Below are 51994 nucleotides of genomic sequence, written 5' to 3'. Positions count from 1 at the left end.
GGTGACCTCTTGTTCAGGTTACGCCCAGTGGGGTTTTTGGTGTTCGCGCACCAGACCCGCGACTGGGATTTTTCTTTTTTTGAAACTTTATATTTTACTGGCTGTTGAGCAACAATTAGCCAGCGACTTCGCAATATCCATGAATCGGGTTTCCGTCCCCTGGCGGGGTTTTTAGGCTGTTGAGCCTTGGCTCTCGAAGCCTACGACTTAGCCAGTGCCGCCACTGTTTCCGTCCCCTGGCGGGGTTTTTAGGCTGTTGAGCGAATCTAGCAGATTCGTACTCTATTGCAGGAGCTATATTGGTTTCCGTCCCCTGGCGGGGTTTTTAGGCTGTTGAGCTTTTGTACAAATCGACTGGAGGTAGGGGGGCTTACCTATGTTTCCGTCCCCTGGCGGGGTTTTTAGGCTGTTGAGCTTCAAGAGTACAAAGCTCTCAAAGCTAAGAAGCAGAAGCCGTTTCCGTCCCCTGGCGGGGTTTTTAGGCTGTTGAGCAATCTGTGATGATTTAAATGCAGCAGTTAAAAAAGCAGTTTCCGTCCCCTGGCGGGGTTTTTAGGCTGTTGAGCATTATGTGCTTTAGCCTCTACTGTATTGACAGTTCCAACGTTTCCGTCCCCTGGCGGGGTTTTTAGGCTGTTGAGCCAGAAGCGCGAGCGAAAGCTCAGAGAAATGGAGGTTACTGTTTCCGTCCCCTGGCGGGGTTTTTAGGCTGTTGAGCGAAACTCTCGAAGGGACAACAATTGATTGGAGTCTTTGGTTTCCGTCCCCTGGCGGGGTTTTTAGGCTGTTGAGCCTCTTGTACGTTTGTTGACGGTCAAAACTAAGACCGTGTTTCCGTCCCCTGGCGGGGTTTTTAGGCTGTTGAGCTCTCCTAGAGCCTGTAGAGTTAATAAAGTGATTAGGCTCAGTTTCCGTCCCCTGGCGGGGTTTTTAGGCTGTTGAGCAACTTCATTATCCGCCACGAATCCGTTACAATGATTGTTTCCGTCCCCTGGCGGGGTTTTTAGGCTGTTGAGCCTGCAGTCCTAGTGACTACATTGATTGCCTCCGCGGGCAGTCGTTTCCGTCCCCTGGCGGGGTTTTTAGGCTGTTGAGCTTATTGAAAGTTTAGTTAGAGGTATGAATGCTGTTGTCATGTTTCCGTCCCCTGGCGGGGTTTTTAGGCTGTTGAGCTGAGAGTCCCTGATCTTCTCTCTGTAGAGTATGAAGTTTCCGTCCCCTGGCGGGGTTTTTAGGCTGTTGAGCTTTCAGAAATTATCTCAAATTCCAATCTCACCTAAAAGTTTCCGTCCCCTGGCGGGGTTTTTAGGCTGTTGAGCAATATTCCGAATGGTTTTACACTTTTCGTGTTCAAGGTTTCCGTCCCCTGGCGGGGTTTTTAGGCTGTTGAGCGGGAGACTGGAAAAAGTGGGTATTACTGCCCCAGTGACGTTTCCGTCCCCTGGCGGGGTTTTTAGGCTGTTGAGCTTTGTCGGTGTATCCTTGCTTGTGTGGGGACTTATCACAGGGTTTCCGTCCCCTGGCGGGGTTTTTAGGCTGTTGAGCATTATTCTTCTTGTCAAGCTACGGATGAAAGAGCTGTTTGTTTCCGTCCCCTGGCGGGGTTTTTAGGCTGTTGAGCTTGAGCAAACTCTTCGAAATGTTTTCTCTCTAGCTGTTGTTTCCGTCCCCTGGCGGGGTTTTTAGGCTGTTGAGCCTACTGGGCTGCGAGAAAAGCCTCCACAAAGTTTGCGTTTCCGTCCCCTGGCGGGGTTTTTAGGCTGTTGAGCAGTGGCAATGGTGGCGGTCAAGACGCGAGGCTCAGTGGTTTCCGTCCCCTGGCGGGGTTTTTAGGCTGTTGAGCCCCATGCAACGTTTTAAGCTTTTCTTAAGCTCCAAGGATTCGTTTCCGTCCCCTGGCGGGGTTTTTAGGCTGTTGAGCGAAGGGTGCTCTAATTGGTTTGCTAATGGTATGGAAACGGGTTTCCGTCCCCTGGCGGGGTTTTTAGGCTGTTGAGCCACGGTTTTAACCGTAATGCAATGTTCTCCAACTTGAAGTTTCCGTCCCCTGGCGGGGTTTTTAGGCTGTTGAGCAGAAAGAAGAGATTCTTCTTCTGTTGAAAAATAGAAAGGAGTTTCCGTCCCCTGGCGGGGTTTTTAGGCTGTTGAGCAGTCTTCTCCTTCATCAAGGAAGTTCAAGATAAGCGAGGTTTCCGTCCCCTGGCGGGGTTTTTAGGCTGTTGAGCTAGAACGAATCTACCTCCTGAATTAGATCAGAGTTTCTGTGCGTTTCCGTCCCCTGGCGGGGTTTTTAGGCTGTTGAGCAACGTTGCCTCCAGAATTCTATGAGGAGGTGATTATGGAGTTTCCGTCCCCTGGCGGGGTTTTTAGGCTGTTGAGCTTACACTCCAAAAGATATGAAGGGTGATTCTCGTCTTTTGAGTTTCCGTCCCCTGGCGGGGTTTTTAGGCTGTTGAGCCAGGCACTGTAGATGCTTCTCAATTGTTTGATATTAATCGTGTTTCCGTCCCCTGGCGGGGTTTTTAGGCTGTTGAGCCCTAGTCATTTGGAAACTTTATTTTATGCGGTTTTCGAGGTGCATTTCCGACAGGAAGCAAAAAATGGCTCTGATTTTTTCCATAAAATAAATTCACTGCCGTAAAAAAGTCTGAAAACTCTTAATAAACCAGATTTTATCAAAAAAACTACAAATCAGCCGACCATAACCCAATAAGTTAACCCTCATTTACAAATCCTTCTTCTTACTCTGCTACAGTCATAGCGACAAAGCCTTCCCTCGCCTTAATGTTTCGTAACCTTCATTTTTCCCTACAAAATCACATAATCTGGCGGCTCATAGGGAGGCGGGCTGCCATAAACCAGAGTACGGCGCACCGCATTTTTATCAAGGGGATAAATCCGTAGACTGTCCTGCTTGAGATTCAACACAGGCAACCAACGCTCCTGGAGAAGACGGCGCAGAGTTTTCTCATCCAAAGGACATTCAAAAACAGAATATTGCACCCGTAGACAACGCTGTTCTAAAAGCTGGACTAGCTTGCGGCGACGCTTATTGTCCGCAACATCATAACAAAGTAACCACAACATGACCCGATTGTCCCCTCCCCACCTCCTGAACAACACTCCCTAAACTTTCTAGCGAATTGTGTAGGGCTCATAGTCGAGGGAACGGTGCAAAAGACAACGGGCGATCGCCCGACATTGTTCGAGCATGATTTGATTGAGCTTGAGCTTACGATTTTGGGGTCCATAGAACAGAGGCGTCTGGAGGTCTTTTTCGATCGCATGGAGCAACACCTTTTTCGCCAGAGGCCCTAACCAGATGCCTTGACCCGTATCACTGGGGACAAAATCTTCTGGTGAAAGGAGATTGTTATTGACGATCTGTAACACCAGACGATCGACGAGGATAGGGCGAAACTCTTCCATCAGATCGAGCACAAGATTGGGGCGATAGGGCTGAACCGTATGAAAAAAACCAAGATAAGGATCGAGGCCCGCCTGCACCGTCGCCGCAAAAACCCGCGATAACAGCACACCATAGCCCCAACTCAAGAGCGCGTTGATCGGGTCCGGGGGCGGTTGGCGATCGCGCTTTTGGAACCCCCAGCCATCAGAAAAGACTAGGCGCAGACTCTGGAAATAGTAACGGGAGCAAATGCCCTCAAAACCCATGAGTTGCTCACGGCTGGGACTCTGGATATGCCGCAGTTGGAGCAGCTGGGCAGCAATGGTATCCACCGCTTCGGCGAGGGGGGTCAGTTGGCCGTGGTGTTTCCGGTTCAGCCGCTGGAGGAGCACCCGCTGATTTTGAATTTTGCCCCGGATAAAATTCTGAGCGAGAGCTAAACCAAAATAACTATCGCTGACCTGGTATTGGGCGAGGCGAATCTGGGGATTGGTGGAAAATTGCCCCTGGAGTCGCCCCCGAAATTGACCCGAACTTTTGAGAAAGATCGTCTCAACGCCCCGGTCAAGGAGTTGGGCGATCGCCTGGCTAGAGAGATGAACTCCCGGTAAAACAAGCACCAAATCTAATTCCCCAAAGCGAAAACGGTGTACATTTTGATGACGCGTGATCACCAGTTGATGGTTTTCGTAACGGACGCTAGTACCTGTTTCGGTGAGATAGAGAGTCGTCATAGTCGATAATGTCGAGAATTTTAGCCATTTTCTCGTTTTTTTGAATACCCCTATTCAGATTAGCGGCCATAATCGTCGAATATTTTCACCGTTGGGCGGGACTAGACAATGTCGATGGGGCCAAAATTTGGGCAACAGCTCTTTTTTTATCGCAATTTTTTAGTAGCGATCGCCAATGCCGGGGTGACTTGGGTGATTTTGATTATTGCGCCCCTTGGGCTATTCGCCGTGATCATGAATACTTTCTTGGTTTTCTTAGCGAGTTTGGGCTTTAGCATACTGGGCGATCGCTTGCTACAGGGTTTGTTGGCCAGTGCGGGGCTCGATTTGATTCAACCCAAAGGGCCATCAAAATCTTTAGGCGATCGCCCTGGGCAAACTTGGTCAGGTGAAACACTAACTGAACGGAAACGCCGCTATTTACCAAAAGACAACGGGTAAGCTCCTTCACTGATTCATTTTTATTTTTTGATAACTGCTATGAATGACAAATTGCAAAAACTCCAAGAAATTCAAGCCCTCCGAGACAAAAACCTAATCACTGAGGAAGAATTTTCTAAACTTAGACAAGATATTCTTATGGGTAAATTATCTCTATCTCAACTCCAGACAGATCGCGAGCGTCTTGCCCAGAAAAAAATTTGGGTCGTGGTTTTGTGGGCTTTATTTATTCCTATTGGGGCCTACGTCTATACCCGTCGCTGGAAAGCTTTTTGGATTACTTTTACCTGTTTGGGTCTTCTGGGAGGGGCTGTTGGGGCAACCAGTGAAGATGTGGAAGAGGCGATTGCTAATGCCTTCGTCGTTGGTTCTATCGTTTGGCCCTTGGCTACGAGTATCGATAATGGCGCTGCTATTAGTCGTGCTCGTAACAATGAACCGGACTGGACCGACTAACTACTCAGTCTGATGCTTTGGGGAAACTGAACTCGCTTAAATTTTGACCCAGCAAGCAAAGTCCCCAAAGCTTCTTCCATAAATTGGCCGACAACCGCATAGAAATCTTGATATTGGGCCGCTGTGACCGGATTCATGCCATGGGCAAGGATCGAATAATTCCGAAAGCTTTGTTTATCTTTTAATTTCTCTTTGTATCTACTGTAAAGCTGACCGAGGGGATCATCTGGAAAGCTTTGCAACAATTCATAACTTTGAGCCAGGCTGATTTGAATTTTACCCGTGCGTTCACTGCGTCGAACTTCATATTGCGGCCGTAAATCTTCGGGTAGCTTGTTGAGATCTAGATCTCCTGTTTTAATTTCATATTCTCGCCAGAGTCTGACCTGTTCTAGGAGTTCGAGCGCCCGGTAAAGTCTGGCCACCGCATCATCGTAACGTTCCTGGAGAGCGCGACGTTCGGCATTAAGTAGTAGATCCTGCACGATTTCATATCCATGTCCTTTGATGCTACCTTCTGCTTTGAATTTATCATCTACTGCTGCGGCGATCGCCTGGCGACTACCCATCACCCGTTTCAAGAAAAGCAAGAGTTGCCGGAGGTCGGCATTATTCAAAAAAGGTTCTAAGTAACCCCAGGCTTCTGTGTGGTCGAAGCGGTCCCATAGATCCAGACCCTGGGCAAAATTTAAATAAGCTTCTATGATCGTTGTATCAACAATTTCGGTATCGCGCAACAGACTTTCTAATTCGGCGATCGCCGCTGGGTAGTTATATTGCCCCAAAAAGCGCGGTAATTCCTGTTCCAGGAGCCGTTGCACCATTAACCCTGTAACCGCCGTGCGCCGCACCCGCTCCCCCCGCTCCACTTTCTGCAAATTGATGCGCGTCGCCGTGGTGATATGCAGGGTCATCTGATAATCGAGGGCGATCGTCGCTAGGGCCACGGACATCGTTTTTGTGCCGCCAGTGTAGTCTGCGAGAAACTCACTATTCAGCGCTGTCCGTTGAATGTCTTGCACCTTCGCACTAATGCGCTGGTAAGCAACGGACAGATCATCGGGGTTATCTAACAGCACAATGTCTGTGTCTGGATCGTAATTCCTGAGCTGGAGTTGGGTCGGGATATTTGGGAGGCGATCGATCACCTCTGCGCCCCGACGATCTTCGCAGGGTTTGTCCTGCCCCATCACTTGGGAAATGCTACCTCGACTGCCCCCAGAACAAATAAAAATTGTTCGGTCTGGCTTAAGGGATTGAATCGAGGTGATGATCGGCTGATGGGAGCCACCTACAGTGACAAAAAGAATTTTAGACATTGATTAAAAGTGATGCGGGAATAGAGATGAGAAAAATTTGGCTTAGCTCATAATTCCTGTCCTTTGGCGATCGCCTTATGAAATCAAAAAATACGCCCCAATTTTTCACGCAGTTCAGTGGCAGCCGCTCGCAAATGCTCTGGTGTATATCCTGTTGTTTCAATGGCAACCGCTATATGATTTTTGTCACTTTCATGGAGGTGTAACCAAAGAACCTTACGACCATCATCAAGATCTTTCGGAGATCCTTTGATGCCATTTTTTGGCGCACTAAAAGCATTTTTATCAAATCGTACAAGATCAACCCAAGGAATATCTTTTAAAAGCTTCTCAACTTTTTTCCAAGTTTTTGGACGATGGTGATTCTGCTTATCTGCTTGGACTTGAATCACATCTTTACGTAGTCTTCCTGATTCTGGGAGATTAGCTGTAAAGCTTTTAGATTGTGGCTTACCGCTAGTGTCAATATAAGGAAGATAAACCAAAGCATTGTAAGCTTCATGAATATAGCAAACAGGTATACCTAAAGCATTACCAATAAGCCCCATAATCATTGTCTGAGCTTTAAATCCTCCTGTTGCAGCAAGGGTTATTGTTCCATCTTGCTGAAATTCTTGAATTCGTTTTCGTAATAATTGTGACATTACCTCTAGAGGCGGAGCATATTCTTCTAATTCATAGTTGATATCAGGAAGCTCTTCTAATTGAACATTCTTCTGGCCTATTAATTGGAAATAAGCCTGTAAGACCTCAGCACATTCTTTGCCAGATTCTGTGCTTGAGTGCAACAATAGAATACGATCATCTTCCTGTGGGTCAAGTCGCCATAGGGTATTTGTTTCTGCACTAATAATTTCCTGATCACTTTTTTTCATCCAAGCCAAAGGCTCATCTATTGTAGGGAAGATACGTTGATCTTTATGGCGGTCAGGATGATTAGTCCAGGGACGTTTTTGAGATGTATCTAAGTTTCTATCAGGATTAGTTCTTAAGGATGTTCCCACCGTCATGACGATCGTTTGCATAATAATCTCCTACATAACAATTATCTATACTTTTTTGTTCCTCGATTTTTTTTTGAAGTTTCTGAAGAACGTTTCCAAGCTGCTTGGTTTTGATTATTTGTTTTTGGTTGTGTTCGTGGATTAAGGGGTAAGCTTGACCCTGATGCCAGACTTGGTAAGCTTAGGCGATCGCCCTGTTCATTTTCTCCAAACCACTTAAAGTTTTCTCCATTGGGATCCCGTTGTCCTTTAGCTTCTGGGTTCCAAGGATAATGAATTGCAACACCATCATCGAAACCTCTTGCACAGCGACAGAACGCCTGAATAAATGGAACTGTTTCAAAGAATTTACCATAAGCAGACTCAACTGTACTACGATAAGTACTAATTAATTCATCTGCATTGAGGTTTGAAGGGGGGGTGTTGGTTAACGAAGAATAAAATGTTTTCCAATTTTGTCCAGTACCTAACTTAGTATCTATAATCTCAATAGCAGCACTGCCAAAACCTAATGGTTTACCCCCGCCTAAACGATGGTAATGATTCTCTGGAAGCTTTAATAGCCAAAGTAAAGCTCCTAATTCAACATTGGATAAATTGATAATATCTATATCAAAAGTAAACTCGGTTTTTGGACTGACCCAACTTTTGAGCGATTTATTCTGAGAACCTCGTTCATCATTGGGACGGCGATACTCTTGATTCTGAGCATCGGTGGAACTATCCCAGTAATCTTCGGACTGCGTGGCATGGTGTGGATAAACCTTCCGTCCTCTTAAACCTCTCTCCTTACTCTCATAACCATATTCTTTCTCTTCTTTATCTGGCATGGGAGTTCCCTGTTTATCTGCCGCTGTATAAAAGCGAGTTTGGGCAGGTTTAGGTTCTCCTAAAATTGCGAGAGGTAATGGCGAATCTTCAAAGCTTGTAATCGCACTTTCTTTGGCTGTCTTACACTCAACACTGTGAATTCGTAATTGTCCTTTATAGGCATTTGCTTTTGATGTTGATTGTTTGGGTTTACGATGCTTTTGATTTACCCAACCAAAAACACGATCCGCTGGTGATAATTCGCTTAGGTCAACCGGTGGATACAAACTTTCTGGTAATAAATCTCTGGGTTTTTGTTCGTATAAACGTCTTGAAATTGTCACAGGTTGCAGGGCAATCACATCACTAATATGTGGTCTTTTTTGATCACAGTCTGGATCGAGTTCCACATAACAAAGAATACCTTCTTTCAAATTTAGTTGATCTTTATCATGGATGTGGCGCGACCATGCTGTCTCCCCAGGTTTGTCTCCTAAATATTGATTGGGCGATTGGTTCTTTTTATTTCGCTCTTTTAAATCTTTTTCATGATTTTTTTGATAATCCGAAATTAAATTTTCCCAAAGTTCTCTGATTTCTGGAGTAACTTTAATAGTAGGATCATTAGAGTGCTGAATAAAAACACGCTCATTTTGTTTTCCTCCAATATTTGCTCCTGTTACACAAACCCATCCTAATTTCCAATCTCCCCCGGGTTGATTATTAGAATCCCATGATTCAATCTGTGTCACTTTACCCTTGTTCAGTCTGACTCTAACAGAATCACCATGCTGAGGTAGTTGTCGATTACTATACTTCAGTGCAACTTTACTTTCTCCTTTATCTGGATGACGGCTTCTTTTTTCATATCGGGGTAATTTCGCTGCTCCTCCAATACAACTAGATTTAGGTTCTTCTAAAATTCTGAGATATAATTGTCCATCGCTTTGTTTTTCCACTCGTGCAGGCTTCGCGGTCGTTCCATCCCGTGCATCCATCCGATAGGCTAACCGCTTATCATGTTTCTCAAAAACTCCAAGACGCGAATTCGTAATTGCTTCATAAGCTGATCGCAACATGCCTTTAATCGAAGTCGGCGGCAAATAGGGTTTACCATCGGCTCCAAGGCGCACAAGATAGGTTTTGTGATCCTTTTCATTATTGGTCATTTCTGCCGCATCGGGAATGAGCAGGGGCGTCACCGTCGTCAGCTTTACGGAAATGCGACCTGACCAATGATCTGCTAAATAACGTCCGTGACCAACAGGGGGGCGATCGCCTAATTCCTCTTTAACTTCATCTCTGGGTAAAGCTGGCACAAAATTATAGGGATTATGAAAATTGTTAGGATTAGCATTTTGCGCAGTTTCTGTAGGGCCTTGTCGCTCTGAGGTATCCGCATCCGGAATGGCAACAGCCCAGACCTCTCCTTTCTCTCGCAACCGGAAAATTTGTCTATTTTCTTCCTCAAATTCAACTGTTATTTCACCACGCTCTGTACTTGTAATTTTTTGTTGCAGTTCGGGCGCAATTTCATCAGAAGAGATGGAGTCAAAAGCGAGTGATATATATTGTCCATCGGAACGAGTGTAAAAAAAACTAAAAGATTTTTTAATATTTCCTTTTTTATTTTTTTTACTTGTAATTTTCAATGTACCTGTTTCTGCCGTCATTATTTTGCCTCCAAGGTTAATAAACGTTCTTCAATAATGCTGTAGTTCCCAAATTGGTCATTGACGGCTAGATACTCCTGGGTCCTGAGGTATAAGCGTTGATCCTGGGCTAAGTTTTCTGGAAAGGGAACATCTAGCCTGCCGATGCGGGCTTCCGCTAGTCTGAGCCAACCTATTGCCTGCGGTTGATTTTTAACTTTTTCCCCCCAGAGTAAATACCATTGTTCAATGGCTTCTGAGGAAAGGGGGTCATGAGCCTGGAAGCCATTTAGGATTAGATTTTGTTCAGAAAGAAATACAACTTGTCCGTAACCGAGAGATTGATTGAGCCAGCGCAATTCACATTGCTCATTAAAAATGCGTGCTTCAAAAACAGAATCAAGATCTTCTGGAATTTGCCCCTCAGAGCCTTGTAACCGATTACCGATGAGTTGGGCAATTTTAAAAGCTTGGGGAGAGTAGAGTAGGGCGATCGCCCCTTGGAGATAATCCACACCCGCGGCGATCGCCTCCCCTAAAGTCAGTTCTTTACTGCTCACGTAACGATATAAAGTCACAGGTGTTGTCTGATTACTCATGCAGCTTCTTCCTCCTTTTGATCTGCTTGCGTAGATAATTCGATCCAGCCTCGCCAAGCTTTCGTCAGATCTTGTAAAAGCTGAGGATCAAGATCCCTTAAATCATTGGCAACAGAATTTTCTCCATTGAGTTGATCTAGATTTTTGATACTGCTGCCTATCGCTGTAGCTGTTATAACCTTCACTGTCCCCATGCCGCGATTTGTGCCATAGCCAATAGGAATTTTCCGGTTAGCAAAGTCTCGGAGTACGAGAAGCAAAAGGGCGATCGCAGGCTGCAGTAAATCGAAATGGTATTTCTCCAATCGTGCTAAATCGAGGTGAATGCCAATCGGTTCCCAGTCCACTCCAATCGGTTCGAGAACGCTGTAGAGCATCCCGTCAGCGGCTCCCCCCGTCCAGCGGTCAATGGCAACGTGCATCGCTGGTTGGAGTTTTTTGAATGCTTCGGCTCGGTCGATATCAAGTGCAGTGGCCAGGGTATTTTTGAAGGCTCCAAACTCATCATTTGCATTTTTAGGCGCATTTTCTACGGCGGCCCAGTGCTCAGGATCCATCGGCAACGTACCGTAGCAGTCATCAACTCCGAGGATGCCGATCAAACCCGTTTCGATTTCTTGATCTTTCTTTTTCCTCTTATAGGAAGCTGCACCAAACACTTCATCAATCAATGATAGCTGTACCTGTTTTAAGAACTTGTCGCCTGTATCTTTTTCGCAGACAGTTCTCACAATCCGCTCGGCATGGGCGCGGAGTACCCCTTTGATAGAGCTACCAGGAATGACAAACCGCACATCATTATTCGCTACTCGACTGACGAGGGGCAAAATATCAACGGCGATCCCATCTCCTTCAGCTTTCACCATCACCGGATCTTTCGGTTTCCAGTTAATCTTGAGATCAAGTTTTGCTGGCGGTTGATACTTATCAATGATCGTCTGTTTTAGATCTGTCCATTCTTCTTTTAAATTTTGATTGAGCAAAGAATTAAATAAACCATCGGAACTATTCAGTTGGTGCTTTTTAATTTTGATTTGGACTAATTTAACTTTGCCTAAACCCCTTGTTTTTGCTGCACCAATACGGATATCCCCACTTTCCAAAGCAAACAACAGTTTCCATAGCTCAGTTTCTTCACTATCTTGTTTGCAATCAAGGGTAATCTTTAGCGGAAAAGTAACACCTTTGGGAAGAATTGCTCGGTTATATTTTTGTCCATCAGCGGCGGCTCTAGTATGGCGATCAATGCCGACACCTTCTCGAATCTCTATTAGAGGATCGTCTTGAATTTCTGCATCTTCAATAATGATTAGACTCGCTCCTCTTTTTTCATGTTCATGATCACCCCAAATATCTTTGAGAGCATCTTCATCGAGTATTTGCTTCATCCAGCCGCGAAAAGCACCGGCGAGACTTGTTCCGGGAATGTAATAATTTCCCTTACCATTAACGGCTAAAGCGAGATCAGTATCTGCATCACCACCCATGCCGCTAACATGAATCGGGGTTTCTGCTTTGAGCGTGCCAGTAATTTTCCAGCGGGTATGAATTTGTCGTGCCATGTTTATGCTGCCTCCCCATTAATATTGTTTTTCGTTTTGTCTTGGGCTTTTTCTAAATCGCGCTTGTGACCTCGAATAATGGCATCGACTAGGGTTCTAACTGCCTCTGCCCAAAGTTCATCTTTTAAGGCTTGTTCTCCCCCTTGAGTAATCGTAATTTTTTCCCAATCGATATTTTTAAAATAGTCCCAAATTAAGTTTGAGTTTTTTTCTAAAACTAAATCTTTAATTTTTGTGAGTCCTTGATCTGTTTTATCCCATTTTTTCTCACGATTAGAAACACTTTCCAAAGCTGTCAACCAACTTATTACTTTGTTTCGATCCTGTGGCTTCTTTAAGCGACGCACCGTAGCTCGAAGACTACCTAATTGACTCATGGAGGGATGACTTTCTTCGCCAATAATTTTTATTCCTAAAATCTCTTGACGTTCACTCTCATTTGCGGCAATCGCCAAGGCTTTATTCTCAATTGCCTTACGCCATGCTGCTGTTTCAATAATTCGGGCATATTGGAAAGATGGATGATTTTGGGAAATAGGATTGAACCCGATATTTGGTTGATCTGAATCTACTGTTGAACGAGTTTTATCCTTTAGTTTTGATGTTAATAGAGGATCATTAAAGCTGATTTGACCGTAGCCCTCAACGCGGCGATCGCCGATCCCTTTTGCTTCTAGTTCTGCTAGTTTTGCTGAATCAGGTATGCCTTCAGTTATTTCATAGACAACACAGCTTCCGGCTTGCCAACCGAGCATCGTGGGACGAGGTAAACCCCAACGCACTTGCCATGACTCTGTACGCTGCGATCGCATCATTAAGGAGAGCAATTGATTATCAGGAGGCTCTGTTAGTGTGACACCTAATTCTTTAGCTAACACATCTTTAAAATCTTCGGGGTTAGTTGTTGAATTTAGATTTTGATTACGTAGTAAAACATCAGATAAAAACCAGACATAAAGCTTCTCATTAACAGTTTTATTGCTTAAAAATTTTGTCGGCTGATTAGATTTTACGTCAACAGAACCATATTGATCTTTTTTTGATTGTCCAATGCGAATTTTTCCGTCAAATTTATTATGCCAATTCGGATCTTTTTTGTCTAAATAATCTTTAATATGGCAAGGAATACGCAATTCTGCATGGAAAGTCGTACCTTTTTTAATTGCCTGATAGCTGTAGACCCCGCCGACATCACTGGTTGGTCGTTGCACATCATCCCTGATGGTGTTGTGGGTATTAATCTCTAATTCGACGGTTTTATGCTCAGGAAGATTTTCACCATCAAACTTGCCAACATAACCACTGCGCTCTCCTTTCAGTTGAATTTCTTTCCCTTGATCATTTTTGGGTTCTGTTTGAGTAAAACGGTTATAAACTTTTTTGCCTGCTTTTAAACCACCATCAAGTTTTTCGCTAAATAAACAAAGAGGGGTCGGTTTACCTGCTTGTCCGTTAATATCAATGGTGGCATTGGTGATAATGATCTGATTAGTGGCGATCGCCTCATTGAGGTCTATGTATTGACCAATAGTGCGATGGAGATGACGAATTAAATAACGTCCAGGAATATAGTCTAAAGATTCTACAACGTTCCCAACGGTGCGCTTAGGGATCACAAGGGGAGAAAGGGTTTGAAGTGTGAGGGGAATGCGCCACCATGTCTGTTTATTATTGGAGTTTGATTGACTAGGTTGAGAATTTGTAAATGGAGAAAGTTGAGATTGTTGCCATGCTGGAGGTGAAGTAGCTTGACTGTACTGATTTTGTAACCAAGTAATCCAGTTGTTTGCATTAGCGTCAACGGTAATGTCACAAGTTCCATTACCCCGCCGCCGTTTACCACCTAAACGTTCTACCAGTTTTGCCCCCGCGATCAAAAGAGCATAAACAGTTTCTTTTGTTGTCTGATCAACTGTGGGATATTCTGAAAAATCTAAGTGACAATCTGTGGTTAATATTGCTCCGGTTCTTACTACTTCTTCAAAGCGGAGAAAGTCTGGTTTTGCAGAACCTGTTGCTGGATCAATTGCAACACCGGGTTTGATAAAGGCGATCGCCCCTTGCAGTTCTTTTTTCTGATTGAGGGCATCCTGTAATCCATTTTCCAAATAGGCAGACCGAATAGAAATAACAGCAGGACGAGGAGCGCCTTCAATGGCTTCTTCCGCGAGAGCAGGTTGATCCCCAAAGATAAAATTAATCCAATCATGCCAAAATCCTTTTGTGTCGCCATCAAGCGCGATCGCCACCTGTTCGCAGCCGTCTCGGAGAATTCCCGTTAAAGTTTTCGCAGGAATATAGGGCAAATTATCGTGATCTCGCTGAACAGCACTATCAATTTCACCCCGACCAGAACCAGAGCCAACGTGCCAATCACTGGTCATTTGAATTTGAAGCTTAAATTGAAGATTCTTTGGTAATGATGGCATTATTCGTTGTCTCCTGAATTCTGATTTTTGTTGGGTTTAAGAAAGTCCATGACATTGAGAGCATCTAAAAAAGAAGTGACTTGAAAATTTTGAATATTCTCCTGTTTATCTTTTATCTTTTGAGGGAAAAATAATGAATGTTTTTGAAGAAATTCTTGAAATGAAGGATGACGATTTTCAATTAACTTGCATTGAGCTTCTGCTGTATCTTTTCCTAAAAAGAGAGCCGTTCGTAAAGCATGACTTTGACTACTTGGTAATTCTTCGACGAGATTTACCCATTTTTCTAAGACTTCCCATCGTCTTTGTTCAATCCACCTTATTCCTGTATCTCCTTCGCTTGGATCGGGGAGATTAATCAGATCTTCCTCTGGATTTGTCACTATATAGGGACGATTGTAGAGTAATGTTTTTTCTTCAGGTTTAAGTTTTTCCTGAATGGCTGATAGGTCAATCCCACTAGTGTCATAGAGAATATGAAAATCAATAGCAGAACAAGGGAAAGGGGTATTTACTGGAATGTGATTTTCCTTTGTCGATATACAAACAACTTTTTTCTTAACCTCTTTCGCTGATTTAATTAATTTTTCTGCGAGGTCATAGGCAACGGAAAAGGGGAAATGGGGTTTAATAATGGCAATTCCAGCACAAGCGGAAAGTTTACCAACTCCGAATGCTTTTTCGGCGATCGCCGTAATCTCTGATTTCTCCGCTGTTTCTTTCTCAAACTCCTGTAGGAAAACTCGTGTAAATTCAAGGGCATAGTGACCATGACAAACAACTGTTAGATCGTCGCCACCAACAATAAGCGGCACAATGGGTAAAGCTCCTTTTTCTCTTGGTAAAACCTTGAGAGCTTCACAGAAAGCAGCCTCAGTGCATTCATCTAAGGCAATGGAAAAATTGCGAAACTCATCAGCATAGGTGCGATTGTCTTGTTTACTAATATATTCTTGAAAATTCAAGAATATTTGTCCTAAACCATTTCCGTCAGCATGGACAATCGCAATCCATGATAATTCATCAAACTGTTTTTCTAATTTATTGAGATCTTGAAATAATTTATGATCCTTGGCGATCGCCTGTAACCGACTCATTGCTTTTAAAGAAATTTGACGTTTTTCAGAACTTACTTTTGAGATACGAATGAATTCATTTTCCGATGTTTTTCCTAAACAAGAGGCAGGTAATTCACTAACTGCACAATCAGCGATGATCGGTAGTCTCAGAAAACGATTCAACGGAGACGGACGGCGCGATCGCACTTTTTCATACTTTTTGTGAACTTCTTTAACTGCCCTATGTAAGGTATTAGAAGAATTCCAATCTTCGACTTTTACATATACCCCAGCAATATCAAGACCTGGTGCTTGAATTAATGCTCTTTGTGTAACTGTACTAATAATTTTTTTTGCGGTCTCTTCAGATCGTGTTAAAATTAGTGCCTTGCCTGATGTTCCGACAAGAATTTCTGCTACTTGATTTGGGGTATCTTCAAGCCGAGATTGTTGTTTTAATGCTTCTCTAAATTCTGTAGACGAAGCACATTTCTTAAAGTTAGTTTGTTCACTGACTTGATCAACTGCCCAACCAACCCAAAAAGTTCCTGCTTGATAGGTTAGTTCTGAAGCTCCAATATTTTCCTTAAGTTTATTTGTTGAAAAAATGAAATTTTGATTACCAGACGTTTCAATCAAAACAAGATAATAATTAGTCATTTCTTTGAATCCACTGAGAATTTTTTAAATTAAGGATTAATAATATTTAACCTGGAAAAGTAAATATAGAGCATGTTTAAGACTGCTATAGAATTCGAGCATTATTGGATTGGGGAGTATTTATCTCTTTTGCAACAGCAGTAAACAGAAGCTATTATGTATTGAATATAGAATTAAATTCAAAATTCGTCTCATTTTTGTTATATTTTGCAAAATTTACAGTTCTGGGCAATAAAAAAGTCATAAAGTTCATATTTTTAGTGAATTTTTGTATTTGTGATTAAACGAAGCCAGATAAAAAATGATACTTATTTAGATATTTTATTCATTGAATAATAATCCTGACTGGATCTTATTTATTGGATATTAATTGTTGAATTCTCTGTATAAATACTTCTGGGATAGGTGTTTTTTGCCCCATTTTCCAAACACCGCAAGTCATTTCAATAAAAGGCTCTTGTTGATGAATTTCAATGGTAGATTCTAGAATGCTATGAATGACACCTATGGGCAGAAGATTGCCACGATCACGACAAAATTCATGCCACTTATCAATCTCTTCCGGTTTAGAACTAATAATTAAATAATGACTACAAGCCTCAAGAATCGGATCTTTTTGAGGATCAATTTTACCTCCAACATCTACTAAGATAAGATCTTTTTGTCGCCGTAAACTTAGAATACATTGAGCATGGTAAGCAAAAAAATTATCTGTTAATTGACCCTTATTATTGAGCTTATGTTCCTCTTGTATGTCTGGTGTTAACGGTGCTTCTAAAATCCAATTCCCTTCACCATCCCAATTTGCTCTTTGTAAATAAATATTGGGAAAAGATGAAAGTAAATGCTGAAAAAGATGATGAGATAAAATACTCTTTCCACTGTCTGGTGGCCCAACGATTAGTAGAGCAGGAGCTAGGGACAGAGATGTTCGTTTAGTTTTAAGATCAATAGGTAAGACCTGACCAATTTTAGTTTGAGTTGAATGAGTGGCAACCACAACCGCTCCAAGACGCGGATCATAACAAGCAACCCATGCTGTTGGGTGAAGCTCATGTACCAAATAGCTATAAAGCCAAATAGGAGCACGACCAGAAATTACAACACCACCTGTGGTATCTAAATGTTCAGGAATGCTTAAATATTGAAGATCAGTGGGATTAGTCAGGCGATCTTTAGCTATTAACTCAATGCTTAAAATCTGATATGACCAGCTTTGATAATGGCGGATTGAACTGAGATGGAGCTGAATAGTTAAGGTCACGGCAAAAGATTTATCTAAAATAGTAACTTCAGTATGTCTTAAGAGTTGAACGAGCCTATTCAATTAAGTACTTTTGTATTGTTTTTGGGATTCAAGGTAAAAAATCAAAGATTTATGTCTTTTCTGATAATTTTTCCCAAAAATCCTTAATTATTGACAATTTTTTAGTATTCACAGCCAATTTAACTAAGATAACGATAAGAACAATAAGTATTCTCTGCCAAAGAAAGTGAAAAAAATCATGAATAAACTTAAATTTAACAAAAGCTTTATTTTGTCAAGCTTAGGCTGATTTTGGTGAATCTATTTTTCAGTGCCCCGGTTGTCACGGTTAATCAAAAAGGCAATCCTTTTTTTGGGAGATGGGCAATCCTAAACTTGTGGAGAACTTCTGGAATATCTTTAAGTAAGTCTGGTAGCAGTAAGCTCTTCGTCATCAACAATGCTCAATTTTGACTTAGCTCCGTAAAAGCAGTTTCGGTCTAATCTCCTTTTAAGTTACCCATAACGTTATGGGTAATTACTTTTTTATCTTTGTTTTCTAGACTGTGAAGTGGTCTGGTGATTTCTGGGAAATTCACCACCAACACGATTTTTAGTAGCTTTAGATGCCCTGCTGCCTCTTTGACAGCCTTGCAATCTTTATCGATTGTTAAATTCTCTTATCCTGAATTCACGTTATATACTCAATGTATCAGGCGAAATACCCCGAATCAGCTTGCCTTTCTAGAACTTAGGCGCTCACTATCTAAGACCTCGACCTCGAAAGTGAAGATAATATAAGCTAGGAATATAAAAGGCTAGAACTACTCACAACAAAAATTGATCTGTCGCTTTAATCACTCATATTGCAGAAATTCGTCTGAGCATACGGGTCAAGAATGCTAGATTAGAAAAAATACAATCGCGTTTGCGTCGACCCCGCGACATGAAGGCATCCAAAGACATCTCATTCACGGTGAAAACCACGAAGTACGATACTAGCTATTCAATAGGGGAAAATACACGTGCTTCAATGAACTTTGCTAACTTTGCTCGTGATTCTGACCATAACAAGCAGCGCATCAGCACATTTCTTGAACTTGTAAACAGCGATCTTAATCGTATCCTTACCAGTAGTATTACTCATCGGCGATATTAGATTCGGCTGGAAATTCTCAGCATCTACGGCCACATAACTGAAGAGTTTAGCAGCAGTAATATTCTTTTAACCGAGGTAATGCGAGCTAGCATCCTCGATCAACACAATGGTCGCCTTTACCCAGGTCCAACAGGGCTCAACTTCTCTTCCTATCTGCGTGACTATGACTTTCGGGTCGTACTCCCAAGTTTGGTGCGTACAAAGGCTTCGTCTCAGGAATGGGCGTCGTTTGGTAGGCTGCATGGCTTGCTGACCCGCCTTCAGTTTGGAGCCGATGGAGTCATAAAAACCCCCCTCGCAGTCTGTATCAGCATCGCCCAGAATCACACTTACGTTGCTACGCAGTACCAGCACTCAATTCTTGGCAGAGAGTACAAAACAGAATCTCCCAGCCTCACCGATCGATACTTCGCACAAATGGGATTACAAGCTCAGTTCTTTATGCCCCAAGGATTGCCGGCGCCGCTTGCATTTTATAGCTCAAAGGCCCTCCAAGAGGAGACAGATATTTACATGGCATCGCTAATTGCTGTGATGGCAAACTTTCAGCGAATTTACCGGCCGGAGATTTATTTAAGTCGCACTAGCTTCAGTCCTATTCCTGGTGAGGTGTCAAGGGTATCCCTGAGTAATCAAAATTTTGAGAAACCAGCTTTGGTGTACGATCGTCTAGAGAGAGAACAGCTGGCGGATCAGCAAGCACATTTGATCGAAGATTGTTTGATGATGCGTCATGGCGATTGGCTAAAAAGAATTTCTACTGCAACGATCGATAAAATCAATTAGTTGCGCGATGACTGTTGGATATCAGTGACTTGCCCTAATCCCTGAAAATCAATTTGATGCTTCGGTGATTAGGGCATTAATTTGTGCGAGTAAGGCTTGCATCTGATGCCATTTTTCAGGGTTCTTTTCCCAAAGACGTGTGGCCTTGAGTCGCTTTGCTGTTTGGTCAATTCGTGATTGTGGTTTTTCTTCTGCGGTGTTGACTGCCAACTCGTTAATCCGCTTTCTGATTTCATTCAGGGATAAATTGTCACGGATTGCAGTTTGTAGTAACTGGCTGCGTGCTTCAGAATCTTTGAGGCGGGCGATCGCCTTTGCTTTAGTGTAGGCAATCTCACCCCGCCGTAGCGCTTCTAAAATATCTTCAGGTAAATTTAGTAGCGGTAAGCGGTTAGCGGTAAACGATGCCCAGTTTTGACCTAGCTTTGTAAAAACGGCTTCGATCTGATCCCCTTTTGGGCTACCCATAACGTTATGGGTAATTACTTTTCCTTTTTTTTCATTATCCAGACTGTAGAGCAAACTCTTGATTTCTTTGCGATCTACTGCCAATTCTATTTCTAAGAGCTTGAGGATTCCTTCAGCTTCTTCGACAGGGTTGAGATCTTCACGGGTGAGATTTTCCACGAGGGCGATCGCTAAGGCTTGTTGATCATTTAAATCTCGAATGACGACTGGCACAGTTTTAAGATCTAACTGCATTGCCGCACGATATCGGCGTTCACCTGCGACTAACTCATAATGGTTTCCTTGGTGGGGGACTGGCCGCACCAAGAGCGGCTCTAAAATGCCATATTCTTGGATCGAAGCCGCAAGCTGTTGAATTTTCTCTGGGTCAAAGTAGCGACGGGGCTGACTCTCTGGGAGGCGAATATTGGCGATCGCCACAAAAGATTCCGGTTCGGTCGGTAACTCTGCTAAATAATTCCCTACAGTACGTCTAGCCAAGGTAATTCAAAGCCTCCACAAATAAACTTTCATAATCTTGCTGGGCTGCTTTCGCTGCCGATCCTGCTAAATCAAAAACGGTCGCCTCTTGAATAGGCGCATCAGAGATACATTGCCGTTGGTAGATGGCGGCATTGATGAGAGGAAACCGTTGATCTTGGCTCAGGGCTTGTTGCGCTTCCTTGAGGAGAACAGTTCCTTTGACAGCTCGACTGAGAAATAAGCCAACCTTGGGCTGACCACTACGTACCTTTTGCCGTTGACGAATGACTTGGAGAATTTTACTGCTACTGCTGAGATCAAGGCCAGAAGGTTGGCAAGGAACGAGGGTCAAATCAGAAATATCGAGAATTGTTTTAGTAATCTCACTTAAACTGCCGGGGCCATCAACAACGACGACTTCATACTGACTGCTGGCTTCCTCAATCGCCTCGAAAAGGGCCTCTGGGTCAAGAATTGCCGTGTGAGGAATCTCTTTAGGTAGGCATGACAGCCAGCTAGAGCTGGATTGTTGGGCATCGGCATCAATCAAAGTAACGCTTCTATTTTGGGCAAGCCAGTAGGCAAAATGTACCGCCGTTGTACTTTTACCGCAGCCACCTTTTTGGTTAACAATACTAATAACGCTCACAGGTTGACCTGAAATTTACCTGAAGATATTTTACATTACCCATAACGTTATGGGTAATTACCAAGCCTTAAAAAGGCGATCGCCCTTTAGAAGTAGCAGAGAGAATTTTTGATGGAGTTCGATCTGTAGTTTTGTTTGATTGGGTGGGATCTAAGGCGTGCGTTTTTGAGCGCTTTTAGAAATTACCCATAACGTTATGGGTAGCCTGTTCCTCGATTTTGTCTAATTTTCTTCAGGTGGCCCAAGACCTTCTCAAAATAGGAAAAGCCAAGGCGATCGTCTAAACATTAGACTCTCACCCCACTATCTTTCTCTAAACTATTTGTAAAGTGGTCTAAAACTATACGTAAGACAATATTGAGAGGCGTTTATGGATATACGCTTAAAAAAGTGGGGTAATAGTTTGGGTTTTCGTGTTCCCCATCGTCTCGTAGAAAGTTTAGGCTGGGATGATACCTGCATTCTGGAGTTGCAGGAACAGGGTGAAACTCTCATCATTCGTCAAAAGCCTCAGACTCTAACATTAGATGATGTACTAGCCAGTATCCCTGAAAATTTTCAATATCTCGATGATGTGCAAGGGTTTTTAGAGACGCAAGCGACGGGACAGGAGTTACTTTAGATTACGACGATGTATCCCAAGCGTGGGGAAACTGTTCGTATTATAAATCCAACTGGAGGTCGTAAAATTCTGCCAGCTAGGGTAATTGAACAGGCGATCGCCATTTTACAAGTAATTATTGCGGAGTAAAGTGAACCCCAATGAATAGACCCGTCAAACATTGTTACTGGGTACTACCCGGTAAGCTATTAGCAGGAGAGTATCCCAGGAATAAGGATGAACAGTCTTCACAGGAAAAACTTGACGCTTTACTCGATGCTGGCGTGATGGCTTTCATCGATCTGACGGAAGTTGATGAGGGCCTAAAACCTTATACAAATCTCATCGAGGGTAAGGCTATTCATCATCGCTTTGCAATCCCAGATGTTTCAATCCCGGCGTCTCCTGATCTGGTGGTCACAGTTTTGGACACCATTGATCGCTATATTGAACAGAACCGAGTGGTTTACATTCATTGTTGGGGCGGTGTAGGACGCACAGGTGTGATTGTTGGATGCTGGCTAGCACGCCATGCTCGGGGTGGTGAAGTCGCACTCGATTGCTTGCATAAACTTTGGCAGGCATGTCCTAAATCGATGTATCGGCGATCGCCAGAAACGAGGGAACAGGAACAATATATTTTGAACTGGGAAGTTGGCCGATGATATTTTGTTAACAATGGGTAAATGTCCTTCATGGACTTCATTGCAGGGAAGACCTAGCCTTGACGATTGGCTATGCTTCGTCGCGATAGTAGGCAATTTTTTGTTCTAGGCGGGCGATCGCCTCGGTGAGGGAAGCATAAACTTCACACTCATCGGTGTTATCGTCCTGGAACATGACCTCGCCAGCAAACCGTTCTGGGTGCTTGAAATAGACAATCAGCTTTAGTTGGTAGTCAAGATTCCACCAAATGAAGACCGGCAGTAATTCTTCATCGGGGACATAGAAGCCAAAAGTGTCCATGGCTTCATCGGCAACTTCTTCCCCAACGATGTCCGCACCGGCAAAGGCGATATTGGTTTCAGACAATTGGCGGGATAGGGCAAATAACTGATCTAGGGCCTGCCAATCCGCCTCACTTGCTTCCTGGGTTAAGGCATGCCATTGGGTTTCGTCTGGGTCTAGGAGGGGCAGAAACAGAGGTAGAACTCGGTGACTGGAGAAGTTTTTCCCGGATTGGGTCTGGGTAATCACCATTTCGAGGTACCAGCCCCGCCGCTGCTCCCGAAAGAGGATTTTAACTTCAAACTTGTCTTCACTCTGTTCAGTATCCCAGTCGATGACCTCAACGGGTTCACCGTAGATAGTCTGACAAATTTCAGCCACTGAGAGAGTTTCAGTCATAAGCCACAAAATTCAATTAGATATTGCGTAGTGTATATTATTTCGTAAATTAAATCTAAAATCCTACGCTAACTCATACAGAATTCAACAACTAATTCGATCACCATTTTGCTGGAGCTGATTAGACACCAAAAGTTCCTCAAGAATAGGTTCTAGCATCTTACGTTGAGAACTTGTAAAGCGATTAGTAGTAGTCAGTTTAGATAGAGTTTCTCGAAGTAAGTCTTCTGAAGTTATCGAAAGAGATGCTTGAACTATAGTTTTCATTGCATTCATAATCTCTATTTTAGGAATTTGCTCTAATATTCTCCCTTCGGTAGGAGGGATGCGGAATTCGCACCAACTTTGAGACTGCTCTAAATTTTTCCACAAAACCTCATTCTCAAAGTAAACATCACCACGCTCAACCATTACTTCTACTAAATCTTGAACTCGCTTTAGAGCCCTTTGAGTAAAGCGACCAAAACTCCAACATTGACTAAGACGCTGAGCAGTTTCAGATAATTTAATAGGCGATTCAACATCAACAATTTTCAGTAACAATTTTTCAATTAATAGAGTTGAGGCTTCATCATAAAATTCTTGACTCGATTCAGAAACTAGATCTAGACTTACCATCAAATAAGGCTGTCCTAGAGACATATTAATTGCAGGATCTTGAAGCGGAGAAGAAGAGATAGAAGCAATATTAGATACTTTTGCAGGAGTTGCTTCAGTGAATTCTACAAGAGCTTGTCTAAGTTGATTTTTCGTTACCGTTGAAACTCCTGAAGTGTCAGTAGTAATCGGTGAATTATCCTCATCTTGTCCAAGATTTTTGATCACTTTTTCTACTGCTTGTAATAAGCGACGTTCTGAACCATCTCTATCCAGCAACCAGTCAATAGACCAGACTCGGTACATCTGCCAGCCCATATTCTTCAAAACAGCCTGACGAAGACAATCTCTATCCCGTACTGTGGCTGCAGCAATATAGCTTGTCCCGTCGCATTCTACACCCAAGATATACTGAGATTTCTTGTTAGGATGTCGAATACCAAAATCAATCCTATATTCGGCACAACCAATTTGACAGTCAACTTCGTAGCCAGCTTCTGTTAATACTCTATATACCTGTCTATGAAGTTCACTATCAAAACTTTTCGTAGAACTCAGCGAATCTCTAGATTCCTGATTGAGTTGGGCCGTTAAGGCTAAAAATTCCTTAAGATGGCGTACAGCCAAGGCATTAGTACGATTTAGATCAATATCCGCAGCAGTTAAAGTGGAAAAGACATGCAGAGCTGTTCTCGCTCTGGTAATAGCCACATTTAATCGTCGCTCTCCTCCTAGTCGGTTGAGAGGCCCTAACTGCATCGACATTTTTCCATTGGCTTGAGGTGCATAACAGATGCTAAAAAGAATTTCATCTCGCTCATCGCCTTGCACTGTTTCTAGATTTTTTATAAAGCAATATTCAAGATTATCTTTTTCGTCAAACCATTTTTCTAATGAGTTGTCTTTATCTAGCTTTTTTCTGATTAGTTTTTCAATTAATAGCTGTTGAGGAGTGCTAAAAGTAATAATCCCAAAACTGCGTTCTTCAGGTTTATATTTACGCAGCTGCTTAAATAAATAGTCAACTAAAGCATCGGCCTCTTGTTTATTAACTCGCTCTTTAGGTTGATAAAATCCATTAAGAATCAGATGCCATTTCAGACCCAGATTAGAATGTGATTGTGTAGCAGCAGGAAAGAGATTAAGTTTATTATTATAATAGTGTTGATTACTAAAAAGAATCAAGCTTTCATGACGACTCCGGTAATGCCACTGAAGCATTTGTTGTGGGAGATTACAGGCGATTGCTTCATCAAGAATGCTTTCTAAATCTTCAACAGTATCTTCAGATAGTATTTTGGTACTGTCTGTATTGCCATTGCCCCCAAAGAAGTTACTAGGAGGCATTTGTTTATTGTCTCCCACAACAATTAACTGTTTCCCACGGGCAATCGTGCCAATAGCATCATGGGTTTCAATCTGAGATGCTTCATCAAAAATAATCAAATCAAAAGTACGGTCATCTGCTGGCAAACACTGGGCGACAGAAATTGGGCTCATCAACAGACAAGGTTTTAGAAGTGGCAAAAGATTGGGGATTTTTTGAAAAAATGTTCGAACAGGGAGATGTTTTTGTTTTTTTGTTATGTCTCGACTTAACTCTGCAGCTTCTGAACCCTTTAATGAAGGGTCGAGATTTGGCACACGAGACAAAACTTTTGCCCTGACAAAACGACGACTTAACTCTAGATAATCTTTTTCAAGTTTTTGGAAATTTTGAATAGTTATATTGTGACGATCAACATTAAAATCTTGCAGAACTTCCTCGGCATCAAAAGATTCCTGAAACCAAACTTTTAGGACAACAGCTTTATATGTTGAGGCTAGTTCTTCTAAAGGAATAGTTTCAGATTCAAGCCACTCAAGAATAGAGCCAATAGAAGAATTTATGAATTCAGTTTTTATCTGACTATATTGGCTCCAAGCATAAAGTTTTTTGCGATTCCTAGTTAAATCTTCAAGCCACTGAAAAATCGCATCAAAGGATGAATGACGTTGAGAACTGGGAGGGAATTCTTCAATTTCTAGAGCATTTTGAAGGATACCAAAACTTTCCTTGGCTGCATCAATTTTTTGTTTTAAAGCTGTCCAATACTCTGTTTGAATTTGAGTGAGTTTATCTAAAGATAAATCTTCATCTTGAAAACTTTCTAGACTTGAGAATATAGCTTGATATTCGTCAACTAAAGCGGTTAGTTGCTTTGCTTCTCCATTCCAGGTAGTTAAGTGCTGTTCAATGGATTTACGATCATCATCAATTTCTTGCCGAAGTTGAACTACACCTTGGAGAGAACGAATTTTTCTATACAATTCTTTCAATCCTGGTGTTTTGCCTTTATACCACTGTTGAACCTGACGTCTAAAAAAGAAACCACCGATCCAACGCATCAAGATAAAAGCAGAAAGTAAAGATTCAGACTTTTTCTCTAACTTTTTTAAATCTTGATTAAAAATTTCTTGCTTCCAAAATTGACTTAATTCACGTTGACATTGATTCAATTCATCTACATTTTCCAACCACTTTTGAGTCGTTTGTTTGAATCCTTTCCACTCACTAGGTTTATTGAGTTTTACAGGTAGTGTTTTCAGAGAGGTAAAGTCAGCAATCGTCGCTAGAGATAAACACTTTTCCCAATTCAGTTTATGTGCCAAATTAGGGAAATAGTTTTGAATGCATAGCATCAATTGTTTTATTTTATCTCTTGCATCTGGCAATTGAGATTCTAATTGCTGGTCTAAGCTAAAAGACCAATTAATTGCGGAAATAAAAGACCAAGGATTAAGATTACAATCTTCTCCTTTCTGGACTACTTTGACAAAATCTTGTATTTTTTGAATTTGTGATTGTAAATCTTTGGCTGTCAAGTTTTTCACTTGAATCTCAGGAGGAAGTTTTAGTGAGGATTGTAAGGGCGAAAGCTTGACTTGTTCATTTAAAGCATCAAATAATGAAAAACCAATCTTATGAGGACGATGAAGAGCATCAGTATATTTCCTGAGTTGTTCACGCAAAGATTCTAGTTGCTCACCAAAGTCATTCCAGTTGGCTTCTTGTTCCTTTTTATGTTGCAAAACTTGATCAAATTCTTTTTTTTGCTGTAGAGCTTCATCAAAAGATGCCGATACTTCTAAGCGATTACTTTGGCTATGAAGATCAAGACAGAAGGGGCCTAAGCCTACGGATGTTAAACGACGATAAACAACTTCTACAGCAGCTTGCTTTTCCGCTACGAATAAGACAGTTTTCCCTGCGGCTATGCAAGCAGCAATGATATTAGTAATAGTTTGGGACTTGCCTGTACCAGGGGGACCTTGCAGGATAAAACTCCTGCCCTTAAGTGCTGCATAAACTGCGGCCAACTGTGAAGAGTCAGCATCTACTACTAATGGAAGATCTTGGTAAGGTTCTTGATCAAGACTTTTTATGTCAAAATTTGAGAGAGGATCAGAAAAAGACTCTCGACCAGCAGAAGCAATATAGTGAACCAGTTTATTTTTGAGCAGTTGTTCTGTGTTGTCTTGCAAATCTTTCCAAAGTAAGAATTTACCAAATGTAAAGCTAGTAATTACTGCTGTTTCAATAACTTTCCAGCCAGGTTTCGCTAAGATTGCTTGACGAATATTATTAAATACTTTTTCTAGATCAACTCCATTCTCATCTTCTGGTAACTGAACTAAGTGACTAAGATCAATATCACAATTACGCTTTAACTTTTCTACCAAAGTGATATTGCCAACTGCCTCCCCTTTAGTGCGGTTAATACTGATTCGCCGTTTTCTGGAGTCAACTTTAATTTCGATAGGGTATAAAAATATAGGGGCTAGTCGAGGCACAGAAGATTTTTCCTCACACCATTGCAGTAGGCCAAATGCTAGATATAAAGGACTAGCACCAGTTTCCTCTTCTGCTATGCGTGCTACCTTAGCAAGAGTACGACCTGCTTCAAAAAGCAGAGACTCAGGCATAGGACTGTCGGCTCCAAGCACTAAGCGAGTTTGACAGTAGCCCTGAGTTAACTCTTTAGTAGCAAGGGCGATCGCCTCCGCTCCAGAAGTATATTCTCCTCCAGGAATTAACTCCAAACTACGGCCACTAGCAATTTGATCCTCAAGATTACCTAATAATTCAGGGGGAGTATAAAGAAAGATAAATGATGCCTTACCTTTTTTTAGATTTTTAATAAGCTTTTCATCAGCTTTTTGGATAGAATGAATGATTCTTGGCTTTAAATCATTTTCTATAAAGCTTTCTGGAAGAGAAATTTGTATTAATTCTAATAATTTGGAAAAATAAAAATTAAGATTTGATTGCCTTTCAAAACTAAAATCTTTTATCAATAAATCATTGGTTTCTAATGTAGAAGCTAAATCAATAATATATTCTGTTGCTTCGGAATTTTCGTCGGCAATGACATTTGCTAACATCACCAAAGAATTCCTAGCTGCATCAATAAAAGCTTGACTATAAAGATTACTAAAATCTAAATTGCTTAGATGTAATAGACGATTACGAGATGAAAGATCTAATAGCTTCTCTTTCCAGCTTTGTAAACGAGAAGCAACGACCGCATTTAAAGGTTCAGTCGAAGATTCTTGAGAAGTCGTTTGATTATCACCTTCATTAGTTAAATTTTTTGCTGCATCTCGCAAAATTTGTTGGGCAATCGATAAAACCTCTTCATCCTTATCTACTGCAACTTTCATACGTACTGGGAGCGGAGTAAAACCATTCCGCCTAGCTTGATACACATTAATTGCATATTCGAATTTTTCCAGATACTCATTAGCTCTATTAACGGCTTCTGAAAAAGGTGGCTGAGGTTGTTTAGCATAGGTAGACGAATCAAAGATAAGTAATGTGCCCAATCCAATAAGATGTTTTATTTGGCCAATATCTTCAATTATTGCTGGTAACTTTTGAGGTAGTTCTTCCAATAGAAAAACACCTGGCAAGACATGACCCTTTAAAAAAATAATGATTGGATATAGTCCTATTTGCTCAAGGCAAGATGCAGCTAAAGGTGTCAGATCAGCACAAGTACCTAATTTTTCAGTTAACACCTGATCTGGTAGGCGAATCCTTTGGCCACCACTCCAGACTCCCGCAGGGGGATCAGTATAAGAAATGTCAAAATCCGCAAAAGCTTCATAGAGAGCCTGCGTCATTTCACGCACTCGTTGCGTACTTTCCGCCTGATATCCTTCCAGACTTCCCTTCAAATTTTGACTCAGGAGTTTTTTACTCGTTTGTTTTAGAATTTGAGGGATAACTGGATGATTAGGGGTTATAAAACAAGCATAGCTAGCCTTAGGGTCTCTAGACCAACTGATAGTATTATAAGCTTTAATTTCTACTTCTTGAGTTTGTTGAATTAAAGTTTTTTCTTGTTGGCTAATTGTTAATTGTAACGAGAAAACATCATCTTCTACTATTTGCTGTAGTAAATCAGAACCAATTCGAAAACGAATATCATTAATTTCTAGAGCCTGTCCTCCTGATAACATCGGTAGAGGCATTCTCCAGGTATTTTGATTCCCAGACAACAGCTTAATTTCCAACTCCAGCTCATGGAGAGCAAATTCTCCTTGGTTTTCTAGTTGTACTGAGGTTATGAGGGGATTCCCGATATGCTCCACTAACAAATTGTAATTGACCGCCGTCTCAAAATTTAACTGTAACGATAACTTCTGCATTGCTCAAAAATGAATATAGAGAAAAGTGAGAGTAATTTAAATTTTATGAATTAGATTTATTTAGTAAAAAGAGCAGTTCTTCTTTTGCACCTCCCTTAAATCTAATATCCCAGTGTTCTTCCATAAAATTTAATAACTTAATTCCTCTATCTTTAATACTTTTGGGATTCCAGTCTGTTTCTTGTGATACTTCAATTTCAGAATGCGATCCATCAGAATAACCATTACGGATTTTTTTACCTGAATCGTCAAATTTTGGATGCTTCTTGTCATTAAATGAGTTATTTTGTAGCGAACTGTTGATTGACATGGATAGTAGCAGTAAATTTCCCAGTGAGCCACTGTAATAATAATTTTCTTCCGCTACATTAGAAAAATTTGCTTTCCAAGCTTCAGTAGGCTTTTGAGGAAAGATATGCTCAATGGAAATCTTATCTTTAGGAGTTTTTAATAAGTCTTCCCAGGTAACTTTTTTCTGTATACTTTGAGAGAGTAAACTTAATTCATACTCATACAGAAAATACCTCAGGCCATTCCAACCATAATATCCGCTTCTTTCTCCACTATTAAAACGCTTATATAGATAATCATAAAAATATTTAGAATCGAAAGTTTTGTCTTCATTAAAACAGAATGATGAAGAGTTAGTCAGTTTGTTTTTAATGTCTTCGAGTTTTAGAGCGCCTTGATCAAGTTCACGAGCTGCATTATAAAATTCACTGTCACGATAGTTGCTACGAGATTGACATAAACGAAAAACAATAAAAATAAAACGCTCAATTTTATTAAGAAGTTCAATTCTCTGATCTGATTTTTTTACTTTCTTAAAAAGAGACATTACCAAGGGTCGAAAATATCCCATGCCAATCCGATTTAGGCGATCTAGCGCATGCTTTTCTTTCTCTTCTAATCCGGTTGCTAAATATGGATAATGGGAATTAAACCAATGTACCGCTGATTCTTTCAGACTATTAACGTAATTTTTAATATCCTGTGGCTGCAATGATGCTGCCATGATTATGGAAGATTCTTCTAAATCATTATTTTCAGCTTCAGTTTCATCACTTTCAAAATCAGCTCGCTGCTCTTCTGGTAGTTCCAGGGTAACTTCATACTCAATTTTTTTATGCACTTTTTGTGGAGAGAATTGTTCGTCTAGTAAAAAATCAATGTAGTCATTTCCTCGTTTCCTGGAATATTTAAAATACATAATCCAGTGCGCTTTTAAGAAATCGTCATCATTTAAGGGGCGCTTTTCATTACGGCCTAATTGATGATAAACTTCCTTCCAAGCATTATTGATATCATTTCTTAAACTAGCTCTTCCAGCAGGATCAAGCTCATCATCAGAATAGAGTGTTGTCAGGTAAATAAGACGATTTTTAAGCAGCTCTAAATCTGACAATTTCTTGCCCCGATTATTCATCGTTTCAAACGCAACAAATACGTCAAATTCATCTTCGATGACGTATTCATTAAATAAAAATTTCTTGGTTAGTTTTTTATAAATCTCCTGAATTTCTTTAATGCCACTATCCAAATAGAGGCTGTTAAGCTGTTCGTAAAAGTACTGTTTAGCATTCTTTAAGTTGAGTGTATAGAATGTCTCTTCAATTGAACCAGCACCAGTTTCGTTAAAGATTTTATATTTGAGATAATCATAGCTGGGATTATCAATCGTATAACCAAATTTATAAGTTCTGTAGAGATTATCTGGCGGTTTCGCTTGAAATAAATATCGACTGGTTACAGTCTCTAAATTTAGAGTATCTGTAATGTATATTTCCTTTTCACTCTTGTTAGAATGATTATTTTTTTCTTTAATAACATCAATGAGTGTCTGTAAAAAAATCACAAAAGTAGTCAGACGTTGCTGACCATCAACAAGATGATAGACTTTGTAAGAGTGATCTTCAACAAGCCAATATTCACTATCAGTGTCCTTAATATCATGGCTTTTAACTTCTTTTAGAGTAAGAACGCCAGTATAATGTGAACGATTATCCGGAAGATTAATTAGATCTTCCCAAAAGTCTTTAAGCTGACTTTTTTGCCATGCATATCCTCGCTGATAATCAGGTATTCTGAATATTTTTTTCTCAAAAAGATTGTCTAGTGATTTTGGTTTATCCATTTTAAATTTTTATTAAAATTTATTTTACAAGCTATTGATTATTTGATTTCCATAAAAGCTGCTAAGCCGAGCATATTTATTGCTTAGATATTCATTATATAATAGTCTGCTAAATAACAATCAAACTCTCAAGATCCCTTGGCATAGATCACCTCAGCAGATTCAAGAATATTTCGACGACGTAGCCAATTGCTACTCCGGGCGATCGCCCGGAGTAGCAGATCGACTTTGCGACCAAAGAGGGCTTCTAACTCTTGCTTGATCTGAACTGTCTCGTTAAACCCTCGCTGGAAGTCGGGGGTAAAGGTAACCAGAACATCAATATCACTGTCTGAGCAAAAGTCATCCCGAACACGGAACCAAAGAGGGCAAATTCTGTAATCTGCCAGCGTTCACAGAATTGTTCGATGGCCTCAAGGGGTTGGGGTAGGTTTTTTAGGGTTGTTTGCATCGCTCAGACAATACTTGGTGGGATAGGCTGCATGGTTTGGGCATTGTGCCATTATTCTTTCGGTCGTTTTTTACCATATTGGGCCGATCGACTGCGATTCAAATGATACTTTTCCGCCATCGCTCGCTTGCGGGACATTTGGCGATCGCCCGCCTCAAAATCCTCAGCTAAATCTTTTAGATTAGACAATTCTTCCATTAAGGGAGCCGAAGCAGGCATGGCTTCTAGTGTCCTAGCTGAATCATTTAAAAATTGCACTGCCCCGGTCACATCCCCCTGGTCTAAACGGTCGATGGCCTCCTGGCGCGCCCGGGCTGCCATTAACAAAGCCACCTGTTCTTGCACTTCTGGGTTGGCCGGAAAATCACTCAGTTGTTCTGGGTTTACCACCTGTAACTGTAAAGTGGCTGTCTGGGTCAAGGTTTCGCCATGTTCAGTATTCTCCCACTGTAAGGCGACCTCAAGGACATCCGTTGCCCCATCACAAGCAGGTATACGCAACCGCACCACCACCTTTAGGGGATTAGCGACGGTTAGATTCGGTAACTTAATCGCCCCGGATTCCTCCCGCTCCAAATCATTCAGCACTTCTTTAACCGTTGTTCCTGCTTGGGGGTCAAGTTTTAAGGTGACAGAACGCCCAATGGTGGTAGCTAAACCCTGCAATTCCGTCTCAAAGATTTGCGGTAAATCTTCTGGTGAGGCGATGTGGAAGAAGTTACCATCGCCACTGCGGGCGATCGCCTCTAGCAGATCTTCGTCATAATCTCGCCCGACCCCCAAGGCTGAGGTACTGATGCCAGCCTTCATCAGTCCATGAACATCACTAGCGATCACATCAGGATTTGTTTCGCCCACATTCGCCAAACCATCGGACAGGAGGATCACGCGGTTCAGATGATCATCGCTCAGATATTGACCCACTTGGATTCCCCCCTGCACCCAACCATCATGGAGTGCTGTCGAACTGCCAGAACGGATCAGTTTGACTATATCGAGCAATTTTTGTTTATCCGTAGTGAGAGTGCTGGGAATTTTGGTTTCTACCTGCGTATCAAACAGAGTCAGGCTGAGGCGATCGCTCGGCAGAAGTTCTCTAATCGCATAGGTGATCGCTTGTTTTGCATAATCCAGCTTATTGCCGTGCATCGAACCAGATTTATCCAGCACAAACCCCAGATTCAGGGGCGGACGGGCATGATGATCAAGCTCCGCCATGGGCGGCTCAATTTTGATCAACACATCCAAAGTTACAGAGCGACCCTGGGCGATCGCCCCATGTATTGGAATCAAAGAAATCATGGGCATTTTCATTTCAATACCTGCCTAAATTGAAAAATTACTTGAAGTTTTTGCGATATTAACTGGCACAAATTTGTTAGCTCTTGACGAGTCACCGGCGGCGTAAAATCTTCACGAATATTCAGCTCCAAACCCGGCAAAATTTCCACCCGCCGCCACTGAGAAACCGTCACCCGATCTATCAGCCCTTCTGATTGAGAAAGTTCTTCGGACTGAGCCGGTCGAGGCGTTTGAAACACTTGCAAGTCCTGGGCCGCTGTTTTTGGAAAACTCACTTTACTTTCCTGGCGGGCTTTTACCTGACTCAAAAAGGCAATCGCTGGATTACGCGTTTCTGCCTTGACCTGAACTCCTCCTTGCAACAAGCCTTCCAGCTCCTCATCACTCCTGCCCTGCATAATCGGCTGAATCGAGGGCAGACTGTAACCCTGACTCAACAGACGCCGAATCAACAGTAGTTGCAGGAGATGACGGTAGAGATAACGGGCTTCTCGACCTTCCTTTTCTGGCTTAGCCAAAACTCCCTTAGTCGTATAAAAACGCACTAAACGCGGATTCACATCATTTTCTGAACGCTCATTTACCGGTTTTCCCGCAAGATATTGGGGCAAAAAACGATTGGTAACTTCCACGAAAGTATCGATGTCCCAATAAGGGGATGTCCGGGAAAGTTCAAATAGGGTGGTCATAGATTCAACCTTAGTCATTACAGCTAAAAATGTCAATGTTTTTTCTTGATGCCCAAAAAGATGGGCTTTAATCATCATGTGGAAACATCACTCAATGGGCTATAACCATTGCAGAAATTAGACTTTGCACGAAACCGCCAAAAGTTTTAGTTATAAAGCATCCACTATCAATCCCGCTTCTATTGCAAAAATAACTGTTGACATTGTCGGGAAGTTCTCTTAGTATGTGTTTCATCAACATTTTTACTTTTCTCGCTATACACTTCACTCTAGCTTTTTAGGATTTATTACTTATTGGGATTTATTACTTATGGCCCTCGAACTCCATAACTTTATCTGGTCTGAGGTACGTCTTATTCAGGTCGAAACTCAACCCCACCACATCGCCGGTGTCCTCGCTGAGGTTAATCGCGTTATCCGGGAAAATGACCTCGATTGGGATGATGTCTATTCTGCCTACTACGAATGTGAGGCTGATGGCACCACCACCTTCTATGAGGCGGAAAGCGCTGATGCTGGTAATCCCGGCATTTGGACTTACATGGTTTATGAATGTGCAGAAGGAGAAGAGGAAGTGATCACCAAAGCAGATCTCGATACCCTAAAACCGGCTCTAACATTGCAGGAATCTTTAAAGGCAATTTCTGCATAAAGGTCAATACCTAAAGGTTTTTTTTCAAAACTAATGCGAGGTTTTTCAAAATGGACTTATCACAACTGAAATGGTTTAAAAATGTCAATCCAGGCAGCGGTTGGGCCTATGCTAATCCTGATGACATGCCACTCCCAGAGGCTAAAATTTTTCGCCTCGAATGGAAAAGCGATAAAACTGATGCTCAAAAACCCAACAAAGGTGATTTAATCGCTTTGGTACAAAAGGCCAAGGTCACCCATATCGTTGAGGTACTAGACGATACTGTTTACGACACCCGGAAAACGGAATTTGGTATTTACCGCGTTGTCAAAGCTATTTGGATGCCTCCACAGGGATTCGATTGGTCCCAGTTACCTCACCAGAAAGAATTGCTTGGGCCTTCTATTCTTGCTATGGGTGGTAATATTCACGAATTACCAACTAAAGGTATATCTGAATCTCAGCTATGGCAAGACTGTGGCAATCTACAAGGCTTACAACAGCATATTAATCAAATTTTGCAAATTATTTAACTAATTATTATGGGGGCATAAAACATCATTTATCTCCCATGATTTCAATCAAAAAACGCAGATTTAAAAGAACTAAAGCATAAAAATATCAATAAATATGATTTTCTAGTAGGTAAAAAAGCAAAATACTTTGAAACTTAATATTTTCAATTGTGATTACTGAGACTCAATCTTAAAATATTTTTCTGACAATCACTACTTATTTAAACTGGAATTATTATGAAACTTGCTGAAGCATTGATTCTACGCGCTGATGGTCAAACCAAAGTTACTCAACTACGCCAACGTCTAGTGAAAATAGCCAAAGTTCAAGAAGGGGAAGAACCACCGGAAAATCCCCAAGAACTATTGCAGGAACTGGATGAAGTGTTCACACAAGTAGAGCTCTTAATTCAGTGTATCAACCGAACTAATTCCCAAGCTGATTTTGGCGATGGATTAACTTTAAGTGATGCTCTCGCTAAACGTGATGTAATGGCAATGCGTTACAAGGCCTTCAATGCTTTAGTGGAGTCAGCTTGCGATTTACAAGACCGCTATAGTCGCACAGAAATCAAGATGTGCAGTACAGTTAATGTGGTTAAACTGCAAAAAAAGCTAGATTATCTGGCAAAACAATACCGAGAATTTGACACTAAAATTCAAAGTATGAACTGGCAAGTTGATCTATTAGAATAATTATGGTGATCGGTAATTAAATGGCAATTAAGGCGAGTGTAAAAGCTAACCAACGAGCTAAAACTGTTGGGCCATAAAGTAGTGTAGATGTTATGAGCAGCATCTTCAATTAATGGGCATGCTCAGCACTGTCACAGGGGTACAAATCACTGTAAATGTTACAGACCATACACTGATTAATTGTTTTATTTAATGAGGGTGGGAATGGGGATTCATCACAATCTAAAAATTCAACTTAAGTAGATATTCAATACCTGTTACATGGACGGTATTGAGTACTGGGCCAATGAAGCTCGCTTTGGGGGCATTGTTATCTGGACTGTGAAATAACGGGGTCATAGTTTGAATCGACTCGACGAATGCTCTTGATATTCGTGATCAATTTTTATGGCATGACTAATCTCAGAACTAGGCGATCGCCATTTTACGAGTAATTATTGCGGAGTAAAGTGAACCCCAATGAATAGACCCGTCAAACATTGTTACTGGGTACTACCCGGTAAGCTATTAGCAGGAGAGTATCCCAGGAATAAGGATGAACAGTCTTCACAGGAAAAACTTGACGCTTTACTCGATGCTGGCGTGATGGCTTTCATCGATCTGACGGAAGTTGATGAGGGCCTAAAACCTTATACAAATCTCATCGAGGGTAAGGCTATTCATCATCGCTTTGCAATCCCAGATGTTTCAATCCCGGCGTCTCCTGATCTGGTGGTCACAGTTTTGGACACCATTGATCGCTATATTGAACAGAACCGAGTGGTTTACATTCATTGTTGGGGCGGTGTAGGACGCACAGGTGTGATTGTTGGATGCTGGCTAGCACGCCATGCTCGGGGTGGTGAAGTCGCACTCGATCGCTTGCATAAACTTTGGCAGGCATGTCCTAAATCGATGTATCGGCGATCGCCGGAAACCAAGGAACAAGAACAATATATTCTGAACTGGGAAACTGGTCGCTGATGTTCTATCACTGATGAATGAAATACCCTTTACCGAAAGGGTTTTGGCATTTAGCTATGATTCCAAATATAAAGGTCGCAGAGTTAGGCTAAGAAAGAGAAGAGGCAGGAATCCAGCGATAAAGAGTGGGAAACGAGACCTCAAGATCCTTAGCAACATCCCATGGAGTGCTGTGATTATATGTTTGATACTCTCTTTACCTCCCGCCAGGGGACTGAAATTTCAGAGGGCACGTCAAGACTACTTCAAAACCTACAGAAAACTAGGTCAAGTTACTCACATACATACGTCATCTGTCTTGATTCGTTTTGTGTGTACTTAGCAGGCTTTCGGGTGTAGCTTGGATTGAATATTGTCCCATGGGTATATAAGCAAACGCGATCACAAGGATGAAAGCTCAAGTTAATGACTGGTGTAGTCCTGCCAACAGGAACCACATTGAGAACAATATTTTCGGCTGTTTCTTCTGGTATGCCAAAAGTCTTTCTGCTCCATATTGCATTGGCACCAACTAGAGTTCCATTAGTTACCTCCGGCACCGGAACTTTTACTCCTCCCAACACTAGTTCTCGGGGTGATTCCGGCATGTAAGCGAACGAATATCTCACGGTGTACCCTGCTTGATTGATGAGCTCTACGGATCCTGCGCCCGGGACCTCGCTAGCTCCACCGCTTCGGGAATCATATGGGCATCCATTCGGTTTCAGAGGTTCTTGGGCGACGATGAAGCTTATGTCCTGAATTCTGGTGTTGCTTGAATCTACTTGGTCGAATAGGGGATTTTTGAGACCTACAACACTAGTGCTATCAGTTGAAACACTAAGGCGGTCTTGGTAAGCAACTGCAGGCAAGTTGCTTATTGAGAATAGACTAAACCCCAACAGAACTGTAGTGTTTAATAGCTTTTTGATTGTCATTGTTATTCAAAGAAAAAATTATATAACCACAAACATAAAATAAGCAATTAAAAAGTAAAGATGTCGTTACAGAGTGAAATACAACGACCCCAACAGCTACCGCTTTCTTTCCAATGTTTCATGGCGATCGCCTTCCAGAAATAGCTGGGATAACCGATAACTTTTGATTCAATCTAAGACGCCAAAGTGTTTTATTTGGTAAATTCTAAAAACTAGGCTGCGCCGTAAAGACTTTTGGGGATTACCCATAACGTTATGGGTAACTTTCCCTGAACTGTATGCACTGTGAGAGAGTAGCAGCATCAAGGGCTTTGTAATCGTAAATTTGATGAAGGTAATTTGATTTATGGGCGTTATCTACAAGCATTCAGCACCTTTTCTTCAGGTGGCCCAAGACCTCCTCAAAACAGGAAAAGCCAAGGCGATCGCCCCTACCCGACAAACGGCACGCTGTCTGAAACAATCACGTCCCTTTACCCTCGACAACCTGGCGAAGGAACTCCTTAAGCAGCAGGGCATTAGGGTTTTGAATCCCCTAGAGCAATATCGCTATCTCAAACAGGCGATCGCTCAAACCTTAAACCCGACAGATCTAGAGGGCACAGCACAAATTTGGCAGGGGGCAATCCAAGAACTGCTCCAGACCAGTCCAGACCTAGATACTTTGAAGCAATTTGAGACACCGAAGATCCAGCAGTTATATCAGGTAATTCATGCCTACCAAGCTCAACTACAGTCCGTGGGAGCAGTTGATCCGGCTGCTGTGCTCTGGCAGGCGATCGCCCTCAAGCCGGAGCCTCAAACCCTCTGCATCTATGGCTATCCTGATCCCCGAGCCGATGAAGTTGCCTTTATTGAGGCGATCGCCGCCCCTGACAGTTTGTTTCATTTGCCTTACACCGACGAAAAAGGACTGCTCTCACCCCAGGCGAAAATTAAGGAACAGCTACAGAGTAAAGGTTGGCGCTTAGAAGAAGAGCAATCAAAAGCTTTAACTTTAGGCGATCGCCTCAGCCAGAAGTTTCTCGGTCAAAGTAGCCTCAATGTTGAGCCTAAAACAGTTCAAGCCCATGTCTATCCCAACTGGGAAGCAGAAGCCAGGGGAACCCTAGGTCAAATCAAACAACTGCTCCAGCAAGGAGTCGCAGCGCGGGCGATCGCCATTGTGGCCAATGAAGATACTACGTGGGGGCCGCTGCTCTTGCATGTGGCGCAGGAATACGAAGTGCCCTTGAGCCTCCCGAATCCAATCCCCCTCCAGAAAACGCGGCTTGGGGCTTGGCTACTGCAACTCCTAAGCGTGATTGATAGTAACTATGCCTTTGAAACCACGGCCCAATGGCTCAGTCACCCCCTGACCCATCCCTTGGGAGCGGAATTTTGGCAGGTGGCCCATCGCCTAAAACCCAATACTTTTAACGCTTGGCAAGCATTAACCCAGGAACATTATCAACTTGATCTGGCGGTACTGCGGCCACCCCTAGAAACAACTCTCTCGGCCTGGACGGAATACCTGAAGAAAATTTTGAATGTCTTTGAAGTACAGCGACAGGCACTCCCCTGGGCCACGGAAACAGTTGCCTACAAAAAATTAATCGATGGTCTGGATAGCTTGGCAACATCCACAGCAGAAACCATGGGCTGGGAAATGTTTCAAACAGAATTACGCACTACTTTGCAACTGTTAACCACGCCGGCCTATCCGATTCGCGGTGGGGTGGGTGTCCATAATCCCCGTAATCTGATTGGGTCTCAATATGACTATATTTTTCTCATCGATGGTGCTGAAGGTGTTTTACCCCGGCTACTGCGGGATGAACCCGTTTTAGATTTTTATACCCGTAAGCAGTTATCTGACCAGTTGCCCATTGAAGGAGCGATCGCCAAGGCACGGCGGGAACAGTTTCAGTTCTATAGTTTGTTGCAGGTACCTCAAGTTCAATTTACCTTCTCCTATAGCAGTCTGGGCCAAGGAGAGGGACGTTATCGCACCCAAACCGCTTCTATTTATTTTGAGAGATTAGGCCTCCAGCCCACAAAAAATTCGGTTCTGCGCGCTGCGAGTCGGGCGGAGGCTTACCAGTTTTATTTAACTCAAGCTTCAATCCCGACAGTGCTCCAATCCGAAACTTTAGACCAGGCGATCGCCGCACACCAGGTTGAGCAACGGCGTCTCCAAAAGGGCGTATTAGACGAATACCAAGGCATAATTGGAGAACCTTTTCCCTGGCAAGAGCACACCTTCAGTGCTTCGCAACTGCTGCAATTGGGGCAATGTCCTTTCAAATGGTTTGCGACTAAGGTACTCAAATTAGAGGCCCTCGATGAGCCAGACACAGAACTCGAACCCAGTGAGCGGGGCACTCTTTATCACAAGGTACTAGAAATTGCCCTGAAAGCCCATCAAGAGGATCCCAACCTAGATTTAACAGATTTTGAGCAGTTACAAAAATGGTTTATTGAAGCAGAGAAACTGGTTGAGTTTCCGCTATTGCCGGGGTGGAAACGACAACGCACCGAACACATTCAGGCCCTCCAACGGGCGATCGCCGCCCCTGAATTTTTACCAGAAAACAGAAATGTCCTAGCGCTTGAAGCCAAAATTGACTGTACTTGGCAAGATTTTCGGATCACAAGTCGCATTGACCGCATTGATCAGATTAACGGCACCAATGATCTGGTGATTATGGACTATAAAACCAGTTCTAATGCACCCAAGGGTATTCAGGATGAATCTGGTCTCCTCAAAATTGACCTCCAACTGCCAATCTATGAAGCGGCAGTACGGCACCAATATCCTGAGTATCAGGTGACGCAGAATCTCTATTACTCCCTAACCAAAGGGGAAAAACTGAACTCAAAATCTCCTGATGAAAAGGATCTCCAGGCTGCGGGCGATCGCCTGAAAGCTCATCTCGAAGAAGGCTCCTATCCTGTTGCCCCCGATCGGAAATATGACGCCTGTACCTATTGTGATTTTAAAGCGGTGTGCCGCATCAACCGGGAGGAACAAGAATAATGCCTTTAACTGAACAACAAAAAGCCGCCGTTATCTCAAAAACCAGTGTCAGCATCACTGCTGGGGCCGGGACTGGAAAAACGCACATGTTGGCCGCCCGCTATCTTCATCACCTGAATAATGATGGGCTTTCCCCTTTAGAGGTGGTGGCGATGACCTTTACGGAAAAAGCAGCCACGGAATTACGGGCCAGGATTCGTCAGGCGATCGCCCAGGAACACCCAGATAGATTTGACTGGCTGGCTGAGGTAGAGGCCGCCCAAATTAGTACCTTCCACGCGGTGGCGATGCGCATCTGTCGGGAACATCCTGAAGCGGCGGGTGTACCCGCAACGTTTCAACCCCTCGATGAATGGGAAGGGAGTATTTGGCAGACGGAACAGTTAAACCTGGCCCTGGCGGAGATGCCAGCAGAACTTTATGGGGAGATTCCCTATTCCACTCTAAAAATGGCGATCGCCGCCCTGCTTGGTGATCCTCTGAGTGCCCGTGAAGCCCTAGAAAGAAGTCGTGAAGATTGGCTACCTACTTTGCAAGATAAACAGCAGCGGGTGATCAAAAATCTGTTAGCCAGTGAAACTTGGCAAGAGACTCAAGCCATTATCGCTCAATACCAAGGAGCGCCTGGAGATAAGTTAGAACAAGTGCGCCAAACCCTGGCAGAGTTGATGGTAGACCTGGAACGTAGCCGAGAAGATATCACAAGCGATCGCTTCCAAAGCACTCTACGAGCACTGCAAACCCTAAAAGTGGGCAGTGGGGGAGCGAAAAAAAATTGGCCCAGTGAAGATGCGCTCAAAACAGTGCGTAGTCAGGCGATCGCCTGTCGGGATTTTGTCCAGAAATTTCCTGATATCTCATTACTGGGTCTGACTTTAGGTGAGTTGGATAAACGGGAAACCCAATGGGTCACTACTTTACAAGGTGCTTTTCAGTGGGTAGAACAACGATTAAAGGAAATCAAACAGCAAGCCAGAGTTTTAGATTTTAATGATCTAGAAATTTATGCTCTGCAAGCCCTTGAAGACCCTACCGTGCGGGATTATTACAAAGACCGTTGGCGGGCCTATCTTATTGATGAATTTCAGGATACCAACCCGACCCAAGGGAAATTACTCGAAGCCCTGACGGAGGGAAGTATTTTAACCATTGTTGGTGATGATAAGCAGTCGATCTATGGATTCCGGCGGGCTGATGTGGAGGTTTTTCGCACTTGGCGATCACAATTAAAGAATGGCGTGTCCCTAACAACCAGTTTTCGCACCCATGAGAATTTAGTCAACAATATCAATACCGTATTTCGCCCTGTCCTCGGGGAACTACACCAGGATTTGGATGCTCATCGTAAAGAAGCGCCCCACGATCCGCTCCATTTACAGATTTATCGCTTTGCCCCAGAAGAAAAAATAGGGATCGCCGAGGCCCGCAGGGTAGAAGCCCAACAAATCGCCCAATTGATCTATGACATGCTCTCCCAAGGGCTCGAAGTTTGGGATAAACCGACAGGAGAACTAAGGGCGATCGCCCCGAAAGATATTGCGATTCTCTCTCGCACCTGGGAACCTCTGGATATCTATAGCCAGGCTCTGGCCCAATGGCAGATCCCTTTCCTTCAATCCAGTGGCGGTAATCTTTTAGATACCCATGAAGCCCTGGATGGTCTTTCTCTGCTTCAATTCATTGCCAACCCCAATGATGATTTGGCCTTAGTCGCAGTCCTCCGGAGCCCTTTCTTTACCTTGAGCGATCGCCTCCTCTATGAATTACGCTTTCGAGAGAAAGATCAAAAATGGTGGTCTTGTCTAAAAGAGAGTGACCGACCAGAAGTGCAAAAACGGGTCGCAATCCTCAAACAATTGCTCAACAAACGCAATATCCTTACCCCGTCTCAACTCCTCCAACTGGCAGATCAACTCACTGGTTATTCCGCTGTGATCGCCAATCTCCCCCAGGCCACCCGTCGTCTTGCAGATTGGCAGGGCTTTTTAGAACTCTTGCGTCACTTGGAACAGGGCACTGGCGATGTGTTATCTGTTGTTCGCCGTCTACAACGCTTCCAACGCCATCAAATTAAAATTCCCCGTCCCCCCCTTGAAGCGGCTGATGCCGTTTCTTTAATGACGATCCACGCGGCGAAGGGCTTGGAATGGTCAGTGGTAATTGTGCCAGATCTGACCCGAAAGCTTTCCAATACAAGTGCAGGTATTCTCTTCGACCCAGAATTTGGCGTTGCCCTCAAACAACGGGATGATCAGGGAAAATTGCAAAAATCTGCGCTCTTTCAACTCCTCGAAGGCAACCAGAAAGAGCGAGAAAACGCCGAAGCGAAACGGGTTTTGTACGTCGCCCTAACCCGCGCCCGCGATCGCCTAATTTTGACCATGCCCAAAGAGAAAGGCGGCGCTTTAGACCTATTGCAGTTGGGCCTAGAGAATTTCCTCATCGAAGAAATTTCTCCAGATCTATGCCCTCCAACAGAATCTTGGCAAAAAGACGACAAAAAGCATCATTCTTCCGAATTGCAACCATTGCCTGAGCTACTCCTAGATCCAGCTCGGAGCAATGGCCTTGAGTTACCCATGACCGCCCTTACTACCTATGCTCGCTGTCCCCAACGGTTCTATTTTGAACAGATCATCAGGCATCCAGGCTGGCGTGAAGGAGAAAGTAATTATGCCGCTGCCATTGGTTCTTTAACTCATACTGCTTTAGAAAAAAATTATTTAACCATTGAGCAGTTAGATTTCCATAACCAGGAGCCTAAACTGCCCCCTGACAAAGTGGCAGAGGCACTTTCTCTCGCTCACACTTTTCGGACAGACCCGGTATTTGCGACTGTCCAACAGGGTGATCAGGAAGTGGCTTTAGAGCTACATCAAAATCAACTCATCCTCAATGGCCGGGCGGATCTCATTGGTAAAGATTTTGTGCTTGATGTTAAAACAGATGGACAAATAAATCCGGCAGAACACCGTTTCCAACTCTGGGCCTATGCCAGGGCAGCGCAAAAACCAAGGGCTTACATCGCCTACCTGCGCAAGCCTCATCTATATTCTTTTACTCCCCAAGACTTAGAGGCGATCGACCAAGAAGCAAAAACTTTAATGCAGCAAATTATCCAACGAGATTACACGCCTAACCCCGAGACTAAGCACTGTTCCTATTGTGCTTACAGTCAGATTTGCGATGCCGGGAAAGATGTTTTAGCAGAGGGATTAAGATAAATTCCAAACTCATTTCCCAACTACTAGGACAAAAAAGAAAGAAAACTCCCAAACAAAAAATTAATCTTAATTACGCAAAATAAAATTCTTTAAATTTGAAAATAATATTGAGGATAAATATTTATGTTTAATATCTAGCTTGAAGAACTTGTAATCGACTAAACTTTGAGTGAAAATTATGTGATTTGAAATTAATTGATGCAATCAATACCAGAATCTAAAATTGTTGATGTTTTCAAACTGTCAGGCATTTTCAATAAAACGACAAACTCTTATAAATATTTATTTTTTCTCTCTCTGCTAGATATTCTCAATCGTAGAAATTTTGAGATTACAGAGTTAATCAGCTTTTCTGAATTAATAGTTGAAATACTAGCAAACTCTTGGTTTCCCCACGTATACTTTAAGCTTTCGTTTGGAGTTCAAGATCAAATCACCAATAAATTAGATTCTTTAAATTTAGTTATTACTGAACCGATTCTAAAGTTTAGAGATACAGATAAAAAACTTTTACGTCAAACAATCAAAGCTCAACTAAAACCTAGTATTGTTAATGATTTATGCCGCTTTGTTCCTTATCGTTTAATTCGTCCTTTCCTTACTCAAGAAACAAAAAATATTGATAAGAATCGACTTCATCAGGTTATTGTCGAGGTAGTGAATCAGAAATTTGAAACATTAAAACCTCTTTATTGCTTTAATTCTAATAATCTAAAAGAATGCACAGGGATTTGGATTTCTCCCGATTGGGCAGATTATTTAAAGGAAAATTTTGCAATCGTTAAGGGTTGGGCAGCATGGGAATGGTTAAAATATATGCAAGCAAAAAACCCAACAACGCCAAATATTGTGAATAAACTCTTTATGCCACAGCAAAGAGGTTCATTATCTTCTCAGACAAAATTTTGGTCTATAGTCTTAAAGTATAAGTCTTTGCATTGTATTTATTCCGGTCAAATATTAGATTTAAAACGATTATCTTTAGATCATTATTTACCGTGGTCATTTGTTGCTCATGATCAACTTTGGAATTTAGTTCCAGTCGTTCCAGAAGTGAATTCATCAAAATCAAATAACTTGCCATCAGAAAAGTATTTCCCTGAATTTGTTCGTTTACAACATCTCGCATTAACTACTAATCACGAATATCTACCCAAAAAAAGTTGGGATAAAACCATCGATGTTTATGTTAGCGACCTTAACTTAACTACTGATGATCTTTTAAATTATGAAAAGCTTTTTAATGCGTATGAAGCAACGATCAAACCTTTAACAACACTGGCTGTTAAACAAGGATTTCCATCAGGATGGGTTTATTCAAAATAGCTTTTTGTTGCATAGGCATTTACATAGATGCAGGTAGATGTCGGGAAACTGTCATCAAGTTAGATGTCTATCATTCTAGATGACATTTACGAAAAGTCAATCCTTTGTCACGATTTAGCCCATGGGAAGTGTAAGTCGTGCCTTGAAACAAGTACTAGAGACTCATGGCGTGAGTCAGTACCGCATCGCTAAAGTCCTAGAGATTGAGCGTAATACGGTTTATCGTTGGGTTAAAGGAGCTGCTGATCCGAGTGGTGAAACGATCGCCGATATTGTGACCGCTCTACAGCAGATCAACCCAGCCGCTGCTGAAGATTTTGTTTATCAGTACCTTGGCGAAATTCTTGATCAGAGGGAAAAACTCTAGTTGATCGCCGAGTTGCCGAAAAAGTCATGGCAGCGATGACGACCCAATTTGGCAATGCCAGCAGTGTGGATCATGCCGTTGGTGATTGCCCTCCATACTCTTGTTAGTAGAATAGATCTATAGCTTAAATTTCCCAAGGGCTAAATAGCATGACGGCAAATTTTAAACTTTTAGCAGATTACGGCGATCGTCTGTTGATATCCAAAGAAAAGCTCGTGGAAATTTGTCTGCAATGGAACATTGCAGAACTTGCCCTGTTTGGTTCCGTATTGCGAGAAGATTTTCGGGAAGATAGCGATATCGATCTTTTGGTTTCCTTTGCCCCTGCAGCTCCCCAAGGACTTCTGACCCTCGCCAAAATTAAAGACCAACTCGAAGACTTACTACATCGTCAGGTTGATCTAGTTGTGAAAGAAGCCATTCAGAACGGAGATAATTGGATACGCCGCAAAGAAATCCTCAATACTGCAATAACTATCTATGAATCTTGATGACGCTTACTTACTCGATATTTTTAACGCGATTCAGCGCATTAAGCTATTTACCGCTAACTTAACTCAGGAGCAGCTTAGGGCGAACGAAGAAAAACAATCAGCGATTCTCTATCAAATTATTGTTGTGGGTGAAGCGACAAAACGCCTTTCTACCGAATTTAGAACAGCAAATTCTCATATCCCTTGGAAGGCGATCGCCGGAATGCGTGATATTTTGGCTCACCAATATGATCGCGTGAATTTCAATACTCTGTGGGATGTTGTGCAGCGAGACATCATTGAACTAGAAGAAATGCTCTCACCACTTTTGCCGAATGTTAACTGATAAGCCTATTTACCTCGATTACCATGCCACCACACCCGTTGATTCGAGAGTTGCCGAAAAAGTCATGGCAGCGATGATGACCCAACTTGGCAATGCCAGCAGTGCGAATCATGCCGTGGGCGATCGCAGTCGAGAAGCCATAGAACAAGCCAAACAACACATTGCCGATCTAGTTAACTGCCGACCCAAAGAAATCATATTCACCTCTGGCGCAACAGAAAGCATTAACCTTGCCATTCAGGGAACCATTTTGCACCACGGAAAACAGGGCAAACTTCCCCGTATCGCTATTTCTGCCGTAGAACATAAAGCTGTCCTTGATACCTGTCATTACCTCGAACAACAAGGACGCATCGAACTGATTACATTGCCCGTAGACCGTGACGCAAATCTTGACCTCAATACCGTCGAGAACATTTGCCGCAACGGCTTAGACCTGCTCTGCATCATGGCAGCAAATAACGAAGTGGGAACCATCTACCCCATCGAACTCATTGGGGCGATCGCCAAACGATATTCCGTACCTTTTTTCTGTGACGCATCCCAAGCCATAGGCAAAATTCCCATAAACTTCACTGATTGGGGCATTACCTTGTTAGCACTGTCTGGCCATAAACTCTACGCCCCCCAAGGCGTCGGTGCACTCATCCACAAAACCGATCACCCCCTCGAAGCAATTCTGTTTGGTGGAGGACAGCAGCAAGGATTACGCCCCGGCACATTGAATCTACCCGGTATCGTCGGACTGGGTGAAGCCTGCCATTTACGCCAGTTAGAAATGGAGCAAGACGAAAAGGCGATCACCTCATAGTTTTGCAATGCAGCAGGTAGGCGATCAAATGGCGAAAGATGTAAATAAAGGGTAGTCAGTAGCCGTTTCCCAAACTCTAAACTATGACAAACAGAACGAATTGTCTCAAAATCAAAAATCCCAGAAGCCATCCGCAAGAAATATCATAAAGATTCTCAGCAACTAGTCATGATCACTAGTGGTGATCATGACTAGTTGCACTCAAAACAAAAAGCTTATGATAATGCAGTTTAGAATAAGTCTAGAGATTAGCTTTAAAACTTTTTATGGTAGCTATTTGAGTCTTTTAGAGACTATTGTCGCAAGCTATCTTTTCCTAATTTGATCTCATTCTTACTTAATGGATTCGTTTGTCGAGTTTAAAAAACAAAAAGGGCCTAAAAGAATTTTGAAATAATCTTGAGGAATTCCTTGTCAAATAAAAACTAATCGCTGAAATGATCAATCTCTTTGTGCCGCAAGCGAAAGAATTTTAGTTGTCATGATTTTTTTAAAACTACAATTGAAAAACTGACCCAATTTGTTTCAATCCCAACTTTTGATAGTATAAATCTTCATCTGAAAGAATATAGAGATTTTTCTGGGGATGCTCTTTTTTTAGTTTTTGCAGGAGCTTCTTTCCATAGCCTTGATTACGATAATTAGGGGCAACATAAAGCTCACTAACATAAAGGCCAAAAGCATCCACTAAAGCGCGAAGATAACCACATATTTCATGATTGTGTTCACAAATAAAAGTTTCACTGGTTAATAAAGCTTCTTTAAAAATTTTAAGATTCTGTTCGTTGGTAAAAGTCTGCCAATCTGATTCATTGATTAACAAAGAAAGTAGTGCAGATTCATGCTGTTTGTCGTATCTGAGAATATTACCCATGAAAATTTTCTGTGTGATTGATTGATCCATATTATGAGGGGGCGATCACCCTTCTGTAATAAAAAGGCGATCGCCCCCTATGCATTAAGACAAAAAGATTTGCGCTACAAGGAAGCCGAGAATAAAGGCGAGTCCCATCAGAGCAAAAATGGTGAATAGGGACTCGCAAAAATTATCAAATTCCCGACGTTTACGCCGTCGAAAAGAGATTTTTTGTTCAATCTTAGCCTGCTGAAGCTGTAACCGTTTGTTCTGAATAGCTAAAGCCCGTTCATGCTCTCGACAAAAATCCATCAAGAATCGGAGGAGGAACTCTCTGGCAGCGCAGACGACTCCCCCGGCAGAACAGAAACATCAAGGCTTTCCTCCCCATAAAGAGCAGCATCAAACTTGCGTTGAAATTCTGGAGAACGCCCAAGCTCATTAATGCGATTCCAGAAAGAATCAACGATGATTTTACGCGCCGCCGCCCGTTGTTCCTTGAGGATATAGGGGCTTTCATCAAGAATATGCTCAGCAAAAGTAGTCGATCTCTCTTGTAATAAATTATTGACTTCTAGAGATAATGCCATACTTTGCTCTGGAGCAATCGAAGAATCAAGGGGTTGATTGGTAACGACGGCGATCGCCTGTTTATAGCTTTTCTTCTGCTGACGAGCCAAATATAAAACTCGTTCAAAAAGAGAAATTTGTTCATCAGAAAGGTGAGTTGTGTCCTGTGAGATCTCTAAACCATCAAGAATTTCGCAGAGTTTAGCGTCAGAAATATTGTATTTTTCAATGATGTTTTGCTTGTTCATAATGGAAAAATCCTAGAAACTATCGAGAGTGAATAAAGGAGAAGAAAAAGGGGTTAGAGGCTCATCTTCTGTCTCAGGAATGGAAGAGGTTTGAGAATCAGAAGAAAGAGAAGTAATGAGGGCCGTTAATTGCGTAATTTCCTGCGTTAAACGACGGATAGAAAGTTCAGCCTGACGAGTAATAAGTTCAGGAGAACTATGAGAGAAATGAAGAAAATGAGGATAATGGAGGAGTAAAAAAGCATCCTCAATTTCCTTTTGAATGGTTTTGCCTTGAGATTGTTTAATGTGGATTAAAATATCTCGAAAAGGAGTGTCATCTTGACTGTAGAAAAAATGTCGAATCATGAAAAAAAGACCTCTATAAAAATTGAAGGAGTCCATAGGAATCAAGGAGACGACGCGCGAACACAGGATTAATGAGCGTCGATTTCAAAAGAGGACGAAGAAGGTGATTTGCCCAGCCGAGATTACCAGAAAAATGTTGGATAAGCTGCGGTTCAAGGAGCATGGCAGTACCACCCCCACAGATAACAAAATCAGCAGGTTGTTGTTCCGCTAAAAAAGATTGAATCTGTTGCCAATAAAGGGGGAGACAATGCTGAATCGCCCGCTGAAGATCTGGTGGAAGCTGTTTGCCATGGAAGAGAAGCTCAGCGAGGGTGAGTTCATCCGTATGTCCAGTGAGTTTGCGGACTTCCTGAACCAACCAACGGAAGCCAAGATTGTTGGTAACGGAGGCCTCAGTGAGGGGTGAACCATGGTCGGTGGCTAACCAAGAAGCATTACGGTGACCAATGATTAGGGCAGTAACGCGAGAGTGTTTTTTGGGTAAGGTTTTGGGCAGACCATAGAGGAGTAGACCAGCACCTTCAGGAAAAATGCGGATCTCGTTTAAGTGGAGAGAGAGAGCCCGGCCACAAAATTGAACAGAATCTTGAGCAGCGATTAAACGTTTCTCAAGTAAGTCCCTGGTAAGGTACTCGTTAAAAGGTAAGAGAATGCCAACATCGATAGGGACAGGCTGTTCCATCTGGAGTTGTAGATAGGCGAGAATGCCGAGGACTTTATAGAGAGCTTTGTCACATTTAAGTTCGTGATTGCGTAATTCCGAACCTTGAAACTTTTTGGCGATCGCCCCAAGGAGAAAACAAGAATCAGGGAGAGAAACCCAAGAATTTTCAAGATGAGTAGAACCGATGCCCCAAGAAGCAGACTGGGGATAATCGGGAGGAACAGGCGCACAGTGAGGAGACATAGCAAAACACTGGCAGGAATCTGAACCAAGACGATAGGCGACTTTAGTGGCACTGGTGCCAGGGTCGATAACAATTTTGAGAATAGACATAAAAAAACCTCCTACAGACGAAGAAGAAAAGGAGGCGACGATTCGGATAAAGAAGAATGAGTTGTTACATAACTTTACAGAAAGACTGAAGAAAAGAATGAGATAGTTACTTTGTATTATCTTTTGCGATGCACAGGATTAGTCAATGATTGGCTACAGATCTGCTACAACTTAGTCACTTGATGGGCGATCGGAAACGGAAGTAGAGCGGCTAATTCTCAATAAGTTGAGAAACTAGAGGCTTATTGAGAAAAATGTTGAAAGTTGTAGCAAATAATGATCAAAAGAGGGTAGTAAAAGAGGGGGAATCTGTAGCAAATCCTGTGCATGGGTGAAAACGTAACCCACTGGTCAAACCGAGGAAATTTCCCCACACCTTATACACCTCTGGAAGTTTTTTTTTGACGGGGGAAAAATATCCGAAATCGGAGGGCGATTTTCTCTGACCTAAAAAAGCAGGAAATTTTAGGTATGTTGAGCATCGCCACAATGACTCCGGCAAAAGCGGGGAGTTACTACAAGGAAAATTATTACGCTGAGGAGGAACAAGTTGAATTTTCGGAATGGTGGGGGAAGGGTGCAGCAGCTTTAGGACTGATGGGAAAAATCAGTGACGGAAAAATTTTCCAAAATATTTTGCAGGGTAGGACGGCAGATGGGCAGACACAATTGCGACAGGCTCCTCCGAAAGGTAAGGAGGCGATCGCCGGAACGGACTTAACATTTTCAGCCCCAAAGTCGATTTCGATTGCAGCATTGGTGAATCAAGAGCAGGATTTGATTGACGCGCATAATCAAGCAGTGGAGCGGGTATTGAACTTGATTGAGGAACGGTACGGCGAAACCCGCATAAACAAACAACATACGCCAGTTCAAAATATCTGCGTTGCGAAATTTCTGCATGACACAAATCGGGAGCTGAACCCAAATCTACATACCCATTGTTTGGTGATGAATGTGGCACAGGATGCATCAGGAACATGGCGATCTGCGGCGAATCGATTGCTGTATCATCATCGGATTTTATTGGGAAAAATCTACCGCAATGAGTTGGCGCAGGCAGTCCAAAAATTAGGTTACGAAATTGAGGTCAGAGCCGATGGATTGTTTGAGTTGAAGGGTTATACGCGAGAACAGATTGATGGATTTAGCGATCGCCACCAACAAATCCTCGAATACCTGAAAACAGAGGGGTTAGACGATACAAACGAGAACCGAATCAAAGCCCTATTCGAAACCCGCAAAATCAAACAGCATGATGTAGACCGCCAGGCACTGCTGGAAGAATGGCAGAGTGACGCTAAAAACTTAGGCATTGAGCATCCTACCCCAAACCTTGGAAATCCAGTCAGTCACAAAAATCTGACGGTATTGGTTGACCAGGCCATTCGGCACAGTGAGGAACGGACTGCCATTTTTACCAGGGAAGACCTAGAAGCTTTTATCGTGGCGGAACCGACGGGTCATTCCTTTGAGGAAATTGAAGCAGCCATTGATGCAAATCCTCGACTGATTCGTAGAGGGCTGCGGCTAGCCACAGAGGAAAGTTTAATCCGGGAAAAAATGACCATTGCCCTGATGCAAGAAGGTCAGGGGAAATTAGCACCGATACTAACGACTAAAGCTCAATTACCTGGAGTTCTGACTACTTCCCAAACGGAGGCTGTAAACCACGCCCTCAGGAGTCGAGACCGCGTTCTCGGTTGGGTGGGGGTTGCCGGGGCTGGCAAAACCTTTACCTTGAATACCCTTGTTAAGATTGCCCAGGCCCAAGGCATCGAAGTGTCTGGTTTTGCGCCTGATGCCAGCAGCGCCGAAGTCCTTGGTGATGAAGTGGGCATTGCTACAGATACGGTGGCCTATCATCTCCTACAGCAGCATGAACCAAGCCAAAAGCGACAACTGTGGATTATTGACGAAGCAGGAAAATTATCTGCCCAAGAAGCCTATCAACTCTTGCTTA

The 51994-nt window shown here is 42.6% G+C and carries 36 protein-coding genes, 3 pseudogenes and 1 CRISPR repeat array (1 of these 40 running past the window's edge); of the genes and pseudogenes, 17 read left to right on the top strand and 22 right to left on the bottom strand.

Annotation, left to right across the window (positions count from 1 at the left end; translation table 11 throughout):
* Positions 1 to 148 precede the first annotated feature (148 nt).
* Positions 149 to 2536: direct repeats of the CRISPR family, unit length 37 nt; unit sequence GTTTCCGTCCCCTGGCGGGGTTTTTAGGCTGTTGAGC.
* A 272-nt stretch (positions 2537 to 2808) separates the two neighbouring features.
* Both cas2 and cas1 read right to left on the bottom strand, forming a co-directional pair.
* On the bottom strand, positions 2809 to 3087 hold the full coding sequence (gene cas2, locus ACZ45B_RS14920) for a CRISPR-associated endonuclease Cas2 (protein ID WP_024547080.1): 279 nt from the start codon (positions 3085 to 3087) through the stop codon (positions 2809 to 2811).
* A gap of 48 nt (positions 3088 to 3135) precedes the next feature.
* Positions 3136 to 4143 carry a CRISPR-associated endonuclease Cas1 gene (gene cas1, locus ACZ45B_RS14915; protein WP_024547081.1) on the bottom strand — a complete coding sequence of 336 codons (1008 nt, stop codon included), beginning with the start codon at positions 4141 to 4143 and terminating at the stop codon, positions 3136 to 3138.
* Between the two features lie 114 nt (positions 4144 to 4257).
* Between cas1 and csx18 the strand changes: the two genes are divergently transcribed.
* Both csx18 and ACZ45B_RS14905 read left to right on the top strand, forming a co-directional pair.
* Positions 4258 to 4584 carry a CRISPR-associated protein Csx18 gene (gene csx18, locus ACZ45B_RS14910; protein ID WP_024547082.1) on the top strand — a complete coding sequence of 109 codons (327 nt, stop codon included), beginning with the start codon at positions 4258 to 4260 and terminating at the stop codon, positions 4582 to 4584.
* Between the two features lie 39 nt (positions 4585 to 4623).
* On the top strand, positions 4624 to 5040 hold the full coding sequence (locus tag ACZ45B_RS14905) for an SHOCT domain-containing protein (protein WP_024547083.1): 417 nt from the start codon (positions 4624 to 4626) through the stop codon (positions 5038 to 5040).
* Here ACZ45B_RS14905 and ACZ45B_RS14900 read toward each other — a convergent pair.
* The 8 genes from ACZ45B_RS14900 to crn3 all read right to left on the bottom strand — a co-directional run bounded on the left by ACZ45B_RS14900 (position 5037) and on the right by crn3 (position 17397).
* The gene (locus tag ACZ45B_RS14900) at positions 5037 to 6359 is read right to left on the bottom strand and encodes a TIGR02710 family CRISPR-associated CARF protein (RefSeq protein WP_024547084.1); all 1323 of its coding nucleotides are present in this window, start codon (positions 6357 to 6359) and stop codon (positions 5037 to 5039) included. The genes ACZ45B_RS14905 and ACZ45B_RS14900 overlap by 4 nt on opposite strands.
* A gap of 83 nt (positions 6360 to 6442) precedes the next feature.
* On the bottom strand, positions 6443 to 7384 hold the full coding sequence (locus ACZ45B_RS14895) for a putative CRISPR-associated protein (RefSeq protein ID WP_024547085.1): 942 nt from the start codon (positions 7382 to 7384) through the stop codon (positions 6443 to 6445).
* 20 nt (positions 7385 to 7404) lie between these two features.
* Positions 7405 to 9846, bottom strand: coding sequence for a TIGR03986 family type III CRISPR-associated RAMP protein (locus ACZ45B_RS14890; RefSeq protein ID WP_464675050.1), 2442 nt, complete (start codon positions 9844 to 9846; stop codon positions 7405 to 7407).
* On the bottom strand, positions 9846 to 10424 hold the full coding sequence (gene csx19, locus ACZ45B_RS14885; RefSeq protein ID WP_024547086.1) for a type III-D CRISPR-associated protein Csx19: 579 nt from the start codon (positions 10422 to 10424) through the stop codon (positions 9846 to 9848). The genes ACZ45B_RS14890 and csx19 overlap by 1 nt, the downstream gene beginning before the upstream one ends.
* Entirely contained in the window at positions 10421 to 11986 is a 1566-nt protein-coding gene (locus tag ACZ45B_RS14880) for an RAMP superfamily CRISPR-associated protein (RefSeq protein WP_024547087.1), read from the bottom strand. The genes csx19 and ACZ45B_RS14880 overlap by 4 nt, the downstream gene beginning before the upstream one ends.
* Positions 11987 to 11988: 2 nt before the next feature.
* Entirely contained in the window at positions 11989 to 14415 is a 2427-nt protein-coding gene (locus ACZ45B_RS14875) for an RAMP superfamily CRISPR-associated protein (protein WP_029682029.1), read from the bottom strand.
* Positions 14415 to 16133, bottom strand: coding sequence for a Cas10/Cmr2 second palm domain-containing protein (locus ACZ45B_RS14870; RefSeq protein ID WP_024547089.1), 1719 nt, complete (start codon positions 16131 to 16133; stop codon positions 14415 to 14417). The genes ACZ45B_RS14875 and ACZ45B_RS14870 overlap by 1 nt, the downstream gene beginning before the upstream one ends.
* A 352-nt stretch (positions 16134 to 16485) precedes the next feature.
* Positions 16486 to 17397, bottom strand: coding sequence for a CRISPR-associated ring nuclease Crn3/Csx3 (gene crn3 / locus ACZ45B_RS14865; RefSeq protein WP_024547090.1), 912 nt, complete (start codon positions 17395 to 17397; stop codon positions 16486 to 16488).
* Positions 17398 to 18325: 928 nt separating this feature from the next.
* Here crn3 and ACZ45B_RS14860 point away from each other — a divergent pair.
* Positions 18326 to 19324 (top strand): annotated as a pseudogene (locus ACZ45B_RS14860) (putative oxygenase MesX).
* Between the two features lie 48 nt (positions 19325 to 19372).
* On the opposite strand, the gene ACZ45B_RS14855 reads toward ACZ45B_RS14860, so the two are convergent.
* Both ACZ45B_RS14855 and ACZ45B_RS14850 read right to left on the bottom strand, forming a co-directional pair.
* Positions 19373 to 20272 (bottom strand): ParB/RepB/Spo0J family partition protein, encoded by a 900-nt coding sequence (locus ACZ45B_RS14855; RefSeq protein ID WP_464675049.1) that lies wholly within the window; start codon positions 20270 to 20272, stop codon positions 19373 to 19375.
* Complete coding sequence (locus ACZ45B_RS14850) at positions 20265 to 20903, bottom strand: ParA family protein (protein WP_024547092.1); 639 nt, start codon at positions 20901 to 20903, stop codon at positions 20265 to 20267. The genes ACZ45B_RS14855 and ACZ45B_RS14850 overlap by 8 nt, the downstream gene beginning before the upstream one ends.
* A 370-nt stretch (positions 20904 to 21273) precedes the next feature.
* Here ACZ45B_RS14850 and ACZ45B_RS14845 point away from each other — a divergent pair, with 370 nt between their 5' ends.
* Positions 21274 to 21525, top strand: a complete 252-nt coding sequence (locus ACZ45B_RS14845; protein WP_024547093.1) for an AbrB/MazE/SpoVT family DNA-binding domain-containing protein — start codon at positions 21274 to 21276, stop codon at positions 21523 to 21525.
* A 140-nt stretch (positions 21526 to 21665) separates the two neighbouring features.
* Positions 21666 to 22169: a protein-tyrosine phosphatase family protein gene (locus ACZ45B_RS14840; RefSeq protein WP_464675048.1), complete on the top strand. Its 504-nt coding sequence runs from the start codon at positions 21666 to 21668 to the stop codon at positions 22167 to 22169.
* Between the two features lie 70 nt (positions 22170 to 22239).
* On the opposite strand, the gene ACZ45B_RS14835 is transcribed toward ACZ45B_RS14840, so the two are convergent.
* From ACZ45B_RS14835 to ACZ45B_RS14810, 6 genes and pseudogenes are all read right to left on the bottom strand, one after another.
* Complete coding sequence (locus tag ACZ45B_RS14835; protein WP_024547169.1) at positions 22240 to 22851, bottom strand: hypothetical protein; 612 nt, start codon at positions 22849 to 22851, stop codon at positions 22240 to 22242.
* Positions 22852 to 22935: 84 nt separating this feature from the next.
* Positions 22936 to 29142 carry a DUF3320 domain-containing protein gene (locus ACZ45B_RS14830; RefSeq protein ID WP_464675047.1) on the bottom strand — a complete coding sequence of 2069 codons (6207 nt, stop codon included), beginning with the start codon at positions 29140 to 29142 and terminating at the stop codon, positions 22936 to 22938.
* A 43-nt stretch (positions 29143 to 29185) separates the two neighbouring features.
* Positions 29186 to 31276 carry a DUF262 domain-containing protein gene (locus tag ACZ45B_RS14825; protein ID WP_464675046.1) on the bottom strand — a complete coding sequence of 697 codons (2091 nt, stop codon included), beginning with the start codon at positions 31274 to 31276 and terminating at the stop codon, positions 29186 to 29188.
* Between the two features lie 128 nt (positions 31277 to 31404).
* Positions 31405 to 31727 (bottom strand): annotated as a pseudogene (locus tag ACZ45B_RS14820) (nucleotidyltransferase family protein).
* Between the two features lie 51 nt (positions 31728 to 31778).
* Complete coding sequence (locus tag ACZ45B_RS14815; protein WP_464675045.1) at positions 31779 to 33029, bottom strand: vWA domain-containing protein; 1251 nt, start codon at positions 33027 to 33029, stop codon at positions 31779 to 31781.
* Between the two features lie 8 nt (positions 33030 to 33037).
* A complete protein-coding gene (locus ACZ45B_RS14810) occupies positions 33038 to 33736 on the bottom strand; it encodes a MerR family transcriptional regulator (protein ID WP_236612555.1) in 699 nt (232 codons plus the stop codon).
* A gap of 292 nt (positions 33737 to 34028) precedes the next feature.
* On the opposite strand from ACZ45B_RS14810, the gene ACZ45B_RS14805 reads away from it, so the two are divergent.
* From ACZ45B_RS14805 to ACZ45B_RS14755, 11 genes and pseudogenes are all read left to right on the top strand, one after another.
* Complete coding sequence (locus tag ACZ45B_RS14805; RefSeq protein ID WP_024547182.1) at positions 34029 to 34370, top strand: hypothetical protein; 342 nt, start codon at positions 34029 to 34031, stop codon at positions 34368 to 34370.
* Between the two features lie 50 nt (positions 34371 to 34420).
* Positions 34421 to 34885 carry a hypothetical protein gene (locus ACZ45B_RS14800; protein WP_024547183.1) on the top strand — a complete coding sequence of 155 codons (465 nt, stop codon included), beginning with the start codon at positions 34421 to 34423 and terminating at the stop codon, positions 34883 to 34885.
* A gap of 219 nt (positions 34886 to 35104) precedes the next feature.
* The gene (locus ACZ45B_RS14795) at positions 35105 to 35563 is read left to right on the top strand and encodes a DIP1984 family protein (RefSeq protein ID WP_024547184.1); all 459 of its coding nucleotides are present in this window, start codon (positions 35105 to 35107) and stop codon (positions 35561 to 35563) included.
* Positions 35564 to 36022: 459 nt separating this feature from the next.
* Complete coding sequence (locus tag ACZ45B_RS14790; RefSeq protein ID WP_464675044.1) at positions 36023 to 36526, top strand: protein-tyrosine phosphatase family protein; 504 nt, start codon at positions 36023 to 36025, stop codon at positions 36524 to 36526.
* A 1263-nt stretch (positions 36527 to 37789) separates the two neighbouring features.
* Positions 37790 to 40462, top strand: a complete 2673-nt coding sequence (locus ACZ45B_RS14785; RefSeq protein WP_024546952.1) for a PD-(D/E)XK nuclease family protein — start codon at positions 37790 to 37792, stop codon at positions 40460 to 40462.
* Positions 40462 to 43686 carry a UvrD-helicase domain-containing protein gene (locus ACZ45B_RS14780; protein ID WP_024546951.1) on the top strand — a complete coding sequence of 1075 codons (3225 nt, stop codon included), beginning with the start codon at positions 40462 to 40464 and terminating at the stop codon, positions 43684 to 43686. Before ACZ45B_RS14785 ends, ACZ45B_RS14780 begins: the two co-directional genes overlap by 1 nt.
* A gap of 198 nt (positions 43687 to 43884) precedes the next feature.
* Positions 43885 to 45012 carry an HNH endonuclease domain-containing protein gene (locus ACZ45B_RS14775; RefSeq protein ID WP_024546950.1) on the top strand — a complete coding sequence of 376 codons (1128 nt, stop codon included), beginning with the start codon at positions 43885 to 43887 and terminating at the stop codon, positions 45010 to 45012.
* A gap of 121 nt (positions 45013 to 45133) precedes the next feature.
* Positions 45134 to 45379, top strand: a complete 246-nt coding sequence (locus tag ACZ45B_RS14770) for a helix-turn-helix domain-containing protein (protein ID WP_024546949.1) — start codon at positions 45134 to 45136, stop codon at positions 45377 to 45379.
* Between the two features lie 149 nt (positions 45380 to 45528).
* Positions 45529 to 45870: a nucleotidyltransferase family protein gene (locus tag ACZ45B_RS14765; RefSeq protein ID WP_024546948.1), complete on the top strand. Its 342-nt coding sequence runs from the start codon at positions 45529 to 45531 to the stop codon at positions 45868 to 45870.
* Complete coding sequence (locus ACZ45B_RS14760) at positions 45860 to 46198, top strand: HepT-like ribonuclease domain-containing protein (protein WP_024546947.1); 339 nt, start codon at positions 45860 to 45862, stop codon at positions 46196 to 46198. Before ACZ45B_RS14765 ends, ACZ45B_RS14760 begins: the two co-directional genes overlap by 11 nt.
* Positions 46188 to 47000 (top strand): annotated as a pseudogene (locus ACZ45B_RS14755) (cysteine desulfurase family protein); the annotation flags it as partial. The gene ACZ45B_RS14760 and the pseudogene ACZ45B_RS14755, both read left to right, overlap by 11 nt.
* A 505-nt stretch (positions 47001 to 47505) precedes the next feature.
* Here the strand turns inward: ACZ45B_RS14755 and ACZ45B_RS14750 are convergent.
* From ACZ45B_RS14750 to ACZ45B_RS14735, 4 genes are all read right to left on the bottom strand, one after another.
* Positions 47506 to 47883 carry a GNAT family N-acetyltransferase gene (locus ACZ45B_RS14750; RefSeq protein ID WP_038028010.1) on the bottom strand — a complete coding sequence of 126 codons (378 nt, stop codon included), beginning with the start codon at positions 47881 to 47883 and terminating at the stop codon, positions 47506 to 47508.
* Between the two features lie 293 nt (positions 47884 to 48176).
* Positions 48177 to 48683, bottom strand: coding sequence for a hypothetical protein (locus ACZ45B_RS14745; RefSeq protein WP_024546944.1), 507 nt, complete (start codon positions 48681 to 48683; stop codon positions 48177 to 48179).
* A 12-nt stretch (positions 48684 to 48695) separates the two neighbouring features.
* Complete coding sequence (locus ACZ45B_RS14740) at positions 48696 to 49031, bottom strand: hypothetical protein (RefSeq protein WP_024546943.1); 336 nt, start codon at positions 49029 to 49031, stop codon at positions 48696 to 48698.
* Between the two features lie 13 nt (positions 49032 to 49044).
* Positions 49045 to 50031 carry a ParM/StbA family protein gene (locus ACZ45B_RS14735; RefSeq protein WP_024546942.1) on the bottom strand — a complete coding sequence of 329 codons (987 nt, stop codon included), beginning with the start codon at positions 50029 to 50031 and terminating at the stop codon, positions 49045 to 49047.
* A 471-nt stretch (positions 50032 to 50502) separates the two neighbouring features.
* On the opposite strand from ACZ45B_RS14735, the gene mobF reads away from it, so the two are divergent.
* A protein-coding gene (gene mobF / locus ACZ45B_RS14730; RefSeq protein WP_024546941.1) for a MobF family relaxase crosses the window boundary here: on the top strand, positions 50503 to 51994 show its 5' end (the start). Its footprint extends 2258 nt past the window's final position; the window shows 1492 of its 3750 coding nt (coding positions 1-1492); its start codon is at positions 50503 to 50505; its stop codon lies off the right edge, out of view.

Source organism: Picosynechococcus sp. NKBG15041c (genome assembly GCF_055380235.1).
Note: the sequence above shows the minus strand (reverse complement) of the source record. Positions and strands in the feature narration are given on the sequence as shown.

Bases quoted from the DNA above. Each gene is read 5' to 3' on its own strand.
- ACZ45B_RS14800 (WP_024547183.1), top strand. From the start codon at position 34,421: ATGGACTTATCACAACTGAAATGGTTTAAAAATGTCAATCCAGGCAGC.
- ACZ45B_RS14815 (WP_464675045.1), bottom strand. From the start codon at position 33,029: ATGATTTCTTTGATTCCAATACATGGGGCGATCGCCCAGGGTCGCTCT.
- ACZ45B_RS14760 (WP_024546947.1), top strand. From the start codon at position 45,860: ATGAATCTTGATGACGCTTACTTACTCGATATTTTTAACGCGATTCAG.
- csx18 (WP_024547082.1), top strand. From the start codon at position 4,258: ATGGGGCCAAAATTTGGGCAACAGCTCTTTTTTTATCGCAATTTTTTA.
- ACZ45B_RS14775 (WP_024546950.1), top strand. From the start codon at position 43,885: ATGCAATCAATACCAGAATCTAAAATTGTTGATGTTTTCAAACTGTCA.
- ACZ45B_RS14835 (WP_024547169.1), bottom strand. From the start codon at position 22,851: ATGACTGAAACTCTCTCAGTGGCTGAAATTTGTCAGACTATCTACGGT.
- ACZ45B_RS14780 (WP_024546951.1), top strand. From the start codon at position 40,462: ATGCCTTTAACTGAACAACAAAAAGCCGCCGTTATCTCAAAAACCAGT.
- ACZ45B_RS14845 (WP_024547093.1), top strand. From the start codon at position 21,274: ATGGATATACGCTTAAAAAAGTGGGGTAATAGTTTGGGTTTTCGTGTT.
- cas1 (WP_024547081.1), bottom strand. From the start codon at position 4,143: ATGACGACTCTCTATCTCACCGAAACAGGTACTAGCGTCCGTTACGAA.
- ACZ45B_RS14870 (WP_024547089.1), bottom strand. From the start codon at position 16,133: ATGACTAATTATTATCTTGTTTTGATTGAAACGTCTGGTAATCAAAAT.
- ACZ45B_RS14785 (WP_024546952.1), top strand. From the start codon at position 37,790: ATGGGCGTTATCTACAAGCATTCAGCACCTTTTCTTCAGGTGGCCCAA.
- ACZ45B_RS14840 (WP_464675048.1), top strand. From the start codon at position 21,666: ATGAATAGACCCGTCAAACATTGTTACTGGGTACTACCCGGTAAGCTA.
- ACZ45B_RS14795 (WP_024547184.1), top strand. From the start codon at position 35,105: ATGAAACTTGCTGAAGCATTGATTCTACGCGCTGATGGTCAAACCAAA.
- ACZ45B_RS14825 (WP_464675046.1), bottom strand. From the start codon at position 31,276: ATGGATAAACCAAAATCACTAGACAATCTTTTTGAGAAAAAAATATTC.
- cas2 (WP_024547080.1), bottom strand. From the start codon at position 3,087: ATGTTGTGGTTACTTTGTTATGATGTTGCGGACAATAAGCGTCGCCGC.
- csx19 (WP_024547086.1), bottom strand. From the start codon at position 10,424: ATGAGTAATCAGACAACACCTGTGACTTTATATCGTTACGTGAGCAGT.
- ACZ45B_RS14790 (WP_464675044.1), top strand. From the start codon at position 36,023: ATGAATAGACCCGTCAAACATTGTTACTGGGTACTACCCGGTAAGCTA.
- ACZ45B_RS14740 (WP_024546943.1), bottom strand. From the start codon at position 49,031: ATGATTCGACATTTTTTCTACAGTCAAGATGACACTCCTTTTCGAGAT.
- ACZ45B_RS14805 (WP_024547182.1), top strand. From the start codon at position 34,029: ATGGCCCTCGAACTCCATAACTTTATCTGGTCTGAGGTACGTCTTATT.
- ACZ45B_RS14735 (WP_024546942.1), bottom strand. From the start codon at position 50,031: ATGTCTATTCTCAAAATTGTTATCGACCCTGGCACCAGTGCCACTAAA.
- ACZ45B_RS14875 (WP_029682029.1), bottom strand. From the start codon at position 14,415: ATGCCATCATTACCAAAGAATCTTCAATTTAAGCTTCAAATTCAAATG.
- ACZ45B_RS14765 (WP_024546948.1), top strand. From the start codon at position 45,529: ATGACGGCAAATTTTAAACTTTTAGCAGATTACGGCGATCGTCTGTTG.
- ACZ45B_RS14750 (WP_038028010.1), bottom strand. From the start codon at position 47,883: ATGGGTAATATTCTCAGATACGACAAACAGCATGAATCTGCACTACTT.
- ACZ45B_RS14895 (WP_024547085.1), bottom strand. From the start codon at position 7,384: ATGCAAACGATCGTCATGACGGTGGGAACATCCTTAAGAACTAATCCT.
- ACZ45B_RS14745 (WP_024546944.1), bottom strand. From the start codon at position 48,683: ATGAACAAGCAAAACATCATTGAAAAATACAATATTTCTGACGCTAAA.
- ACZ45B_RS14830 (WP_464675047.1), bottom strand. From the start codon at position 29,142: ATGCAGAAGTTATCGTTACAGTTAAATTTTGAGACGGCGGTCAATTAC.
- ACZ45B_RS14880 (WP_024547087.1), bottom strand. From the start codon at position 11,986: ATGGCACGACAAATTCATACCCGCTGGAAAATTACTGGCACGCTCAAA.
- ACZ45B_RS14810 (WP_236612555.1), bottom strand. From the start codon at position 33,736: ATGACTAAGGTTGAATCTATGACCACCCTATTTGAACTTTCCCGGACA.
- ACZ45B_RS14890 (WP_464675050.1), bottom strand. From the start codon at position 9,846: ATGACGGCAGAAACAGGTACATTGAAAATTACAAGTAAAAAAAATAAA.
- ACZ45B_RS14770 (WP_024546949.1), top strand. From the start codon at position 45,134: ATGGGAAGTGTAAGTCGTGCCTTGAAACAAGTACTAGAGACTCATGGC.
- ACZ45B_RS14905 (WP_024547083.1), top strand. From the start codon at position 4,624: ATGAATGACAAATTGCAAAAACTCCAAGAAATTCAAGCCCTCCGAGAC.
- ACZ45B_RS14900 (WP_024547084.1), bottom strand. From the start codon at position 6,359: ATGTCTAAAATTCTTTTTGTCACTGTAGGTGGCTCCCATCAGCCGATC.